At 72.3% G+C, this 52,647-nt stretch carries 47 protein-coding genes and 1 pseudogene; 20 read left to right on the top strand and 28 right to left on the bottom strand.

What is annotated here, in order from left to right; genetic code table 11:
• Positions 1-80: 80 nt before the first annotated feature.
• On the top strand, positions 81-800 hold the full coding sequence (locus IH61_RS0128175) for a GNAT family N-acetyltransferase (RefSeq protein ID WP_031074852.1): 720 nt from the start codon (positions 81-83) through the stop codon (positions 798-800).
• 36 nt (positions 801-836) lie between these two features.
• Positions 837-2,102: a hypothetical protein gene (locus IH61_RS0128170; RefSeq protein ID WP_031074850.1), complete on the top strand. Its 1,266-nt coding sequence runs from the start codon at positions 837-839 to the stop codon at positions 2,100-2,102.
• Between the two features lie 52 nt (positions 2,103-2,154).
• Here the strand turns inward: IH61_RS0128170 and IH61_RS41520 are convergent, their stop codons facing one another.
• Positions 2,155-3,147: a helix-turn-helix transcriptional regulator gene (locus IH61_RS41520; RefSeq protein WP_051838166.1), complete on the bottom strand. Its 993-nt coding sequence runs from the start codon at positions 3,145-3,147 to the stop codon at positions 2,155-2,157.
• Positions 3,148-3,268: 121 nt separating this feature from the next.
• On the opposite strand from IH61_RS41520, the gene IH61_RS0128160 reads away from it, so the two are divergent.
• From IH61_RS0128160 to IH61_RS0128125, 8 genes are all read left to right on the top strand, one after another.
• Positions 3,269-3,640: a hypothetical protein gene (locus IH61_RS0128160; RefSeq protein ID WP_031074847.1), complete on the top strand. Its 372-nt coding sequence runs from the start codon at positions 3,269-3,271 to the stop codon at positions 3,638-3,640.
• A complete protein-coding gene (locus IH61_RS0128155; RefSeq protein ID WP_037973455.1) occupies positions 3,637-4,686 on the top strand; it encodes a pyridoxal phosphate-dependent aminotransferase in 1,050 nt (349 codons plus the stop codon). Before IH61_RS0128160 ends, IH61_RS0128155 begins: the two co-directional genes overlap by 4 nt.
• Positions 4,687-4,721: 35 nt before the next feature.
• Entirely contained in the window at positions 4,722-5,405 is a 684-nt protein-coding gene (locus IH61_RS0128150; RefSeq protein WP_078911450.1) for a GNAT family N-acetyltransferase, read from the top strand.
• A 62-nt stretch (positions 5,406-5,467) separates the two neighbouring features.
• Entirely contained in the window at positions 5,468-6,874 is a 1,407-nt protein-coding gene (locus IH61_RS0128145; RefSeq protein ID WP_051838165.1) for a KamA family radical SAM protein, read from the top strand.
• A gap of 65 nt (positions 6,875-6,939) precedes the next feature.
• Positions 6,940-8,016 carry a hypothetical protein gene (locus IH61_RS0128140; RefSeq protein ID WP_051838163.1) on the top strand — a complete coding sequence of 359 codons (1,077 nt, stop codon included), beginning with the start codon at positions 6,940-6,942 and terminating at the stop codon, positions 8,014-8,016.
• Positions 8,013-9,599 (top strand): lysine 5,6-aminomutase subunit alpha, encoded by a 1,587-nt coding sequence (locus IH61_RS0128135; protein WP_051838162.1) that lies wholly within the window; start codon positions 8,013-8,015, stop codon positions 9,597-9,599. Before IH61_RS0128140 ends, IH61_RS0128135 begins: the two co-directional genes overlap by 4 nt.
• On the top strand, positions 9,596-10,426 hold the full coding sequence (locus IH61_RS0128130; RefSeq protein WP_199823399.1) for an OAM dimerization domain-containing protein: 831 nt from the start codon (positions 9,596-9,598) through the stop codon (positions 10,424-10,426). Before IH61_RS0128135 ends, IH61_RS0128130 begins: the two co-directional genes overlap by 4 nt.
• The gene (locus IH61_RS0128125; RefSeq protein WP_107057245.1) at positions 10,423-11,976 is read left to right on the top strand and encodes an amino acid adenylation domain-containing protein; all 1,554 of its coding nucleotides are present in this window, start codon (positions 10,423-10,425) and stop codon (positions 11,974-11,976) included. The genes IH61_RS0128130 and IH61_RS0128125 overlap by 4 nt, the downstream gene beginning before the upstream one ends.
• Here IH61_RS0128125 and IH61_RS0128120 read toward each other — a convergent pair.
• Both IH61_RS0128120 and IH61_RS47880 read right to left on the bottom strand, forming a co-directional pair.
• Positions 11,962-12,663 carry an MBL fold metallo-hydrolase gene (locus IH61_RS0128120; protein ID WP_234327366.1) on the bottom strand — a complete coding sequence of 234 codons (702 nt, stop codon included), beginning with the start codon at positions 12,661-12,663 and terminating at the stop codon, positions 11,962-11,964. The two genes, IH61_RS0128125 and IH61_RS0128120, sit on opposite strands and share 15 nt — an antisense overlap.
• Before the next feature lie 59 nt (positions 12,664-12,722).
• Entirely contained in the window at positions 12,723-13,208 is a 486-nt protein-coding gene (locus IH61_RS47880) for a hypothetical protein (RefSeq protein WP_199823398.1), read from the bottom strand.
• A gap of 149 nt (positions 13,209-13,357) precedes the next feature.
• On the opposite strand from IH61_RS47880, the gene IH61_RS0128110 reads away from it, so the two are divergent.
• Positions 13,358-14,500 (top strand): MFS transporter, encoded by a 1,143-nt coding sequence (locus IH61_RS0128110; RefSeq protein ID WP_037973454.1) that lies wholly within the window; start codon positions 13,358-13,360, stop codon positions 14,498-14,500.
• Positions 14,501-14,519: 19 nt separating this feature from the next.
• On the opposite strand, the gene IH61_RS0128105 is transcribed toward IH61_RS0128110, so the two are convergent.
• Positions 14,520-15,101: a TetR/AcrR family transcriptional regulator gene (locus IH61_RS0128105; RefSeq protein ID WP_031074823.1), complete on the bottom strand. Its 582-nt coding sequence runs from the start codon at positions 15,099-15,101 to the stop codon at positions 14,520-14,522.
• An 83-nt stretch (positions 15,102-15,184) separates the two neighbouring features.
• On the opposite strand from IH61_RS0128105, the gene IH61_RS0128100 reads away from it, so the two are divergent.
• On the top strand, positions 15,185-16,066 hold the full coding sequence (locus IH61_RS0128100; RefSeq protein ID WP_031074821.1) for an SDR family oxidoreductase: 882 nt from the start codon (positions 15,185-15,187) through the stop codon (positions 16,064-16,066).
• Between the two features lie 14 nt (positions 16,067-16,080).
• Here the strand turns inward: IH61_RS0128100 and IH61_RS0128095 are convergent, their stop codons facing one another.
• Positions 16,081-16,617 (bottom strand): isochorismatase family cysteine hydrolase, encoded by a 537-nt coding sequence (locus IH61_RS0128095; protein WP_031074817.1) that lies wholly within the window; start codon positions 16,615-16,617, stop codon positions 16,081-16,083.
• 473 nt (positions 16,618-17,090) lie between these two features.
• Between IH61_RS0128095 and IH61_RS0128090 the strand changes: the two genes are divergently transcribed.
• Positions 17,091-17,681: a dihydrofolate reductase family protein gene (locus IH61_RS0128090; RefSeq protein ID WP_031074815.1), complete on the top strand. Its 591-nt coding sequence runs from the start codon at positions 17,091-17,093 to the stop codon at positions 17,679-17,681.
• Positions 17,682-17,749: 68 nt separating this feature from the next.
• Here the strand turns inward: IH61_RS0128090 and IH61_RS0128085 are convergent, their stop codons facing one another.
• On the bottom strand, positions 17,750-18,307 hold the full coding sequence (locus IH61_RS0128085) for a flavoprotein (protein WP_031074813.1): 558 nt from the start codon (positions 18,305-18,307) through the stop codon (positions 17,750-17,752).
• Positions 18,308-18,309: 2 nt separating this feature from the next.
• Here IH61_RS0128085 and IH61_RS43245 point away from each other — a divergent pair, with 2 nt between their 5' ends.
• Positions 18,310-18,891: an ATP-binding protein gene (locus IH61_RS43245; protein ID WP_051838158.1), complete on the top strand. Its 582-nt coding sequence runs from the start codon at positions 18,310-18,312 to the stop codon at positions 18,889-18,891.
• Positions 18,892-19,276: 385 nt separating this feature from the next.
• Here IH61_RS43245 and IH61_RS47220 read toward each other — a convergent pair whose 3' ends face one another.
• On the bottom strand, positions 19,277-19,459 hold the full coding sequence (locus IH61_RS47220) for a hypothetical protein (RefSeq protein ID WP_031074808.1): 183 nt from the start codon (positions 19,457-19,459) through the stop codon (positions 19,277-19,279).
• A gap of 167 nt (positions 19,460-19,626) precedes the next feature.
• Between IH61_RS47220 and IH61_RS0128070 the strand changes: the two genes are divergently transcribed.
• Positions 19,627-20,478, top strand: coding sequence for an HAD family hydrolase (locus tag IH61_RS0128070; RefSeq protein ID WP_031074806.1), 852 nt, complete (start codon positions 19,627-19,629; stop codon positions 20,476-20,478).
• On the opposite strand, the gene IH61_RS0128065 is transcribed toward IH61_RS0128070, so the two are convergent.
• The 18 genes from IH61_RS0128065 to IH61_RS0127975 form a co-directional block, all read right to left on the bottom strand.
• Entirely contained in the window at positions 20,459-21,364 is a 906-nt protein-coding gene (locus tag IH61_RS0128065) for a phosphate ABC transporter ATP-binding protein (protein WP_078911449.1), read from the bottom strand. The genes IH61_RS0128070 and IH61_RS0128065 overlap by 20 nt on opposite strands.
• A gap of 23 nt (positions 21,365-21,387) precedes the next feature.
• Entirely contained in the window at positions 21,388-22,296 is a 909-nt protein-coding gene (locus IH61_RS0128060) for a class E sortase (protein WP_031074802.1), read from the bottom strand.
• The gene (locus IH61_RS49705) at positions 22,293-24,050 is read right to left on the bottom strand and encodes a substrate-binding domain-containing protein (protein WP_031074799.1); all 1,758 of its coding nucleotides are present in this window, start codon (positions 24,048-24,050) and stop codon (positions 22,293-22,295) included. The genes IH61_RS0128060 and IH61_RS49705 overlap by 4 nt, the downstream gene beginning before the upstream one ends.
• Before the next feature lie 38 nt (positions 24,051-24,088).
• Entirely contained in the window at positions 24,089-25,426 is a 1,338-nt protein-coding gene (gene pstA, locus IH61_RS41510) for a phosphate ABC transporter permease PstA (RefSeq protein ID WP_063763287.1), read from the bottom strand.
• A 43-nt stretch (positions 25,427-25,469) separates the two neighbouring features.
• On the bottom strand, positions 25,470-26,504 hold the full coding sequence (gene pstC, locus IH61_RS0128045; RefSeq protein ID WP_031074795.1) for a phosphate ABC transporter permease subunit PstC: 1,035 nt from the start codon (positions 26,502-26,504) through the stop codon (positions 25,470-25,472).
• A gap of 369 nt (positions 26,505-26,873) precedes the next feature.
• Positions 26,874-29,450 carry a hypothetical protein gene (locus IH61_RS0128040; protein ID WP_158845362.1) on the bottom strand — a complete coding sequence of 859 codons (2,577 nt, stop codon included), beginning with the start codon at positions 29,448-29,450 and terminating at the stop codon, positions 26,874-26,876.
• A gap of 235 nt (positions 29,451-29,685) precedes the next feature.
• Positions 29,686-30,273, bottom strand: coding sequence for a hypothetical protein (locus tag IH61_RS0128035; RefSeq protein WP_031074790.1), 588 nt, complete (start codon positions 30,271-30,273; stop codon positions 29,686-29,688).
• A gap of 111 nt (positions 30,274-30,384) precedes the next feature.
• Entirely contained in the window at positions 30,385-31,416 is a 1,032-nt protein-coding gene (locus IH61_RS0128030; protein WP_031074788.1) for a PstS family phosphate ABC transporter substrate-binding protein, read from the bottom strand.
• Between the two features lie 333 nt (positions 31,417-31,749).
• Positions 31,750-32,145 carry a hypothetical protein gene (locus tag IH61_RS0128020; protein ID WP_031074785.1) on the bottom strand — a complete coding sequence of 132 codons (396 nt, stop codon included), beginning with the start codon at positions 32,143-32,145 and terminating at the stop codon, positions 31,750-31,752.
• Positions 32,135-32,512 (bottom strand): hypothetical protein, encoded by a 378-nt coding sequence (locus IH61_RS0128015; RefSeq protein WP_031074783.1) that lies wholly within the window; start codon positions 32,510-32,512, stop codon positions 32,135-32,137. Before IH61_RS0128015 ends, IH61_RS0128020 begins: the two co-directional genes overlap by 11 nt.
• Before the next feature lie 249 nt (positions 32,513-32,761).
• On the bottom strand, positions 32,762-34,576 hold the full coding sequence (locus tag IH61_RS0128010) for a GAF domain-containing protein (RefSeq protein WP_107057243.1): 1,815 nt from the start codon (positions 34,574-34,576) through the stop codon (positions 32,762-32,764).
• A gap of 25 nt (positions 34,577-34,601) precedes the next feature.
• Positions 34,602-38,087: a thiol reductant ABC exporter subunit CydD gene (cydD, locus tag IH61_RS0128005; protein WP_031074778.1), complete on the bottom strand. Its 3,486-nt coding sequence runs from the start codon at positions 38,085-38,087 to the stop codon at positions 34,602-34,604.
• 4 nt (positions 38,088-38,091) lie between these two features.
• Positions 38,092-39,117, bottom strand: a complete 1,026-nt coding sequence (cydB, locus tag IH61_RS0128000; protein ID WP_031074776.1) for a cytochrome d ubiquinol oxidase subunit II — start codon at positions 39,115-39,117, stop codon at positions 38,092-38,094.
• Between the two features lie 33 nt (positions 39,118-39,150).
• Positions 39,151-40,695 carry a cytochrome ubiquinol oxidase subunit I gene (locus IH61_RS0127995; protein WP_031074775.1) on the bottom strand — a complete coding sequence of 515 codons (1,545 nt, stop codon included), beginning with the start codon at positions 40,693-40,695 and terminating at the stop codon, positions 39,151-39,153.
• A gap of 339 nt (positions 40,696-41,034) precedes the next feature.
• Complete coding sequence (locus tag IH61_RS41505; RefSeq protein ID WP_037973453.1) at positions 41,035-41,997, bottom strand: hypothetical protein; 963 nt, start codon at positions 41,995-41,997, stop codon at positions 41,035-41,037.
• Between the two features lie 191 nt (positions 41,998-42,188).
• The gene (locus IH61_RS0127985) at positions 42,189-43,724 is read right to left on the bottom strand and encodes a sensor histidine kinase (RefSeq protein ID WP_031074773.1); all 1,536 of its coding nucleotides are present in this window, start codon (positions 43,722-43,724) and stop codon (positions 42,189-42,191) included.
• Positions 43,725-43,736: 12 nt separating this feature from the next.
• On the bottom strand, positions 43,737-44,489 hold the full coding sequence (locus tag IH61_RS0127980) for a response regulator transcription factor (protein ID WP_031074772.1): 753 nt from the start codon (positions 44,487-44,489) through the stop codon (positions 43,737-43,739).
• Positions 44,490-44,757: 268 nt separating this feature from the next.
• Positions 44,758-45,234, bottom strand: a complete 477-nt coding sequence (locus tag IH61_RS0127975; RefSeq protein WP_031074764.1) for a carboxymuconolactone decarboxylase family protein — start codon at positions 45,232-45,234, stop codon at positions 44,758-44,760.
• A 150-nt stretch (positions 45,235-45,384) separates the two neighbouring features.
• Between IH61_RS0127975 and IH61_RS0127970 the strand changes: the two genes are divergently transcribed.
• Positions 45,385-46,257, top strand: coding sequence for a phosphotransferase family protein (locus IH61_RS0127970; protein WP_031074749.1), 873 nt, complete (start codon positions 45,385-45,387; stop codon positions 46,255-46,257).
• Here IH61_RS0127970 and IH61_RS0127965 read toward each other — a convergent pair.
• Entirely contained in the window at positions 46,250-46,966 is a 717-nt protein-coding gene (locus IH61_RS0127965; protein WP_031074747.1) for an alpha/beta fold hydrolase, read from the bottom strand. The two genes, IH61_RS0127970 and IH61_RS0127965, sit on opposite strands and share 8 nt — an antisense overlap.
• A gap of 306 nt (positions 46,967-47,272) precedes the next feature.
• Here IH61_RS0127965 and IH61_RS0127960 point away from each other — a divergent pair, with 306 nt between their 5' ends.
• On the top strand, positions 47,273-47,689 hold the full coding sequence (locus tag IH61_RS0127960; RefSeq protein ID WP_234327365.1) for a MarR family winged helix-turn-helix transcriptional regulator: 417 nt from the start codon (positions 47,273-47,275) through the stop codon (positions 47,687-47,689).
• An 82-nt stretch (positions 47,690-47,771) separates the two neighbouring features.
• Here the strand turns inward: IH61_RS0127960 and IH61_RS0127955 are convergent, their stop codons facing one another.
• Entirely contained in the window at positions 47,772-48,440 is a 669-nt protein-coding gene (locus IH61_RS0127955) for a DUF4097 family beta strand repeat-containing protein (RefSeq protein ID WP_031074743.1), read from the bottom strand.
• 250 nt (positions 48,441-48,690) lie between these two features.
• Here IH61_RS0127955 and IH61_RS0127950 point away from each other — a divergent pair, with 250 nt between their 5' ends.
• Positions 48,691-49,425 (top strand): MarR family transcriptional regulator, encoded by a 735-nt coding sequence (locus IH61_RS0127950; RefSeq protein WP_031074741.1) that lies wholly within the window; start codon positions 48,691-48,693, stop codon positions 49,423-49,425.
• A gap of 56 nt (positions 49,426-49,481) precedes the next feature.
• Here IH61_RS0127950 and hisC read toward each other — a convergent pair whose 3' ends face one another.
• Positions 49,482-50,567: a histidinol-phosphate transaminase gene (gene hisC, locus IH61_RS0127945; protein ID WP_031074740.1), complete on the bottom strand. Its 1,086-nt coding sequence runs from the start codon at positions 50,565-50,567 to the stop codon at positions 49,482-49,484.
• 338 nt (positions 50,568-50,905) lie between these two features.
• Between hisC and IH61_RS0127940 the strand changes: the two genes are divergently transcribed.
• A complete protein-coding gene (locus IH61_RS0127940; RefSeq protein ID WP_051838156.1) occupies positions 50,906-52,063 on the top strand; it encodes a LacI family DNA-binding transcriptional regulator in 1,158 nt (385 codons plus the stop codon).
• 114 nt (positions 52,064-52,177) lie between these two features.
• A pseudogene (locus tag IH61_RS0127935) lies at positions 52,178-52,647 on the top strand (hypothetical protein); the annotation flags it as partial.

Below are 52,647 nucleotides of genomic sequence, written 5' to 3'. Positions count from 1 at the left end.
CTCCTCGCGACCGCGAGCTGACCCCCGACACCCCACCACACCCCCGCCCCCCACCCCCCCGACACCCCAGGAAGGCGACCATGCGCAACTGGCCGCTGTACGACCTGTCCGTCCGCACCTCCCGGATCGAGCTGCGCCACCCCACCCCCGAGGACCTCGACCGACTCGCCGACCAGGCCGCCGACGGCGTCCACGCCCCCGGCTTCATGCCGTTCTTCTCCCAGTGGACGGACGGCGACCGCGAGACCGTCACCCGCCGGGTGCTGCAGCGGCACTGGAAGGCCATGGCCGAGTGGACCCCGCAGGACTGGACGCTCTACCTGGTCGTGGTGCATGACGGCGAGGTCGTCGGCTCCCAGAGCATCGGCGCGATCGACTTCGGCACCACCCGCGAGGTGCTGCTCACCTCCTGGCTCGGGCTGCGCCACCAGGGCACGGGCCTCGGCGGCCACGCCCGCGCCGCCAGCCTGGAGCTGGCCTTCACCGGGCTCGGCGCCGACCACGCGCTGTCCGTGGTCCGGCAGGGCAACGACGCCTCCCAGGCCGTCTGCCGCAAGTTCGGCTTCGTCCACGACGGCGTCCAGACCAACGCGGTGCGCGGCGAGAAGGCCGTCAGCGACCGCTACCGCCTCAGCCGCGAGCGCTGGGCCGGGCACCGCGCCATCGACGCCGAGGTGCGGGGCGTCGAGGCGGCCCGCCACCTCTTCGACGCGACCGCCACCACGCCGACCGCCAACGCCCTGGCCTCGGCCCTCTCCGGCATCCGCTACGCCCCCGAGAGCGACCAGGCCGCGGCCTGAGCCGGCCCACCCACCCACTCCTAAGGACCCACCACCGTGGCAGACCGACCCGTCATCGCCGTCGTCTACGACCTGGGCGCGGTGAGCCCGCTCGCCATCGTCGACCACCTGGAACCGCTCGGCGACGTGCTCCTGGCCCTGCGCCGGTCCGAGCACACCGAGCTCAACCACGCGCTGATCGAGGAGCTCGCCACGGTCGTGGACCTCGACCCGGACCCGGACGTCGCCGCCGAGGCGCTGCGCCGCCACCGCCCCGACGCGCTGCTCACCTTCAGCGAGCTCTGCCTCGCCGACACCGCCGACCTCGCCGAGCGGCTCGGCCTGCCGTACCACTCGGTGGAGACGGTCGGCCTGCTGCGCGACAAGTACGCGATGCGCGCCCGGCTGCGCGAGCACGGCGTGGACGCCGTCCGCTCCGCCCGGCTGGAGGGGCCCGGCGACTGGCCGGCCGCGCTCGCCGAGGTCGGCCTGCCCGCCGTGCTCAAGCCCGCCACCGGGCAGGGCAGCCGGGACACCCACCTGATCACGGAGGAGTCCGAGGGCCACCGCCTCGCCGAGGAGCTGCTGACCGGGCCGGAGGCGGGCCCGATGGTGCTGGAGGAGTACCTGCTCGGCCGCGACTGCGGGCCCTTCGGGGACTACGTCTCGGTGGAGAGCGCCGTGGTCGGCGGCGTCGTCACCCACTGGCAGGTCACCGGCAAGTACCCGCTGCTGCCGCCCTTCCGCGAGCCCGGCCAGTACTGGCCCGCCCCGGTCGACGAGCAGGAGCGCGCCGCCGCCCTCGCCCTGACCACCCGGGTCGTCGAGGCGCTGGGCATCGAGACCGGCATCACCCACACCGAGCTCAAGCTCACCGCCGAGGGCCCCCGGCTGATCGAGGTCAACGGGCGTCTCGGCGGCTTCCAGTGCTGGCTGTCCGAGCTGGCCGGGGGCCTGGACCCGATGCAGCTGGCCGCCCGCATCGCCCTCGGCGAGGAGGTGGAGGTCGGCCACGCCCCCACCGACCGGGTGTACTTCGTCCGCTCCGTCCAGACCCCGCGCGAGGGGGGCCTGCTCAAGGCCGTCCACGGCGTACGGGACGTGCTGGAGGTGCCGGGCGTCGAGGGCGCGACGGTGATGAGCCGCCCCGGCGAGCCGATGCTGCCCACCGTGCAGACCGCCGAGCTGGTCTCCGTCACCGGGATCACCGAGGACCACGCCGCGATGCTGGCCGTGGTGGAGGAGGCGCTCGCCAGGCTGACCTTCACCGTGGACGGGCCGGAGGGCGAGCGTGTCCTGACCTCCGCCCAGTGCGAACACTGACGGCCCCCTGAGCCGGGCGGCGGCCGACCCCCGCGGCCGCCGCCCTTCCCTGCTACCGGTCGATCAGCGCGAACCGGGAGGCGAACACCCCCGCCTGGAAGCGGCTCTCCACGCCCCAGTCCCGCATCAGCTCGGCGATGTGCCGCCGGCAGGTGCGCACCGACATGTTCATCCGGTGCGCGATCGCCTCGTCCTTGTGCCCGGCCGCGAGCAGCCGCACGATGCCGCGCTTGACCTCCTCGCCGCTGTCCCCGTAGCCGAAGCCGGTGTGCGCGAACGGGCGGGCCTGGCTCCACTCCCGCTCCAGCGTCCGGTACAGGTACTCGACCACCACCGGCTCGCGGATCACCATCGCGCCCGGCTCGCCCTCCTGGCTGCGGTCGGGCAGGAAGGCGATCCGGCGGTCGAAGATGATCAGCCGGTCGATCACCTCGCCGACCGTACGGATCTCGGAGCCCGCCTCCGACATGCGGGTGAAGTGCATCTGCACCACCGGGCTGGCCAGCACCACGTGCGGGTACAGGGCGCGCATCCGCACGCCCCGGTCCAGAAGCTGCAGGTCGCGCGGGCGGCTGTCGACCAGCGTCTCCTCGCTCAGCGCGGTCGGCTGGCTGACGAAGACCTCCTCGGAGCAGGCCCGGGAGACCTCGCCCAGCATGCTGCGCACCTGCTCCACGTCGTGCAGCAGCTCGATCGCCACGCCCCGGCCGCGGTCGCGCCGCGCCTCGAAGTAGGTGGACTGCAGCGGCAGCAGCATCGCCCGGGTCCGCTCGGCCCGCATCCGCCGCTCGTGGATCTCCTGCTCCAGCGGCCCGACCAGCTCGGCCACCGCCGCCTCCGGGCTCGCCGGCACCCACCGGCCCGGGCCGGTGCCGTGCAGCAGCCGCAGCTCCAACAGAACCGCGAGGGCCGCCTCGAAGCGCTCGGGCGGCAGCGCGGCGGGCCGGTCGGCGGCCATCAACACCCCGTCCCGCAACGCCTGTTCGTACAGGACGGCCGCGTCGGGCGTCAGTTCGGTGCCGAGGCCGGCCTCCGGGTCGATCATGGTTCTCCCCCCGCCGGTCACTTGCTGCCAGGCAAGTTTATGACAGCGCATGGACATCGATCCGGGGCCCCGAGTCGGCAAGGCTGATCACATCCCCAGCCAGACGCCCCGGAGTGGAGCCATGGAAACCGTCGAAGTTCGCACGGACATCCCCCAGTTCCTGCCCGTGGCCGGCCACCACGTGCCGGCCCCGTTCTACCTGACCGCCGACATGTTCGGGGGCCTGCCGTTCCAGCTGGCCGGCGGCTCGATCGACCACCTGGTCGGCAAGCCCGTCGCCGACCCGCACAAGCACGAGGTCGCCGAGATCTACTTCCTGGTCTCGCCGAACAAGGGCGGCGCCCGCATCGACGTCACCGTGAACGGCGAGCTGCACGAGCTGAGCTCCCCGGCGATGCTGCACGTCCCGGCCGGCGCCGAGCACCAGTTCCTCACCAAGGAGGCCGAGCCGGGCAGCTACTGCTTCGGCATCCTGCTGGGCGACGCGGCATGACCACCGCCACCGCCCTCACCGGCCCGGCCCGGCTGCACCTGAGCGAGAACCCGTACGGGGCCAGCCCGCTCGCCCTCGCCGCCGCCCGCGAGGCCATCGACCTGACCGAGGTCTACCCCGACCCGGCCCGGCTGAGCCCCGTCGCCGCCCTCGCCGCCCACCTGGGCGTGGCCGAGGACCAGATCGCCGTCGCCAACGGCAGCGACGAACTCGTCCTGCTCACCGCCCTCGCCCTCGGCGACACCACCCGCCCCGGCGTCACCACCGCCGCCACCTTCCCCGGCTACCGGATCTGCCTGGAGACCGCCCGGCGCGGCTGCACCGAGATCCCCCTCACCGGCCCCGAAGGCGTGGACACCGACGCCGAACGCTTCGCCGAGGCCCTCGCCGGCGCCGGCATCGGCTACCTGTGCAACCCGCACAACCCCACCGGCGCCCTCCTCGACCGCCGCCGCTTCGACCTGCTGGTGGCCGCCGCCGAGCGCACCGGCACCCCGCTGGTCGTGGACGAGGCGTACGCCGAGTTCGCCCCCGCCGGCTCCCCGCAGGTGCTGGACCACCTGGGCCCCGTCCGAGCCTCCGGCGCCCCGCTGATCTCGCTGCGCACCTTCTCCAAGGCGTACGGGCTGGCCGCGCTGCGGATCGGCTACGCCGTCGGCCGCGCCGACCTGATCGCCAAGCTGCGCGAGGCCCAGGGCACCATGCCGTTCAGCGTCAACCGCGCCGCCCAGGCCGGGGCCGTCGCCGCCCTCGCCGACCGGGCCACCCTGGCCCGCGCCGTGGCGCTCACCGCCGAGCGGCGCGCCTGGTTCCGGGCCGAACTCGCCGCCCGGGGCCGCCGCTCGCTGCCCTCGGCCACCAACTTCGTCGCCGTCGCCGTGCCCGACTCGGCCTCCGCCGAGCGGCTGCTCGCCGAACGCCACGACATCCTCGTACGCGACGCCGGCCGCTTCGGCCTGCCCGGCTACCTGCGCGTCTCGCTCGGCCCGACCGAGCAGCTGGAGCGCTTCCTCGACGTGCTCGACGAGCTGGCTCCCCTCCGCTGAACCCCGCTTTCCCCTGATCCGTAGGAGCACCCCCCATGACCCATGTCGTGATCGTCAACCAGCAGGAGCAGTACGCCGTCTGGCCGCGCCGCGCCGAGACGCCGTCCGGCTGGCTGGCCACCGACTGGACCGGCGACGAGCGCGTCTGCCTGGAGCGCGTCGCCGAGGGCTGGACGGACCTGCGCCCCGCGTCGGTGCGCGCCGCCGTCGCCGAGGACGCCGCCCGCCCGGCCGTCCAGCTGCTCACCGCCGGTCCCGTCCAGCTGCGCGAGGTGCTCCCCTCCGAAGCCGAGCAGCTGCGCGAGGGCGGCACCGCGGGCCTCGAATGGCTCGGCGGCGCCCCCGGGGACGGCACCCGGGTGGCCGCGAAGATGCTCACCCGCGCCGCCGACGCGGGCCTGCTGCAGCCCGGCTGGGGCATGTACCTGCTGGTCCGCAGCGAGGACGCCGTCGCCGTCGGCGGCATGGGCTTCCACGGCTCGCCCGACGGCGGCCAGGTCGAGATCGGCTTCGACCTCGTCGAGGAGGCCCGCGGCCACGGCTACGCGACCGTCGCGCTCAGCGAACTCGCCTGCTGGGCCCTCGCCCAGGACGGCGTCGAGCGCGTCATCGCCACCACCGACCCGGAGAACACCGCCTCCCAGCGCGTCATGGAGCGGGCCTCCTTCACCCGCATGCCCGACGCCGACGGCCTGTTCGTCTACCAGCTCACCCACTGACCACCCCACCACCGCCCGACGGACGTCCGACCGCCGGTGGCCCGTAAGGAAACCGAGGCATCATGGCGTACGCCGCCCCCACCCTGGCCCCCACCGCCCTCGACCCGCTCCCGCAGCCGTACGAGTACCGGCGGCGCGAGGCCGTCGAGCCCGACTGGACCCGCTTCCCCGGCTGGCGCGAGGTCACCGCCGGCCAGTGGCGCGACGCGCAGTGGCAGCGCGCCCACTGCGTCAAGAGCGTGCGCCAACTGCGCGAGGTGGTCGGCCCCGGCCTGGACGAGGCGTTCTACGCCGACCTGGAGACCGACCAGCGGGAGCACGCGACCATGTCGCTGCTGCTCACCCCGCAGGTGCTCAACACCATCGGCCCGGACGGACCGCCGGAGACCGGCGCCTGGTACCGCGACCCGGTGCGCCGCTACATGCTGCCCGTCGCCTCCGACCGGCAGCCGACCGTGCCCAGCCACCCCCTCGCCTCCCGCGACTCCCTGCACGAGGCCGAGATGTGGGCCGTCGAGGGCCTCACCCACCGCTACCCCACCAAGGTGCTGGCCGAGCTGGTCACCACCTGCCCCCAGTACTGCGGGCACTGCACCCGCATGGACCTCGTCGGCAACAACACCCCGCAGATCGCCAAGTACCGCTTCGTGCTCCGCCCCGCCGACCGCCTCGACCGCATGATCGACTACCTGCGCGCCACCCCGACCGTGCGCGACGTGGTCGTCTCCGGCGGCGACGTCGCCAACGTGCCCTGGCCGCGCCTGCGTTCCTTCGTCGACCGGCTGCTGGACATCGAGTCCGTCCGGGACGTCCGCCTCGCCAGCAAGGGCCTCATCGGCCTGCCCCAGCACTGGATGGCCCCCGAACTCCTCGACGGCATGGCCGAGTTGGCCGCCAAGGCGCGCAGCCGCGGCGTCTCCCTGGCCATGCACACCCACGCCAACGCCGCCCAGCAGGTCACCCCGCTGGTCGCCGAGGCGTCCCGCGCCCTGCTCGACACGGGCCTTCGCGACGTCCGCAACCAGGGCGTGCTCCTCGACGGCGTCAACGCCAGCCCCGAGGCGCTGCTCGACCTCTGCTTCGGCCTGCTCGACAACGCCGGCATCATGCCCTACTACTTCTACCTCTGCGACATGATCCCCGGCGCCGAGCACTGGCGCCTGCCGCTCGCCGAGGCGCAGCGCCTCCAGCACGCGATCATGGGCTACCTGCCCGGCTTCGCCACCCCGCGCGTGGTCTGCGACGTCCCGTACGTCGGCAAGCGCTGGGTGCACCAGGTCGACTCCTACGACCGCGAGCGCGGCATCTCCTCCTGGCGCAAGAACTACCGCACCTCCGTCGAGCACGACGACCCGGAGGCGCTGGACCGCACCTACCACTACTACGACCCGGTCCACACCCTGCCCGAGGCCGGCCGCCGCTGGTGGAGCACCCCCGAGGCGCTCGCCCTCACCGGGGGTGCGGCATGAGCGAGCGAATCATCGAGGAGGTGCGTGTGGGCGAATGCCCCCGCCGAGCGAAGCGAGGTGGACGCATGAGTTCTCCCCTGGGTACCCACCGCGTGCTCGAACCCGCCGGGGTCCTCCCCCAGGCCGCCTGGCGGCTCGACCCCGACCCGGCCATCGCCGACGACGAGGTGCTCGTCTGCCTGGAGGTGCTCAACCTCGACGCCGCCTCCTACCGCCAGCTCAACGAGGCCCACCGCGGCGACGGGGACGCCATCCGCGACCAGGTCTGCGCGATCATCGACGAGCGCGGCAAGATGCACAACCCCGTCACCGGCTCCGGCGGCATGCTGATCGGCCGCGTCCAGGCCGTCGGCCCCGACTCCCCGCTCGGGCTGCGCCCCGGCGACCGCATCGCCACCCTCGTCTCCCTCAGCCTCACCCCGCTCGCCGTCTACGACGGGCTGCTCGGCTGGGACGGCCTCAGCGAGCGCGTCCCCACCTCGGGCCACGCCGTGCTGTTCGGCCGCTCCATCGCCGCCGTCCTGCCCGACGACCTGCCCGACGAGCTCGCCCTGTCCGTCCTGGACGTCTGCGGCGCCCCGGCGCTGACCGAACGCGTCGTGCGCTCCTCGCCGCTGCCCGCGCCCACCGTCCTGGTGCTCGGCGCGGCCGGCAAGTCCGGCTCGCTGTCCATGGCGGCTGCCCGCCGGGCCGGCGCCGGGCGCGTCATCGGCCTCGTCCCCACCGAGGCGGAGCTGCGCGCCCTGGAGGAGTCCGGCCTCGCCGACCTCGCCCTCCTCGGCGACGCCCGCGACCCGCTGGGCCTGGCCGCCCTGCTCGACGCCCACGGCGGGCCCGCCGACATCACCGTGGTCTGCACCGACGTGCCCGGCTGCGAACACCCGGCGATCCTCGCCACCCGCGACGGCGGCACCGTCGTCTACTTCTCCATGGCCACCTCCTTCCCGGCCGCCGCGCTCGGCGCCGAGGGCATGGCCCGCGACGTCACCATGCTGATCGGCAACGGGTACACCCCCGGGCACGCCGCGCTCGCCCTCGACCTGGTGCGGCAGGAGCCGGGCGTGCGCGCCCTGTTCGACCACCGGCTGGGGCACACCTCTCCCCATGCCCCCGCCCTCGCTCTCGCGGGGAGCGCCGCATGACCACCGCCGCCGTCCCGGTCGCCGGCAGCCGTACCGGCAAGCTCGGCCTCGACCCCGCCCAGGTGCGCCGCGCCCGGGAGCTGGCCGCCGAGGTCGGCCGCCCCGTCGTCGACCTCGCCCGCTCCCACACCACCGTCGCCGTCGAGCGCGCCACCCTGCGCCTGGCCGGCCTCAACGGCGCCGACGCCGAGGGCATCCCCTGGGCCAACCGGCTCGTCGACGCCGTCCGCGACCAGGTCGGCCTGGAGCACGGCGTCTGCCTGCCCGTCTGGGAGGCCCTGCGCGGCGGCGGCTACCGCGACCTCACCGACCTCGCCGCCCACGCGGCCACCCGTACCGTCCCCTTCCGCATCCCCTCGGGCGCGGCCTCCGTCCGGTCCGAGGCTTCCGCCCGTGCGGCCGTCGCCCGGGGCATCGCCCGCATCGACGAACGCCGCCGCGAACGCGAGGAGTTGGTCGCCCGCTGGGGCAACCCGAGCGGCCCCTGGATCTACCTGATCGTCGCCACCGGCGACATCCACGAGGACATCCGCCAGGCCCGGGCCGCCGCCCAGGGCGGCGCCGACGTCATCGCCGTCATCCGCTCCACCGGGCAGTCCCTCCTCGACTACGTCCCCGACGGCGCCACCCGCGAGGGCTACGCCGGCACGTACGCCACCCAGGAGAACTTCCGCCTGATGCGCGCCGCGCTGGACGAGACCTCCGCCGAACTCGGCCGCTACGTCCGGCTCACCAACTACGCCTCCGGGCTCTGCATGCCCGAGATCGCCGCCCTCGCCGGCCTCGAGCGGCTCGACATGATGCTCAACGACTCCATGTACGGCATCCTGTTCCGCGACATCAACCCGGTGCGCACCTTCGTCGACCAGCGCTTCTCCCGCCAGCTCCACGCCCGCGCCGGCATCGTCATCAACACCGGCGAGGACAACTACCTCACCACCGCCGACGCCGTCGACGCCGCCCACACCGTGACCGCCAGCCAGCTCCTCAACGAGTACTTCGCCAAGGAGGCCGGCCTCGCCGACGGCCAGCTCGGCCTCGGCCACGCCTTCGAGATCGACCCGGCGGTGCCCGACTCCTTCCGCCTCGAACTCGCCCACGCGCTCCTCGCCCGCGAACTCTTCCCCGACGCCCCGCTCAAGTGGATGCCGCCCACCCGGCACATGACCGGCGACGTCTTCCACGGCTACCTGCTCAACGGCTTCTTCAACCTCGCCGGGGCGCTCACCGAACAGAGCATCCTGCTCGTCGGCATGATGACCGAGGCGGTCGTCACCCCCTTCCTCTCCGACCGTGACCTCGCGCTGCGCAACATCCGCTACGTCCTCGACGCCGCCGGCGGCCTCGCGGAGGACTTCCACCCCGCCCCCGACGGCCTGATCGCCCGCCGCGCCGCCCACGTCCTCGGCGAGGCCGTCGACCTGCTCGGCGACATCCGCGGCCGCGGCCTGCTGGACGCCATCGCCGCGGGCACCTTCGGCGGCATGCGCCGTCCGCCCGCGGGCGGACGCGGCGCCGACGGCGTGGTGGCCCGGGCCGACGGCTACCGCAACCCCGCCATCGACCTCCTGGAGACCACGTGAGCCCGGACCTCACCCTTCCCGAAGCCCTTCCGGAAGCCCTTGCCGAAGCCCTTCCGGAAGCCTTTCCCGAGCCCCCCGCCCTCCCGCACACCGCCACCACCGTGCGCCCGTACGGCGACACCACCGACGACGGCATGGTGCAGCTCTCCTTCACCCTGCCCGTCCCGCACGGCCCCCGCGCCGACGGCGCCGCGCTGCAGCTCGCCCGCCGGATGGGCGTCGACCGCCCGATGCTGGTGCACTCCAAGCCCATCGGCTCGGCCTTCACCTTCTTCGTCGTCTACGGCCCGGTGCTGCACGAGGTCGACCTCGACACCGTCTCGGTCATCGAGCGCGAGTACCCGCTGCTCAGCGCCAAGGAGGTCAACACCGCCATCGGCGAGCGGCTCGGCCGCAAGCTCGTCGTACTCGGCGCCTGCATCGGTACCGACGCCCACACCGTGGGCATCGACGCCATCCTCAACATCAAGGGCTTCGCGGGCGAGAAGGGCCTCGAGTACTACCGCGAGCTGAAGGTCCTCAACCTGGGCGCCCAGGTCAGCGTCCCCGACCTCGTCCGCCGCGCCCGGGAGGAGGGCGCCGACGCCGTCCTCGTCTCCCAGGTCGTCACCCAGCGGGACGCCCACCTCACCAACGTCAAGGAGCTCGCCGCCGAACTGCGCGCCGAGTTCGGCGACACCGAACGCCCGCTGCTCGTCGTCGGCGGCCCCCGCTTCGACCCCGACGCGGCCACCGAACTCGGCGTCGACCGCGTCTTCGGCCGGGGCACCACCCCCGCCGACGTCGCCAGCTACCTGGTGCACGCCCTCGTGGGGGCGCCGGCATGAGCTTCCGCCCCGCCGCCTTCCTCTCCGACCCCCACCTCCTGATCTACCTCGCCGACCCCTTCCTCCTCCACCCGGAGCCCCCGATGCCCGCCGACCGCCTCGAAACCCGCTTCGCCGCCACCGCCCTCCGGTACCCCTCGCGCCCGGCCGTCTCCGACTCGCTCGGTGTACTGACGTACCGCCAACTCGACGCCCTGGCCGACTCCGTGTCCTCCGCGCTCTCCGGCCTCACCGCCCCCGGACAGCTCGTCGCGCTGCGCGCGGGCCGCACCCGGCACGCCCCAGGCGCCATCCTCGGCATCCTCCGCTCCGGCGCCGCCTACCTCCCCGTCGACCCCGGCTACCCCGAGGCCCGCCAGAAGCACCTGCTCGACGACTCCGGCGCCCAACTCGTCCTCACCGACGCCCCGTTGCTCCCCGGCGAGTCCCCGATCGCCACCGTCGGCCCCTTCACCCTCGCCACCCGGCCCGGCAGCGCCTCCAAGGTCGTCCCCGCCGACACCGCCTACGCCATCTACACCTCCGGCTCCACGGGCCTGCCCAAGGGCTGCCTGGTCAGCCACGCCCACGTACTGGCCCTGATGGACGCCGCCGCCCCGCTGTTCGACCTCGGCCCGGACGAGGTGTGGACGATCTTCCACTCCTGGAGCTTCGACTTCAGCGTCTGGGAGCTGTGGGGCCCGCTGCTGTACGGCGGCCAGGCGGTGGTCGTCGACCGCGAGACCGCCGCCGACCCGGAAGCCTTCGCCCAGCTCCTCGCTTCGCACAGCGTCACCTTCCTCAACCAGGTCCCCTCCGCCTTCGGCAACCTGGTCACCGAAGCCATCGCCTCCGGCCTGACCTTCCCCGCCCTCCGCCACATCGTCTTCGGCGGCGAGGCATTGGTCCCCGACGACGTCCGCCGCTTCTGGACCGCCGGACTCGGCCCCGGCACCACCTTGGTCAACATGTACGGCATCACCGAAACCACCGTGCACGTGACGCACTGCCCCCTCACCCCGGAGCTGCTGGACGCCGCCCGCCCCGGCCGCACCCCCATCGGCCGCCCCCTCCCCCACCTCGGCTTCTCCCTCCGCGACGCCGACGGCGCACCCGTCCCGCCCGGCCAGCCCGGCGAACTCTGGGTCTCCGGCGCCTCGGTCAGCCACGGGTACCTCGAGCGCCCCGAGCTGAACGCCGCCCGCTTCGTCGACGGCCACTACCGCAGCGGCGACTGGGCCGTCGAAGAGCCCGACGGCACCCTCAGCTACCTCGGCCGCCAGGACGGCCAGGTCAAACTCCGCGGCTTCCGCATCGAGTTGGGCGAGATCGAAGCCGCCCTACGCGCCGTCCCCGGCGTCACCAGCGCCGCCTGCACCGTCACCGCCGACGCCCAGTCCCTCACCGCCTACGTCGTCGCCGACCCGGCCACCACCCCGGCCCGGCTGATACGCACCCACCTCGCCGACCACCTGCCGGCCCACATGCTCCCCCAGGCCATCCACCACCTCCGCCACCTGCCCCTCACCCCCCACGGCAAGCTGGACCGCACGGCCCTATTCGCCGCCTGACCCGACGGCGTTGGGCCCCGGGCCGGGGCCCAACGCGACCACCATGCCCTCCTCCGCCGCGATCACCTCCCCCTCGAACCGGCTGCGGGCCTCCGCGACCGACCGGCCACGGTCACTCCCCGGCCAGAAGTGCGACACCACCAACCGCTTCACCCCGGCCCGAGCCGCCCACTCCCCCGCCTCCACCGCACTCATCAGCAGCGGGTCCCTGCCCTCCCCCTGCAACGTGGCCCCGGCCACGAACACATCAGCCCCCGCCGCCAGTTCACCGAGCACGGGCGCCGCCCCCGCATCCCCGCTGTACGCCACGGTGAACCCCTCCGCACTCAACCGCACCCCGGCATGCGGCACATGATGCGGCAACAGCTCCGCATCCAATCTCAACGGCCCGACCTGGTACCTCCCCGGAAGCTCGAACACCTCGAAGACCTCCCCCAGGTCCTCCGTCGGCTCCATCGCCTGCACCCGCCCCACCACCCCCGGCGTGCAGTACAACGGCACCCGCTCCCCCCGCTCCTCCGCGAAGTACAGCGCCCGCCCCAGCGCACTCAGATCCGCACAGTGGTCCGGATGCTCATGCGTGATCACCACCGCATCCACCCGCGGCCCACCACCACAATGCTCCAACAACCGTGGAAACGTGCCGTACCCGAGATCCACCACCACCCGGAACCCGTCGTACTCCACCAGCAACCCACTGGCCCCCCGCCCAGCCTCAGGCCAAGCCCCACACGTCCCCAACACCGTCAGCCCTCGCACCGCCCGATGCTCTCACGCACGGACCAACACGCCGACCCCTCACCGCGGAGGCCACCCACCGCCGAGCACCCGCCCGGCCTCCGCGACGATCGCCCCCTTGTCCAGCCCGCCCAGACCAGGTTGAACGTGACCTCCGGGGAGCCGTCCTCGACGAAGTACGACCAGAATCCGACGGTCGCCCGAGCCTTGGAGAGGTCTCCCGACCGCCCGGTGAACTCGTGCCGGATGTAGTCGGCGAGGTCGTTCCCGTAGTCGATGATGTCGCTCTGGCACACCGAGAGCACCGGATGCCCCGACTCCCCCTCCGTGCCTGGGAGATACCGGTGGCCGTACACCGGAACCAGCTGCGGCACCTTCGCCAGCTCAGCCGGCGTGATCCGCAGCCTGTCAGCGATCTCATCGGGCCGTGGCCCAACGGCAAGCACGGAATTTCCCTGTTCTCTGTACGGAGAGCTTGTTACGGTGACGCGCATGTTCCTTCTCTGTGCGTAGGACCCCTCCTGGACCGCACCCCCCGGGTGCGGCCTTCGGCGTCCCTGCACATTCGCAGCCCCGGAGCACCGGGCTGCCCTTTCAAGGAACATCCTCGTGTCCTCCTACTCCGCTGTCCTGCGGACCCGCCATGTTCGGCTCGGCGCTCCTGGGCCGTCTCTCGTACGGCATGGTCTCCCTGGCGATGGTCCTGACCGTCAAGGAGTCCACCGGCTCCTACGCCACCGCAGGCACCGTGATGGCCGCCTTCGGCCTCGCCAGTGTCCTTCTCTCGCCGGCCCGCGCCGCCCTCGTCGACCGCTACGGCCCGCGCCGCGCCCTGCCACCGATGGCCGCCGCCTGCGCGCTGTTCCTGGCGGTGCTGGCCGCAGTGTCCTCGCAGCCGGGCGCCCCTGGTCCGCTGCTGGTCGTCCTGGCCGTCGCGGCCGCCACCTGTACGCCGCCTCTCGGGCCCGTGATGCGCTCCCTGTGGAGCCGCCTGGCCCCTGAACCGTCCCTGCTCCAGCGCGCATACAGCCTCGACTCCGTTGCCGAGGAGCTGCTGTTCGTCACCGGCCCCCTGCTCGTGGCCGCCCTGGTGAAGCTCACCACCCCGGCGACCGCCCTCGCCGTCAGCGCCGCGCTGATGCTCTCCGGAACCCTGGCCCTCGTGTCCTCACCCGCGACCGGTCCCGCCCCACGGCAGGAGCAGCGCTCGACCCCGCCCCGCAGCTGGCTGCCGAGCGGCCGGGGACTGCTGCACGCGGGGGCCGTGGCCTTCGCCGTGGGTGTGGGCCTGGGCGCGGTGGACCTGCTCGCCATCGCCTTCGCCGACCGGCTGCACCAGGTCGAGTCCGTGGCCTGGGTCCTGGCCGCCCTCTCCGCCGGAAGCGCCATCGGCGGCCTCACCTACGGCTCCATCACCTGGCGCAAATCTGCGCAGCGGCGCCTGTCCCTGCTCGCCACAGGACTCGGCCTGGCCCTCGCCGCCGCCGGCCTGGCCCCGAACCTGTACGTGCTGACAGCGGCAGCAGCTCTCACCGGACTGTTCGTCGCCCCCACCATCACCACTGCCTACCTGCTCGCGAACCACTCCGCCGCACCCGGCACCGGCACCCAGGCCGGCGCATGGGTCAATACGGCCCTGAACGCCGGAAGCGCCACCGGCACCGCCGTGGCAGGCATGCTCGTGGCGCAGCTGTCCCTGCCCGTGTGCTTCGCGCTGATGGCCGTCCCGTCCCTGTTGACGGCGGTGACGCCCGTGACTCCGACTCGAGCCGGGACGTCCAGCTGAGGCAGCGCCCGTTCGACGGCTACCGCAGGTCCGCGACTGCCGCGCGGAGCTCGTCGAACGCTGCCCGGGTGAGGTCCGCCAGTTCGCCGGGGTCCTCGTCGCGGGCGGGGTCCGCCCACCGGGCGTATCCGGCCTTGAAGGCGAGCACGCCGAGCTCGGCGGCGACCTGGGCCGCAGGTTCCGCGACATCCCTTCGCCTCAGTGCCTCGACCATGGCCGCGGCCATGCCGACGCTCTTCATCGCCTGGCGGTTGCGCAGTTCCTCGTTCGCCTCGATGGCGGCGTGCAGCAGCGGGCCGATGGACCGGTTGAAGGTCGTCATCTCGCCGGAGGCGCGCTCCAGGCCGGCCGCGACGGCCGTCAACGGGGTCGCGTCCGCCGGGGCGGTGTCGATGCCCTCGACCAGCAGTCGACTCAGTGCGCTCTGTCCGGCGGTGAGGATCTCCCGCTTGTCCGTGAAGTGGCGAAAGAACGTGCTGCGCGTGAGCCCCGCGCGCTCGGCGATCTGGGCGACCGTCGTTTCGTCGTAGCCCTGCTCGGCGAACAGACCGAGCGCCGCCACGACCAGGCGCTGTCTCGCATCGGGCTTCCATCTCGGCATGCCGACATTCTAAGTGATGCGACACATGTCGCATCACGGGTACAGTGATGGGACAACAGTCGCATCACGTCTGGGAGCTCGTCATGCGCGTCTTCGTCACCGGCGGCACCGGCCTCGTCGGCTCCGCCGTCGTCACCGAACTACTCTCCGCAGGCCACGCGGTCACCGCCCTCGCCCGCTCCGACGCCTCCGCGGCACACGCCGAAGCCGCCGGCGCCACCGCCGTCCGCGGGGCGCTCACCGACCTCACCGTCCTGCGGGCCGCCGCCGAGCAGGCGGACGGCGTCATCCACCTCGCTTTCAGCAACGACTTCAGCTCACCCGAGGCCCTGGCCCAGGGCATCGCCGAGGAAGCCGCCGCCCTCGAGGCCCTGGGCGACGCCCTCATCGGTACGGACCGCCCGCTCGTCACCGTCTCGGGCACACCCCAGGTGGCGGGGCGCGCTTCCACCGAGGACGACCCCTCCCTGACCGACGGCCCCGTCGGCGGCCGCGGCCGCTCGGTCAACCGCGCACTCGAACTCGCCTCGCAAGGAGTGCGCAGCTCAGCGGTGAGGCTGCCGCGCACCGTCCACAACCAGGGCCGCGGCGGCTTCGCCGGGCTGCTGACCGACATCGCCCGCCGCACCGGCATCGCCGGATACCCGGGCGACGGCGCACAGCGCTGGCCGGCAGTCCACGCACGCGACGCCGCCGTCCTGTTCCGCCTCACCCTGGAGAAGGCCCCGGCCGGAACCGCCTGGCACGCCGTCGCCGACGAGGGCGACCGGGTCCGCGACATCGCCGCCGTGATCGGCCGCCGCCTGAGCCTGCCCGTCGCATCGGTCCCGCAGGAGAGCTACGGCCCCCTCGGCCGGATCTTCGCCACCGACCAGCCCGCCTCCAGCACCCACACCCGCGCCGCCCTCGGCTGGAAGCCGACCCATCCGAGCCTGCTCGCCGACCTGGAGAACCTCCAGCCCTAACCCCTGTGCAGGGATCACCCCGGCGAGGCGTCGGCCGTGGTGATGATCTGACCACGCCCGATGAACCGGCTCGCGACCAGGAGGCCCGCCTCATGGGCTTCCTGGCCTGCTTGGCTGGCCGTGGCGTCCTCCAGCAGCCAGGGGGTGAGGTCGCGCTCGAAGGCGTCGACAGCGGTCTTCAGGACGCAACTCTCCGTGGCGATGCCGCAGATGTAGAGGTCCGTCCAGCCGTGCCGGCGGACCAGCTCCGTGCCCTCCTCGGTGAACAGGCTGTAGATCCTCTTGTCCAAAACTGCTGTGGCCCGCCGCGCCTGCTCGGCCAGCTCGGGAACGATGTCGATCTCAGGGGAGGACTGGCACTTCGTCCAGTGGATCAACCGCTCGAACGGGCTCCCCGGATAGTTGACGTACCGGGTGAAGACCACGTCCTTGCCGTGCCGTTGCCACTGATCGACCAGCGCGGCGACGACCGGGATCAGCGGCCTGGAGGAATCACGGATGAACCCGTTCTGCAGGTCGACCACAACGAGAACGTCATTCCGTACAGACATGCTCGCATCCTTCGCTCGAGCTCGGCGTAGCCGCACTCGACCTCGAACTCGGTCCAGCTTGAGCAACGCACCCGCCAACCGGCCCCGCGGAACAGCTCCGCTGCGCTTTCGGCGCTGGCTGCCCCCGGCAGAGATCCCCAGACATTGTTGCCAGGCTCCATGCCGGACGGTATCCGGCAGCAGAGTGACTGAGATAGGGAACCCGCCACCCCACCAGTCCCGTTGCGCAGGAAGTCGGCCCGGCCGACTTCCTGCGCGCTACTACACGTGAACGGTGGCATCACCCATGCCGCCCTCGCCCTCAACAGACCTTGGGAGTGGCTTGTTTGATATGCCGTCAGTCGTCCGAGCTATCGTCTCGATGTCGACTCGGATCGGGGGCCCGGCGACTCCAGGTGGCACTCGTCGGGTGAGACTGGGGACGGCCTCCGAGCTGTCCGCAGTCCTGACCATGACGAGGGGACGGAAGAATCATGAGCCGCCTGACTGTGGCGATGCAGATCTCCATCGACGGCTACGTCGACAGCAGCCTGTCGGACGCCAACTGGCAGTTGTGGAACTGGGGCCCCGACTGGCCGTGGAGCGCGGACCTCCGCGCGGCCTTCAACGGCCTGCTCACCGGCGCCTCGGGCATCCTGCTGAGCCGGCCCATGGCGGACGAGGGCTACCTGGGGCACTGGGGCCGGATGGCGGAGCAGCATCCTGGTGATCCCGACTGGGAGTTCAGCCGGGCCATCGGCGCGCTCCCCAAGTTTGTCCTGAGCCGGTCGGGCAGGCCCGAACTCGACTGGCCACGGACCACAGTGCTCAACGGCGAGCTGACCGACACCGTGGAACAGGCGAAGGAACAGGCTGGCGGGGACCTGGTCTGCTTCGGTGGCGCCGGCCTGGTCTCCTCCCTGCTGCGGGAGGGCCTGGCCGACGAACTCCGGCTGTTCACCAACCCCGGTTTCGCGGGCGAGGGCAACAGCATCTTCGGAGCCTGGCTCGCCACGCGGAACTACCGGGCCGCCCACTCGGCCGCCTACGCCTGCGGCATCGTGGAGACCAGCTGGGTCAGGTAGAAATCGTGCGCAGGAAGTCGGCCGGGCCGACTTCCTGCGTAGGGTCGCCGCCCGAGAGGACCCCGGTGTCACGTTGAAAGCCCACTCCGCATCGCCTGAATCACGGGCCGGAGCAGATCGAGGACGCTGATCCAGTTGTAAGTGGCTCGGGCTCCACCGGAATTGGCCTCGTGGGGAGCGAAGTCCCCGATCATCACACCCATCGAACGGAGCCGGGCCAGGCTCTCCGCATAGGCGGGGTGCGCGGCCAGGGCGGAGTTGACGTAGGGCTGCATGGCCATGGGGATACCGGGACCGTATGCCTCGCAGAGAACGGCGAGCGCAAGCGTGTCGGATATGCCGGCTGCCCGCTTGTTGACCGTGTTGAACGTGGCCGGAGCGACCGCGATGGCATCAGCCGGCGGCAGTGGCTTCGGAGCGCCTGGTGTGCGCCATCCCGAGCGGATCGGATAGCCGGTCAAAGCCTCGATGGCTTCCTGGTCCATGAGAGCGAGCGCATTGGGGGTGGCGATCACGCCTACTCGCCAACCCTCCTTGTGGGCTGCGGAGATCAGTTCGCTCACACCATCCGCGACACCCGCTGCACAGACGACGATGTAGAGGAACGGCGCGCGGTGCTCACTCAACCGTGAGCTCCCAGATCTTCCGAATCACATGCCTGCCCTACCTGCCGGAGTCGGTGGAGGCGGCTCAGCGGCTGGTGTGCGCGAAGCTGCGGGAGTGGATGCTGGACGACCTGGTGGACGATGCCGCCCTGATCGTCAGCGAGTTGGCGACCAACGCCATTACGACCGGCTGCCAAACGCGCATGGTCGTCGCGATCCGGCGGCCGTCCTGCCAGATCGTTCGCATCCTCGTCGGTGACGGCTCCCGTGTGATGCCTGTGACGATCCAGGCCGGGCGCGACGCCACCTCCGGCCGCGGGCTGGGTGGCTATGAGCCGTGCGATCTACCAAGCGATGACAGGCGGTGGTTCGAGGAGGCGTACTCCGACGTCGCTCTCGCGACACAGGTGAATGACGGCGATATCTGGCCATCCTCGGCGCCGTCGATCGTCATCAGGAAGCTGCGGGATCTCGACCTTCGCCCCCCGCCAGGCGCCGTACGACCGGGTCCATCGCCATCTCGGCCGTCCGCCGAGTCCCCTGGGCCTGGGTCGAGCAGGCCGAGCCCGGCGGAATCATCCTCACCCCATGGGACAGCCCGATGATCACCTGGGGCCTGCTCAGGCTCACCGTCGCCGAGGATCACGCCGAAGGGCGGTTCAGCCCCTGCGCCGCGCCCGTGCTCGTACGCAACCAGCGCCAGGCCCCGCCCATCCCCCGTGTCGACCACCCTCCCCGACGTCTGGGCGGCCTGGGACACCGACGCCGACCGCCTCTGGGTCGCCACCACCGACGCCCGCTCCTGGGCGGCCGTCGACCGCGAGCACGACCGCTTCACCGTCCACCACCACGGCCCCCGCCGTCTCTGGGACGAGATCGAGGCCGCCTACACCTGGTGGCAGGACCAGAGCAGCCCCGGCCCCGAGCCCCTCGGCCTCACCGTTACGGAAACCGGCCAGCAGCCCTGGCTCGACACCCCCGACCACCCGCTCACGGGTGCGGGCGGGAGCGCTGCGGGGGCAGGGCGGGGGCGGGGGCGCGGCGGGCGATTTCGGCGAGGGTGTGGAAGAGGACGTCGCCGAGGAGGACCGGGTCGCGGGACGGGGCAACGGCCGGTTCGGTATCGGGGGTGGTGGTCGGGGAGCACTCTTCGCGGAGCTGGCGAGTGGGCATCGCTCTTCCTGCCGACGTGGTGGCCACGGTGATCCTCTGCCCGGGGTGAGAGGCCCCGACACGCCGCGACACGCCGAAGGGCGTCTACTCGCGCAGATCGGCCGGAATCAGCACCTTCCCGGCCGAAGAAGGCCCGGAAAAGGCCCAGGGAGGGCCTTCCCCGGCCCATGGGCGAAGATGGACCGGTGACCGAACCTCGCCCCGCCCTCCGCCTCGTCGCCACCGATCTGGACGGCACCCTGCTCTGCTCAGGCGGCACCGTCACCGACCGCACCGCCGCCGCCCTCGCGGCGGCCGAGGCGGCCGGGGTGCAGGTGGTGTTCGTGACCGGCCGTCCTCCCCGGTGGATGGAGCAGCTGAGCGCGCACATCGGCGGTCACGGGGTGGCGATCTGTTCCAACGGCGGCGCGGTCGTGGACGTGCGGCGCGGGGAGCTGCTGGAGTCGTTCCCGCTCGCCGTCGACGCGGCGCTGGCCGTGGTGGAGATCCTGCGGGCCAAGCTGCCGGGTACGGCCTTCGCCTTCGAGTACCCGGAGGGCTTCGCCCGGGAGCCCGAGTACGTGGTGCCGATGTGGGGCGAGCAGACGGACCACCCCATCGGTCCGGCCGAGGAGCTCCTGGGCGACGGCGGCCCGGTGCGCGGCCTGTTCAAGCTGCTCGCCAAGCATCCCGACCTGGACCCGGACACCCTGCTGACCGAGGCCCGCGCCGCCGCCGGCCACCTCGCCGAGATCACCCGCTCCGCGCCGATCCCGCTGCTGGAGATCAGCGCGCCCGGCGTCACCAAGGCCAGCACGCTGGCGGCCTGGTGCGCCGGGCACGGGATCGACCGGAGCGAGGTGGTGGCCTTCGGCGACATGCCGAACGACCTGGAGATGCTGGCCTGGGCGGGCACCGCCTACGCCGTGGCCAACGCGCACCCCCAGGTCCTGGCGGCCGTCGACCTGCACACCGTGAGCAACGAGCAGGACGGCGTCGCCGCCGTCCTCGAGGAGTTGCTCAGCCGAAGCGCCCGTTGACGTAGTCGGAGGTCCGCTGGTCGCGCGGGCTGCCGAAGACCTGCTCGGTCGGCCCGGCCTCGACGATCCGCCCGGGGGTGTCGTGGGTCGCGAGGAAGAACGCGCAGCTCTGCGAAACGCGCTGCGCCTGCTGCATGTTGTGCGTGACGATGACGATGGTGAGCCGCCCGCGCAGCTCCTGGATCGTCTCCTCGACCCGCCGGGTGGAGGTCGGGTCGAGCGCCGAACAGGGCTCGTCCATCAGCAGGATGTCGGGCGAGACGGCCAACGACCGTGCGATGCACAGGCGTTGCTGCTGACCGCCGGAGAGCGAGCCGCCGGGGGTCTGCAGCCGGGTGGCGACCTCGTCCCAGAGTCCGGCCCGGCGCAGGCTGGTCTCCACCAGGTGCCGGCGCTCGTCCTTGGACACCTTGATCCCGGCGAGCTTGAGCCCGCTCGCCACGTTGTCCTCGATGGACATCGCCGGGAACGGGTTGGGCCGCTGGAACACCATCCCGATCCGGCGCCGCACCTCGGCGGGGCGGCGCCCGGCCCGGTACACGTCGTCGCCGTCGAGCAGCACCTCCCCGGCGAGGGCGGCGCCGCGCACCATCTCGTGCATCCGGTTGAGGGTGCGCAGGTAGGTGGACTTGCCGCACCCCGAGGGCCCGATCAGCGCGGTGACCTCCCCGGCGGGCATCGCCAGCGAGACCCGCTCCAGCACCTTGTGGGAGCCGAACCAGGCGGAGAGGTCCCGGGTCTCCAGCCCGGCCAGCGGGCCGGCGGGCGGCCCCACCGGCCCCGCGGGCGGTACGGGCGGAGCCGCCGGCGCAGGGGGAGCCGGGAGGGTGAGGGTGTCAGCCACGGCCGCGTCCTGCTGCGGCTGCTGCTGCGTGGTGTCGGTCATCGGTACGGTCCTCCGGGCGCGCGTCAGTAGAGGTTGGGCAGCAGGGCGGCGGCGTTCTCGTAGACCGCCCACAGCAGGGCGCCGACGACCGGCGCCGCGGTCAGGTAGACGGCCGAGCGCCGCCAGTACCGGGCCAGCAGCAGCCCGCCGACCACCGCGCCGAGCAGGGCGAGCGACCAGAGCTGCAGCGTGGCCAGCGCGCCCTTGTCGGCGGCCAGCGCCTTGTCGTACGGGACGGTCGCGGGCCGGCCGCCGGGGTTCTGCTCGGCGGCCCCGTCGAGGCGGGCGCCGATCAGCACCGTGGAGCCGGGGATCCAGTCGGAGTCGCCGGTGACGAGCACCAGCCGGTTGCGGGCCGGGTCGACGATCGGGTGGTCGCCGTCGCCGTACACGTTGACGGTGTAGGTGTACCTGCCCTGCGCGGTGACGGCCTCGATCCTGTCGCCGACCCGCAGCTTGGACAGCTGCGCGAACGGCGCCCCGAAGGTGGCGCCCCGGCCGAACACCACGGCCACCCCGGCCTGCCCGGGCAGTGCGGTGTCCCGCCGGTGGCCGGGCCCGCGCATCAGGTCCCGGCCGGTGGTGCCCTCGACGACGACGGTCTGGTGCAGCCCGATCGCCGGGATGTCGATCAGCGCCACCGGGTCCCCGTCCGGCGCCGAGCCGGTGGGCGCGACGGCCCGGCCCAGCTGGTCCCTGAACGTCTTGTACGCGGTGGACTGGTAGTGCCGCTCCTGGACGTGCGAGAGCGTGAACAGGAACCCGACGAAGCCCATGACCAGCGCGGCCGCCAGGCTCACCGCCCAGGCGCCCTGCAGGAACCGCCGCCGACCGGCGGAGACGGCCGGACGGGCCGTCTCCACCACGGGCGCCGGAGCGGGAGCGGGGGCCGCCGCCGGAGCGGTCGGCTTCTCCAGCACGGGGGCGGTCACGCGGCACCGCCGGAGCCGCGCCGCTTGCGCAGCAGTCGGCGCCCGAGCAGCGGCGGCACCAGGACGACGGCGAGCAGTTCCAGCGCCGTCAGCGTGGACAGCGTCCAGTCCTCGGGCCGCCCGGACACCTCGACCACGTTCGCCGCGACCTCCGTCGCACCGCCGCGGCCGCGGGCCACGACCTGGCCGGTCTGCGGGTCGATCTCCTCGGGACCGTCGGCGGGGGCGTTGGGGTCGGCGGCCGCGGCCGCCGCACCGGGCGCGTTCGGGTCGCCCGCGCCCCCGGCGCCACCACCGGTACCGCCCGTGCCACCGGCGCCGCCGCCCTTGCCACCGGTACCGCCGGCCGCGCCGCCGCCGTTGTCGGAGCCGCCCTTCTTCTGCGCCTTGCCGTCCGAGCCGACGACGCAGTCCAGCGGCTGGCCCGCCTGGTCGCAGGGGCTCGGCTGCGGTGCGTTCTTCAGGATGGTCAGCTCACCGGCCGAGTTGAAGGTCGGGTTGTTGCAGTTGGACAGCGTGGCCGGGTCGACCGGGCTGGCGTTGCCCGGGATCGACTTGGTCTGCAGCAGCCCGCCCTTGACGAGGTTGCGCGGGATCGGCGAGTACCCGAGGCCGTCCGCCTCCGCCTGGCCCTCGCACAGCACGTACGAGATGAACTTGGTGAGCGCCGCGCCCTTCTCGTTGGTGAAGCGGCCCGGCGGGGGCAGGGCGGCTCCGGCGCGCGGCACGATCAGGTAGCTGTAGCTGGAGATCGGGTAGGAGCGCGGGTCGTTGTTGGTGTAGACGCCGTCGAGGTTCTGCTGCAGGTAGTTCGGGTCGCTCGCCGGGGTCTGGTCGTCGACGCCGCGGATCCTGGCGGCGGTGAGCGCGATGGCCACGTTGGAGGCGGTCGGCAGCGAGTAGTAGCCGGCCGGGTTGAGCACCTTCACGACCGGCCAGTTGCTGAGCTTGGCGAAGGCGTACTCGTCGTAGCCGATGGTGCCGTCCCCGGTCGGCGCCTTGATGTAGCCGGCGACGATGTCCGAGCCGCTCAGCGCGGTCATCTTGTCGCCGCTGCGGGGGTAGAACTCGGTGTAGTCACCGCAGGGCACGCCGTTGACGGAGTTGCAGTACGCGTCCCACTGGTCCTTGTGGGTGTGCTCCATCCAGCGGGTGAACTGGGCGGTGGCCCCGGAGCCGTCCGAGCGGACCACCGGGGTGATCGGCTTGCTGGGGAGCTGCTTGCCGTAGTCGTTGGTGATCCGCTGGTCGTTCCAGTTCGTGATCTTGTTGGTGAAGATGTCCACGACGGTCTGCGTGGAGAGCCGCAGGTCGCGGACCTGCTTGCCGCCGACCGTCAGGTTGTACATGAACGTGGTGCCACCGGCGGTGATCGGGACGTAGGAGTACCCGAACTTCGGATCCTCCTTGCCGCCCGTGTAGTTGGCCTGGTTGGCCTGGCTCACGCCCTGGTCCTGGGCGGAGCGGAACGGCACGTCGGAGGCGGTGAAGTCGTCCGCCCCGTTCGCCCAGGACTGGCGGCCGGTCGCCGAACCGTTCCCGGTGAAGCTGATCTGGATGCCCTGCGGGCCGACGTCCTGGCGCCACTGGTCGATGGCCGGCTGTGCCCAGCTGGAGCCGTCCGCGGTCAGCGCGACGGACGCCGCGAAAGCCCGGGAGCCGGGCCCGAGCATCGGCGCCGCCGCGAGCAGGAACAGCGACATCAGCAGGGCGAGCCCGCGGGCCAGGGGGCGGCTTGCGGCCTCCCGTGACATGGGAACTCCTTGAGTACGGGGGGTGGTTGGCTGGTTCATCAGCTGCTCCCGGGCAACGGGACGGACGTGCCGGGGGCCGAGGTGAGGGCGGAGGCGGAGGCGGGGGCGGGGGCGGTCCTGACGGCCGCCGGGCGAGTGGTGGCCGCCGACCGGGAGCGCACCGAGGACTCGACCCGCCGGGCCTCCCGGTCGATGCGCCGCTTCTGGCGCCGGGTCAGTTCTCCCGGCTTGCGGCCACCGAGCACGCGGGCCGTGACGAAGAGGATCAACACCATGATCATCAACGTCATCGCGGCCGCGAAGGCGCGCGCCACCATCGGCTGGTGCGGCGACTTGACGTAGTTCCAGATGTAGAGCGGCAGCGACACCTGCTGGTCGTTGAACGGGTCGGCGTTCATCAGCGGGCTGAAGCCCGAGGTCAGCAGGACCGGCGAGGTCTCGCCGATGCCGCGCGCCATGCCGAGCACCACCGCCGTCACCAGACCGGGCCTGGCCGTGGGCAGCACCACGTTCCACACCGTGCGCCACTGGCTGGCCCCGAGCGCGTACGAGGCTTCGCGCAGCGTCCCCGGCACCAGCCGGATGACCACCTCGGCCGCCCTGGTGACGATCGGCATCATCATCACGGTGAGCGCGATCGAGGCCGCGAAGCCGCTCTTCTCCCCGCCGAAAGTGAGGATGAAGACACCGAGGACGAACAGACCGGCCACGATGGACGGCAGCGCGGTCATCGCCTCGACCAGGGTCCGGACGGGCCGGGCCATCCGACCGCCGACCTCGGACATGAAGACGGCCGCCGCGATGCCCAGCGGGACGGAGAACAGCGTGGCCAGGCCGATCTGCTCCAGCGTCCCGACGACCGCGTTGAGCGCACCGCCGGAGGTGATCGGGGAGAGCGAGGCGGTGTGCTCCATCGACTCGGTGAAGAAGTTGAGGTGCTGGGCCGCCTCCCAGCCACGCGCCGACACGTAGCCGACCTGGTCGGCGATCAGCCCGACCACCAGCAGGCCGGAGCTCCAGGCCACCACCGACACCAGCCGGTCGCGCACCACGAGCGAGCCCCACTGGAGGCGGCCCAGCATGAAGTAGCCCGCCAGGAACAGCAGGTACCAGCAGACCAGGAAGCCGAAGACGCCGCTGAACGGCAGAACGCGCTCGAAGAGCGTCCAGTCCAGCGCCAGCGAGCCGACCGCCGCGCCGACCACGGTGAAGACGTCCTCGCGGGTGACGCCGCCGAGCCGCACCTTGGTCTCGGGCCGCGACGGCGCCTCGGCGGCGTTCGCGGCGCTCGAGGCGTTCGAGGCGTTCGCGCCGGCCGCGCCGACCGGGCCGGGGGGCTCGGCCGCGGCGGCCGGGGGCAGGTCGAGCGTGGTCATCGGGTCGTCCCTTCCGGAGAGTTGGTCATGTCGGTGCTCCGCCTCAGTCCGCGGTGGAGGCCCCGGACCGGGACCGGTTGATCACGAATCCGGCCGCCACGTTGACCAGCAGGGTCAGCGCGAACAGCACCAGACCGGCCGCCATCAGCGCGGAGAGCGAGAGCTTGTCCGACTCGCCGAACCGCAGCGCGATGAGCGAGGAGATCGAGTTGGCACCGTTCTCGAGGACGTGCGTGATGACCTCGAAGTGCGGCGAGATGATCAGCGCGACGGCGATGGTCTCGCCCATCGCGCGGCCGAAGCCCAGCATCACCGCGCCGATCACGCCGCCCTTGCCGAAGGGCAGCACCACCGAGCGCACCATCCCCCAGCGGGTCGAGCCCAGCGCGTACGCGCCCTCCCGCTCGCCCTGCGGGGCCTGGGAGAACACCTCCCGGCTGAGCGAGGCGATGATCGGGATGATCATCAGCGAGACGACCACGCCGGCGATGAACGTGGACGAGGTGTAGGACGAGGCGACACCACCGGTGCGCACCCTCAGGAAGGGGATCACGCCGCCGAGGTGGTCGGAGAGCCAGCGGCTGAAGCCGACGATCCGGGGCTGGAGGAAGAACAGCCCCCACAGGCCGTAGATGATGCTGGGGATCGCCGCCATCAGGTCGACCAGCGAGATCAGCACGGCCCGCAGCCGCACGGGCGCGTACTCCGAGATGAAGACCGCCGTGCAGAGCGCCACCGGGACGGCGATCACCAGCGCGATGACGGCGATCAGCACACCGTCCGGCAGGACGGCGGCGATGCCGAAGTTGTGGGCCGCGATCTGCCACCGCTGCTCGGTCAGGAACGACCAGCCGCTCGCGCGGACCGCGTCGGCACCGCGCAGGAGCAGGAAGAACGCGATCAGGCCCATGATCGCGAACACGGACAGGCCGGCCAGGCGCAGCACCCCGCGGAACACCCGGTCCCCGGGCGTGGCGGAGACGATGATCGTGCGGGGGACGTCCTGGTCCGGCCCGTCGCCGGGGCGGCCTGGCGCCGACCCGCCGTACGGTGCCGCTGGCTGCGCGGCGGCTGTCATGGTCTGCTCTCCGGGCTCGGGGGCGGGTGCAGGGTGCGCTCGGTACGGGGGCGGGTGCGCTTCGGTGCCGTACGGGTGAAGCTCCGCGCGTAGCGGCGATGCGGGTGCGTACCCATTCGGCCAGCCTGAGGTGGCCGGACCGGGTCGCCAGTGTGTACGAGAACCCAACGCGGAAACTCCGTAGCGGAGTTGGGAACTCCAGCAGCAGGCATGACATGCCTCGGGCATGTTCAAACGCATCGCTGGGCCACTCAACCGCCTTGTCTCATAACGAACCTGACGATTCGACAGGACAACGACCCGGCGGGGCCGGAACGGCGGCCCCGCCGGGTCGTCAGGCGGTGGTGGGTCGGTGCGTACGGTCCTGCGCTACGGGCGTCGGATCACCCTCGACCAGACCTGGCGCACCCCGTTGACCGCCCTCTCCCCGGCGGGCGTACCCCCGAGGAAGAGCGCCGCCGGACCCCCGACCAGCAGCACCAGGCCCCCGATCAGCGCCACCGGCAGCAGCAGCCGGGCCGAGCCCGAACGGTCCGCCGCGGGAGTGCCGGCCGCGACCGGCGCCGCCGAGATCGCCTTGCCGGGCGAGGTCGGGCCGGCCGCCTTGCCGCCCGTGGCCGCGGCGCCCGCGCCACCGGCGGCAGCGGCAGCGGCAGCCGCGCCACCCGCACCACCGGCGACACCGGCGGCGGAAAGGTCACCGGTGGTCCCGCCGGAGACGGACCCTGTGGTGTCCCCGGCCTGCGTGGCCGGATTGCCCCCGGACGACCCGCCCGAGCCCGAACCGCCGTCACCGCCGGGAGCCGGCGGGTTCGGCGGGGCGGCCTGGTTGCCGGGCAGCTTGCTGTCCTGGGCCTCCAGGTGCCCGATGGCGTCGTTCGCCTGGGTGTGCTGAGCACCCGTCAGGGCGAGGAACCCGGGCGGGAGGTGACCCGGCTCGAAGCCGTAGACCTGGCCACCGGTGGTGATCGTCCGCATGTACCTCGTCATCGCCGTGACCTTGTCGGACGACAGGCCCTTGGTCGGCAGCATCGCGTAGTCGACGGTGGTCAGCGGGTACGCCTTCTGGTCGCGCGAGTAGGCCGTGTCCGGGGCGCCGTACGGCAGGGACTGCATCCCCGTCGCCGGGTCCACGGTCATGTCGGCCACCGCCGACTGGAAGCCCGGGACGTCGGGGGAGACGAAGCCGCCCGCCGCGTTCAGCAGCTGCGCCTCGGGCAGCGCGAACGCCTTCGCCTGGGCCGAGTCCATGACGGCGAACAGGGTCCGGTGCCCGATCGGCAGCGGCGGGCACGGGTCGTGACCGCCCTTCCCGTTGTCGTCGGTGCTCACGCAACTCGACCGGTTCTGCAGGAGCTTCCGCACCGCGTCCTTGATCCCGGTCGAGATCGGGTTCCACTCGAACTGCTTGTAGGTCTGGAAGGCCGGGTTGGGGTTGTCGGGGAATCCGGAGCCGTCCTGCCGGATGAACGAGTCGACCGGATACCCGGAGAACGCCGGGCGCAGGTAGTAGCTGTCCACGTGCATGCCCCAGGGGTCGTACTCCCCGTCCAGGAACCGCACCGCGTCCGGGTCGGAGGCGATCCACGAGGTCAACTGGTACGTCAGGTCCGAGATCCCGCCGTACACGGTCGGGGTGGTCTGGCTCGAATCACAGCCCGTCGGCCACGCGCCCTTGCCGTTGAAGGGCTGGGGGTTCAGCTTCTGGAACTCCGGGTCGTCGAAGATGCAGCTCGGGTTGCCCTTGACCGAGGGGACGTCGGTCCTCGCGTTGTAGGACTGGGTCAGCAGCTTCGCCACCAGCCGGGCGTTGAGCTTCATGTCCCTGATCTGCGGTCCCGACTGGTCGGCGTCCACGACGAACACCACGGAGATGCCCGACGAGACGATCGGCGCGTAGACGTACGGCTTGGGCGGTGGCGACTGCCCGTCCGGCCGGGCGGTGAGCACCAGGTCCTTCCTCCCCGCGAGGAACTCCGCCCGCGATGCCTGGTCACCGTTCGCGTAGCCGTAGGTGACCAGCATCGGGTCGCCGGCCTGGCACAGGCCCGTCTGCCACTGGTCCATCGCCCGCTTGGCGGGCTCCAGACCCGCCGCCGAGAACGCCGGCGTCGAGGCCGGGCAGTTCGTCGGGGTGGGCGAGAACGCCAGGGGCACCACGACCTTCAGGTTCCACGCGCACTGCTCGCTGGTCTGGAACTGCGTCGTCTGGTTGACGCCCCCCTGGAGGATGCTGTCGGAACCCACGGAGTAGTCGGTGGCGTCGAACCGGTGGTCCTCGCACTTGACGACACCCTTGTTCTTGGTGCCCAGCGCGTTGCCGCCGTAGTTGGGCTCCACCACGAGCGAGCACGGATGCTTGTCGTCACAGTTCAGGGAGGGGCTCTCCGCCGCGGTGAGGAGCTGGATGTCGGCGAAGCCCGAGCCGTCCGCTCCCGTCACGGCCAGCGCGTGGTTGTCCGGGAAGTCCGGGAACGTCGTACCGGGCTGCGGCCTCACCTGCTGGAAGCCCGCCGCGGCGTCCGCGTTGTACAGCGTGCTGCCGTAGCAGTCGGTGATCTTGGGGTCGGTGCCCCGGCACTGGTACACCCGCACCTGGTAGTAGGCGTTGACTCCGGTGTCCGGGCCGGCCGTCCAGGGCGCTCCGGCCTTGCTCGACGTCGGGGTGAACCCTGTCCAGCTGACGTGCACCATCTGGTTGACCAGGTTCTGGGTCTGCGCGACGGTGACGCTCCCGTTCGTGTCCCCGAACTTCTTCTCCTTGGGGAGCCAGACCAGGGGGCCCTGCTTCGTGACGGAGGACCCGGCCGCCAGCGCAGGTGTCACGGCGCCCAGGCCGATCGGCGCCACGCCGATCGCCACCACCACCGCCCACACCACGGCGAAGGCCGGCAGACGCTTGCGCCACCGGCCCGGAGATCTCCGGTCGGGCAGTCGGATTCTCATGGCGGGTACCTCCGTGCTACGAAGCGCCGCCGAGACACGCGGCGCAGGGGGATCGGGCAGCGAGCGGCCGACGGTTCCAGTACGCAGCCATTCGGCCAGCCGCAGGTGGCCGGATCCGGTCGCCCGCATGTACGACGCCCCAACGCGGTGACTCCGTCGCCGAGTTGTCTCACCGTCAGACGTGCGGGCCCGCGCCCGATCCGCGCGGGCCCGACGCTCACCTCCCGGCCGAGTGTCAGCCGGTGAAGGAGAAGGTGAAGGAGCCGACCTTCTGGCCCCCGGTGAAGAAGGTGGTGTTGAGCTGGGCGTCCAGGTACTTGGCCCCGTTCGCGTCCACCGTGAGGTTGTCGGCGGTCAGGTTCTGCGTGGTGCCGCTCTGGGAGGCGGCCACGGTGCCACCCGGCTTGAGCAGCGAGACCGGGTCGGTGCCGTCGGCCGGCACGCCGGTGATCCGCCAGCGGTCGGCGCTGAACGCCAGCTGCTTGAAGAGCACGCTCCTGCCGGTCTGGAGGTCGACGAAGAGCAGGCTGCCGTCGAGCGAGGCGTTGCCGTAGTACGACTTGAGGTTGATGCTGCCACCGGTCACCGGAAGGCTCGTCGCCAGGCCGGTGGTGCCGTCGTACGAGACGGAGGCGTTCGGCAGCGGAACGATGACCACGCCGCTCGCGGCAGCCGACTGGAGGAAGGCGTTGCTCTCGGTCACCACGGCGCTGCCGGTGGGGGCGGCGGGAGCGGTGTCGGCCACGGCCGCGCTGCTGAAGGCGGTCGCGGCGAGAACGACCGCGACGCCGCCGGCGAGGAACCGGGCGGTGATACGGGACATGCGAGCTCCTTGGGAGAGGAAGGTTTCGCTTCGGTGGTGGAACACCGGTCCGTGGGACCGGTCGACGGCCACGGGCGCGAAGCCCGTGGCCGTCGGATGGTGCGGGGTGGGTCAGCTCACGGAGGAGACGCCACAGGCGACGGAGGTCAGGAAGCCGTAGCTGGTGATGTCCGCGGCGGCGACGGAGTCGTTGCAGATCCAGCCGTCGGAGCCGAAGATCGCCTGGAGGGCCTGGCCGTGGGTGTCGGTCGCGGTCCACTCGGTGTTGCGGAAGACGTCGTACAGGCCACGGCCGAAGACCGTGTCGACCAGGCTCGTGTTGATCTGGCCACTCACGACGGGGGTGTAGGAGGTGCCGCCGACCACGACGTTGCGCAGGGTCAGGACACCGACCGCGTCCGAGCCGGAGGAGTGGCCGTTGGTCTGGCCGATGTAGTGACCGATCGAGTACGGGAAGACCGCGTTCGCGTCGTTCAGTGCGGCGTCGGTGCCCTCGTTCTCCTGCGGGCCGGTGGTGACGCAGGTGCCCGGGGTCGGGGTGCTGATCGCGGCGAGGAAGACCTGGCGCGTGCCGGAGTTGGCCTGCGGCAGGTACGGCTTGATGGTGGCGTTCGGCAGGCTGGAGCTGATCTGCTGCCAGTTGGTGTACGTGCAGTTGTAGATCTTGGTCAGCTGGTCCTGGGTCAGCGACGCCGGGGCGTTGCCACCGCTCTTGGCGGACCAGGTGATCGCGTCCTTGGCGAGCAGGACGAAGGCCAGGCCGTGCGGGTCGGAGGCACCGGCCGGGCGCGAGGACCGGGCGAAGTCCACGGTGGCGCTGGTGGTGTTGTTGAGGGTGCTGATGCCGGCGCCGGAGCCGTTCGGGCGGGCGATCGAGGAGGCGCCCGTCTTCGGGGTGATCGGCGAGGTGCCGGTCGCGTCCCAGCTGTACAGGTGCGGGGCGGTGGAGCCCGTCGGCAGGGAGGCGTTGTAGTCCGTGGAGAGCTGGTTCAGCAGCGCCTGGGTCGTGTCCGAGCCGACACCCACGATGTCGACGGAGGCGGGGGTGACCGACGGGTCGGCGACGGCGGTGCCGCTGACGACGGTGGCGAGGGAGGTCGCCAGGGCGGCGACGGTGAGCAGCTTGGCAGCGGTCTTACGCATGTTCCTCTTCCTCCGAAGGGAGAGATGTACATCGCGTTACCGGAGCCCGGGTTGGGGGCTCCGAGCCGGGGGCCGTGTCTGCTGCGGCCCCTCCGGCGATGCCGATCCTGTCCGGCCCGGGGGTTGCGCCGGAAGGGTGGTGGAGTGTGACCGAAGAATGTCGACTCATCGGTTCGACGAGGTTTAGTGACTGGTCAGCGTGGACGTGACCTACCTGTGGACGACCTTCCGAAACCGGTCGACGTTCTTCTCCAGGTGGCTGCTCGGGGTGTTGCCGGAAACCTGCGCTTCACCGGAACTGCACGTTCGGCGCCGGACGGCCGAGGACAGGGCCTAGAGGGGCCGGTTCCCGCCGCGCCGCAACTCCTGTCCCACGAACTGCAGTCCGGCCAGGAACCCCTCCACCCCCGCCTGGCACTGGTCCCTGCGCAGGTACCCCCGGGCGCTGCGGGCGACGGGAACGGCGTCCCCGGTGACCCGCCGCGTACTGCGCACGGGCATATAGGCGGCCCACACCCACTGGCGCCCCTCGGACTGGCCGAGCGAGCAGCGCAGCGCGGCCCGTTCGATGATCAGTTCCCTTACCGCCTCGGCGAGTTCGTCCTCGCTGCGGTACGTGCGCACGCCCACGCCGAGCGGCCGGCCGTTGGCGGCGCGCAGCGCCCAGCTCACGCAACGGTCGGCTGCGGGGACGATCAGCAGTCGCGGCCCCCGCCGCTCAGCGGCCATCGGGGCGTCTCAAGGACACGGCTCTTCGCGGGACTTGCGGTACTTGCGGGCCTTGCGGAACTTGCGGGACCTGATGAATCTGCTGAGTCTGCTGGGACTCCCGGGAAATCGGTTCCCGGGGCGGCTGTTTGGCCAGGAGCACCACGAACCGCCGGAACGCGTTCTGACAGGTGGCGTACCTCTCGTAGGCACGGCTCGACCGCACTTCGGGTAAGGAACGCGTTCCGGGAATGACCCAGATCCAGCCGATCCCTTCCCGCACATGGGTGATCCGCGCGGTGAGATCGGCGGCAGCGACGCGTAGGCCGTCGAAGCCGCGCTCGGCTTCGCCGGGTGTCTCGAACTGGGCGGCCGTGATGGCGACCACCCTTCCGTTCGGTGCTTTCAACTGCCAGCGGTAACGCCCGTCCGGGCCTCGTTCGGTCCGGAACCCCCCTCGACTTGCCCCTGCTGCGGCATTCCCGCGGCCGGAAGCGTCCACAGCCCCTCCGTCCGGTTTCCCCTCCGAGACGGAGCAAAGCTATGTGTGCACACTGAGCTGCCGGAACCCCAGGGCCTTCACAACTTGCGCTGTTGGTCGCGAAGTTCTCTCTTGTTCAGCTTTCACCAAAAACCGTCAGAGCCGGGCCGTCCACCTCACCCGGGTGCCCTTTCGGTGCGGCCCGGGCTCGTGCCAGGCGGCGCCGCCGAGGGCCTCCGCCCGCCGGGTGAGGTTGAGCAGGCCGCTGCGCCGCCCGCCCTCGGGGATGCCCACCCCGTCGTCGGTCACGGTGAGGACGACACCGGGCCGACCGCCCCGCTCCAGGTCCTCCGGGTCGCCGCCCATCGGCCGCCCGTCGTCGTCCAGGTGGACGGTCGCGTCGATCTCGACCCCCACCCGCGAGGCCCGCGCGTGACGCGCCGTATTGGAGAGCATCTCCCGTAGTGCGGCCAGCAGTTGACGTCCGGTCTTCTCCCCCACCAGGCTCTCCACCGGCCCGACGAAGCTCACCGCGGGCTTGAACCCGAGCGCCGCCGCGGCCTGGCCGGCCTCCCGCAGCACCCGCGTGCGCAGCGTGTCGGGGGCGTCGCCGTGGTCGTCGTGCTGCAGGGCGTAGATGGTGGTGCGCACCTCCTGGATGGTGGCGTCGAGCTCGTCCACGGCCTTGCCGATGCCGACCTTCACCCCGGGCACCATGGCCTGCCGGGCGGCGCTCTCCAGCATCATCCCGGTGGCGAACAGCCGCTGGATGACGAGGTCGTGCAGGTCGCGGGCGATCCGGTCGCGGTCCTTGAAGACGGCGAGGCGCTGCCGGTCGCGCTGGCCCTCGGCGAGCCGCAGGGCGAGGGCGGCCTGCGAGGCGAAGGTCTCGGCGAGCTGCTTCTCGCTGTCGGTGAACGGCACGGCGCCACGCGGGCGCCAGACGCAGAGGCCCCCGAGCACCCGCCCGGCGGCGACCATCGGGACGGCCATGGACGGGCCGAAGGCGCGGGCGCGCCGGATCACCACGGTCGGGTCGCTGGACATGTCGTCGAGGTGGACGCTCTCCCCGGCGAAGAGCTGCTTGGCGAAGCTGTCCTTGGGCAGCAGTTCGCCGCGCACGTACTCCGCGTCCTCCCCCGAGGCGTGGGCGACGCGCATCCGCCCGTCGCCGTCGCCGCCGGCCTCGGGGCCGGTGGGCAGGAGGATCATGCCGAGCGCGGCGTCCGCCAGCTCCCGTACCTGTTCGGCGGCGACGGTGAGCGCGCCCTCGGCCTGCTCGGTGGAGAGCAGCGCGCCGGTGACGGCGTTGGCTCCGGCGATCCAGCGTTCCCGGCGGCGGCCCTCCTCGTACAGGCGGGAGTTCTCGATGGCGACGCCGGCCGCGGCGGCGAGCGCGTGGACGACCTGCTCGTCCTCGGGGGTGAAGGCGCCGCCGCCCTTCTTCTCGGTCAGGTAAAGGTTTCCGAACACCTCGGCGCGCACCCGGATGGGCACGCCGAGGAAGGTCTTCATGCAGGGGTGGTGCGCCGGGTAGCCGGAGGAGCGGGGGTCGGCGCCGAGGTCGGCCAGGCGCAGCGGTTCGGGGCGGTCGATGAGTGCGCCGAGGATGCCGCGTCCGGTGGGCAGGTCGCCGATCCGGGCGGCGGTCTCGTCGTCGATGCCGACGTGGACGAAGTCGGCCAGGCCCGTGCCGCCGGGGGCGATGACGCCGAGGGCGGCGTAGCGGGCGTCGACGAGTTCGGCGGCCCCGGTGGCGATGCGGTGGAGGGTGGCGTGCAGGTCGAGCCCGGCGCCGATGGAGACCACCGCCTCCAGCAGCCGCTGCATCCGGTCGGTGACGGCAGCGGCGGACTGGAGGCGTTCGGAGACCTCGGTGACCAGCGTGTCCAGCCCGAGCGAGGCGATCTCGGGCACCCGGTGGGGCGCCGGCTCGGGGGTGGCGGCGGGGAGGTCTGGCGTGGGGTCCATGGAGAAAGCCTAGTTTGTACGGTTTTCAGCTAAAGGCAGGCGCGACCAGGCCGTCGGCCTCCCGCTCCCGCCGCCACATCGCGTGCAGCCGCCCGTCCGGGTCCGCGAGCAGCTCCGACCAGCCGCCCCGCTCGGCGACCCGCCCGCCGTCCAGCACCAGCACCTCGTCCACGGTGGCGTCGTCCAGTCCGGCCAGCCGGTGGGTGATCAGCACGGTGGTGCGGCCCTCGGTGGCGGCCAGCAGGTCGGCGGTGAGGGCGTCGGCGGTGGGCAGGTCGAGGTGCTCGGCGGGCTCGTCGAGGACGAGGACGGGGAAGTCGGCGAGCAGCGCCCGGGCCAGGGCGAGCCGCTGGCGCTGCCCGCCGGAGAGCCGGGCGCCGTGCTCGCCGACCATGGTGTCCAGGCCGTCCGGCAGGGTGTCCGTCCAGTCCAGCAGCCGGGCGGCGGCGAGGGCGGCGCGCAGTTCCTCCTCGCGGGCGTCGGGGCGGGCGAGGCGCAGGTTCTCCCGAAGCGAGCTGTCGAAGACGTGGGCGTCCTGTGCGCAGAGGCCGATCACCCGGCGCACGTCCTCCCCGGAGAGCGCGCGGCTGTCCACAGCCTGTGGACAGCCGTCGGCGAAGGTCACCGTCCCCTCGCCGGGCTCCAGGAAGCGCAGCAGCGCCTGGGCAAGGGTGGTCTTGCCCGAGCCGGACGGGCCGACCACGGCGATCCGCCGGCCGGACGCGAGGTCGAGGTCCAGCCCGGCGAGCGCGTCCCGCTCCTGCCCGGGGTGGCGCACGGTCAGGCCGCGCACGGCGACGGGCAGCGGCTGCTCGGGCAGGGCGACGGGCGCGACGGGCTCCACGACGGGCGCCGGGGCGAGGAGCACCTCGTCCAGCCGGGCCTGCGCCGCCCGGGCGCGCTGGCGGGCCTGGACGGCGAGCGGCATCCCGGTGACGGCCTCGAAGGCGGCCAGCGGGGTCAGCACCACCACGGCGAGGCAGACCGGCGCGAGCGCCCCGTCCCGTACGCCCTGGACGCCGACGGCGGCCGCGGCGGCGACGGTGAGCCCGGTGAGCAGCGCGATCAGCCCGGTGCCCAGCGCCGTGGTGGCGGCCGAGCGGGCCGCGAGCCGGGTCAGCGCGGCGTCGGCGCTGCGGACGGCGGCGAGCCGCCGGGGCAGGGCGCCCGCCACGGTGAGCTCGGCGGTGCCGCTGAACACGTCGACCACGCCGGCGGCCAGCCGCCCCCGGGCGGGGGCCTGACGCCGCTCGGCGCCGGCCGACCAGCGGGCGGCCAGCGCGGGCACCAGCACGCCCGCGAGCAGCAGCCCGAGGCCGAGCACCACCCCGGCGGCGGGCAGGAAGGCCCCCATCGCCACGGCCGAGGCCAGCGCCACCACGGCGGCGACGGCGGCGGGCAGCCGCCAGCGCAGGTAGCGGTCCTGGATCGCGTCGACGTCGGCGACGAGCCGGGAGAGCAGGTCCCCGCGCCGGAAGGCGGGCAGCCCTGCCGGGGCGAGCGCGGTCAGACGCCGGTAAACGGCGGCGCGCAGGGTGCCGAGGGTTCGGAGCACGGCGTCGTGGGAGACGAGCCGCTCGGCGTAGCGGAGGACGCTGCGGCCGATGCCGAAGGCCCGCACCGAGGTGACGGCCATCATCAGGTAGAGCACGGGCGGCATCTGGGAGGCCCGGGAGATCAGGTAGCCGGAGGTGGCCATCAGGGCGACGGCGCAGCCGAGGGCGAGCGCGCCGAGCAGGACGGACAGCGCCAGCCGGGGCGCGGCGGGCGCCGCCTCCTCTGATTCGTCCGTGACGGCCGGCGCGGCGGTGGGCCGCCCGCTGTGCGCGAGCGGAGCCGGCGGAGCGGCCGGGACGGGCGGTGGACCCTCCAGCCGCACCCGCTCCTCCGCCACCGCCAGCAGCGCCGGCCGGTGCGCGACCACCAGCACCGTGCGCGCGGGGTCCTCGGCGAGCGCCCGTACGGCCTCGACCACGGCCGCCTCCGAGGCGCCGTCCAGGTTGGCGGTGGGCTCGTCGAGCAGCACCAGCGGCCGGTCGTCGGCGAGCAGCACCCGGGCGAGGGCCAGGCGCTGGCGCTGCCCGGCGGAGAGCCCGGCGCCGTCCTCCCCCAGCTCCGCGTCCAGGTCGGTGACGAAGTCGAGCGCGTGCGCGGCGCGCAGGGCCGTCCACAGCTCCGCGTCGTCGGCCTCCGGCCGCTGCAGCCGCAGGTTGTCGGCGATGGTCCCGGCGAACAGGTGCGGGTGCTGCGGCACCCAGGCGATCTGCCGCCGCCAGCTCTCCGGTTCCAGCTCGGCGAGGTCGTAGGTGCGCCCGTCCGCCGCGGTGACCCGTACGGCACCGGTGTCCGGCCTGGTGAGCCCGAGCAGGACGGCCAGCAGCGTGGACTTCCCGGCGCCGCTCGGCCCGGTGAGCGCCGTCGTCCCGCCCGGGCGCAGCGTCAGCGACACCCCGTCCAGCGCGGGCTCGGCGCGCCCCGGGTGCCGTACGGCGACCCCCCGCACCGCGATGACGGCCCCGCCCAGCGCGGGCGCCGGCACCGTCCCGGCCGCCGGCAGCGGGGTCTCCAGCACCTGGAAGATCTCGTCGGCGGCGGTCAGCCCCTCGACGCTGGAGTGGTAGAGCGCGCCGACCTGCCGGATCGGGAAGTAGACCTCGGGGGCGAGGATCAGCACCACGAGCCCGGTCTCCAGGTCCAGCGTGCCGTCGACGAGCCGGAAGCCGATGGTGACGGCGACCAGGGCGACGGACAGGGTGGAGAGCAGCTCCAGCGCGAAGGAGGAGATGAAGGCGATCCGCAGGGTGCGCAGGGTCGCGCGACGGTAGTCGGCGGTGATCCTGGCGATGGTGGAAGCCTGGGCGCGGGCCCGGTTGAACACCTTGAGGGTGGGCAGCCCGGCGACCACGTCGAGGAAGTGGTGCGAGAGCCGGGCCAGCGTCTCCCACTGCCGGTCCATCCGGGCCTGGGTGGCCATGCCGATGAGCGCCATGAACAGCGGGATCAGCGGGAGCGTCCCGGCGATGACGGCGGCCGAGGTGAAGTCGGCGCCGACGATGCGCAGCAGCACCACCACGGGGACGACGACGGCCAGCGCCAACTGCGGGAGGTAGCGGGCGAAGTAGTCGTCGAGGGCGTCGACGCCCCGGGTGGCGAGGGTGGTGAGTTCGCCGGTGCGCCGGCCCGCCAGGTAGGACGGGCCGAGCGCGGTGGCGTGGTCGAGCAGCCGGCGCCGCAGGGTGGACTTCACCCGGGCGACGGACCGGTGCGCGGTGAGTTCGGTGAGCCAGCCGACCAGCCCCCGCCCGAGGGCGGTGAGGGCGAGCAGCACCAGCGGCCCGGTCAACTCGCCGACGCCGTCGCCACGTTGGAAGGCGCGGACGACGATCTCGGCGATCAGGCTCGCCTGGGCGACGACCAGGGCCGCGCCCGCCGCGCCGAGCAGCACGCTGCCGGCGAGGAAGGCGCGGGTGGTGCGGGCGTACCCGAGGAGTCGGGGGTCGACGGGCTTCACGGCCTCAGCCCTCGGTGACGGCGGCCGGCTGGTGACTGCCGGGGATGTGCTGGACGCCGATCCGCTTGCGGAACACCCAGTACGTCCAGCCCTGGTAGAGCAGGACCAGCGGGGTGAACACGGCCGCGACGATCGTCATCAGCTTGAGCGTGTACGGCGCCGAGGCCGCGTTGGAGACGGTCAGGCTCCAGGCGTCGTTCAGGCTGGAGGGCATCACGTTCGGGAAGAGCGACAGGAACAGCATCGCGACGGCGGCCACGACGGTCACCCCGGACAGGACGAACGCCCAGCCCTCGCGCCGCAGTTGGTTGGCCGCCAGGGCGCCGAGCAGGGCCACGACCGCCACGATCGAGGCGGCCAGGCTGCGGCCGTTGCCGCTGTCCACCTGCGTCCAGGTCAGGAAGGCCAGCGCGAGCGCGGCCGTGGCCAGGCCCACGCCCAGCGCGGCGGTGCGGGCCCGGTCGCGGATCTCGCCGACCGTCTTGAGCGCGGCGAACAATGCGCCGTGGAAGGTGAACAGGGTGAGCGTCACCAGGCCGCCGAGCAGGGCGTACGGGTTGAGCAGGTCCCAGAACGAGCCGACGAAGTTCTTCCGCGCGTCGATGTCCACGCCGCGCACGATGTTGGCGAAGGCCACGCCCCACAGGAAGGCCGGGAGCAGCGAGGTCCAGAAGATGGCCTCCTCCCAGTTGCGCTGCCAGCGGGCGCCGTCGCGCTTGGCCCGGTACTCGAAGGCCACGCCGCGCACGATCAGGCAGACCAGGATGACCAGCAGCGGGATGTAGAAGCCGCTGAACAGCGTCGCGTACCAGTCGGGGAAGGCGGCGAAGGTGGCGCCGCCGGCCGTCAGCAGCCAGACCTCGTTGCCGTCCCAGACCGGGCCGATGGTGTTGATCAGCACCCGGCGTTCGGCGGTGTCGCGGGCGAGCGGCTTGGAGAGGATGCCGATCCCGAAGTCGAAGCCCTCCAGGAAGAAGTAGCCGATCCACAGGACCGCGATCAGCACGAACCAGACGTCGTGGAGTTGCATGACCCTTGGTCTCCTTTCCGTGAACCAGTGGCGTCAGTACGCGAAGGCGAGGGGCTTGTCGGCGTCCTCGTCCGAGGAGGGCCCGCGCAGGGTCGGGTCCTTGGCCGGGGGCTTCTCGGTGACCACCGGCCCGGCCTTGGCGTACTTGACCAGCAGCCGCACCTCGATGACGGCGAGGATCGCGTACAGCGTGGTGAAGGTGACCAGGGCGCCGATCTGGGTGCCGACGCTCACGTTGGGGGAGACGGCGCCGGCCGTGGTCATCAGACCGAAGACGGCCCAGGGCTGACGGCCCATCTCGGTGAAGATCCAGCCGGAGCTGTTGGCGATCAGCGGGAAGCCCATGGTGAGGATGCCGATCCGCCAGCTCCACTTGGTGAGCACCGGGCCCAGCTCCCGCGAGGGGGTGAGCATCAGCCGGGGCACCTCGGTGTCGCCGGTGCGGAACTCCGGCTTCAGGAAGAGCTTGCGCCGGGTGGTCCACAGGCCCACCAGACCGGCCAGGAAGGAGGTCATCCCGAAGCCGATCATGAACCGGAAGCCCCAGTACGTCACGAAGACGCTCGGGATGTAGTCCTTCGGGGAGCCGCCGTGCTGCGCGGCCTCGGCGGCGGCGGTGTCGTTGATCCCGGGGACGGAGGAGGAGAAGTCGTTGTGGGCGAGGAAGGACAGTATCCCGGGGATCTCCAGCTCCACCGAGTTGTGGCCCTTGCTGACGTCGCCGACCGCGAAGATCGAGAACGGCGCGGGCGACCGGGTGTCCCAGAGCGCCTCGGCGGCGGCCATCTTCATCGGCTGCTGCTCGAACATGACCTTGCCGAGGGTGTCGCCGCTGAGCGCCGTACCGGCGCCGAAGACGACGGCGAGCACCAGGCCCAGGCGCAGCGAGGTGCGCATCACGGCGGTCTTCTGCGGGTCGGCGCCCTCGGGCCTGCGCTTGGCCTTCCACAGGTGGAAGGAGGAGATGCCCACCATGAACGCGGCGCCGGTGAGGAAGGCGGCGGTCAGGGTGTGGAAGACGACGACGAGGGTGGTGTTCTGGAACAGCACCTTGGCGATGTCGGTGAGCTGCGCCTTGCCGCTGACCGGGTCGATCGCGTAGCCGACGGGGTGCTGCATCCAGGAGTTGGCGGCGAGGATGAAGTAGGCCGAGAGCACGGTGCCCAGGGCGACCATCCAGATGCAGGCGCAGTGGATCCTCTTCGGCAGCTTGTCCCAGCCGAAGATCCACAGGCCGATGAAGGTGGACTCGAAGAAGAAGGCGATCAGCGCCTCCATCGCGAGCGGGGCCCCGAAGACGTCACCGACGAACCGTGAGTAGTCGGACCAGTTCATGCCGAACTGGAACTCCTGCACGATGCCGGTGACCACGCCCATCGCGATGTTGATGAGGAAGAGCTTTCCCCAGAACTTGGTGGCGTGGAAGTACTTCTCCTTGCCCGTCCGCACCCAGGCGGTCTCCAGTCCGGCCACGACGGCGGCCAGGCTGATCGTGAGCGGGACGAAGAGGAAGTGGTAGACGGTCGTGATGCCGAATTGCCAACGTGCGACCGTTTCGTGAGCGATTGCCAGTTCCACGTCGCCCTCTCTCCAACCGGCCCCAGTGGGGCGTTTCAGGACAAACCTCATCTATAGCCATGGACCGTCGCCGAACCACGCAAGCTTGTCCGCTTGTGAACGTGAACACGTTCACAAGGGCCAGTATCCATCATCCTTACGGAGGAACCGCAGGCAGGGTGGGGTTGACGCGGAGTTTCGGTACGTGACGGTGCGCACAGTGTGCGCGGCGGCCGGCGGCCCGGACAACGCGCGGGGCGGGCGACGGCGTCCGGCGACTTGTCCGGACCGGCGCTTGACAGCACGAAGCCCCGCTCGCGACCACGAGCGGGGCTTCGTGCTACCGGCCGGAACGGCCGATCAGACGGTGGTGCGGCCCTGCTGGCGGCGCGAGACGTAGAGCGCGGCGGCACCCAGGCTCAGCGCCAGGCCCGAGCCCAGCGCCAGGTACGAGGCGGGGCCGGCACCCGTCTCGGCCAGCTCCGCCTTCGAGTCCGTCGTGGCGACGGCGGCCGAGGCGCTGACGACCGACGGCTTCGAGGCCGTCGACGCGGCGGCCGAGCCGGCCGAAGCGGTCGAGGCGTCCGGCGCGGTACCGTCGACGGCCGGGGTCACGGCCGCCGGCTTCTCGGCGGGCTGCTCGACGGGCTTGCTGTCGGCGGGCTTGCTGTCGGTCGGCTTCTCGACCGGCTTGGTGTCGGCCGGCTTCCCGTTCTGCTCGGCTTCCTGCTGAGCGTAGTAGGCCGCCTTCGCGTCCGCGTACGCCTTGTTGGCGTCCTGGCTCGCCTTGGCCGCCGCCTTCTGGGCCTCCTCCAGCTTGGCGATCCTGCCGGTCCAGCCGGCCATGACGTCGTCCAGGGCCTTCTCGGCGGCGGTGACCGCGGCCTTGGCCTTGGTCTCGGCGGCGTGGGCCTCGTTGGCCGCCTTGTCCGCCGCCTGCATCCGCTCCCTGGCCCTGTCCAGCTCCTCCGGCTTGGCGGTGGCGAAGGCCAGCGAGGCCGCCTCGGCCTCCTTGTCCGCGGCCGCCGACGCCGCGGCCGCCTTCTCGGCCGTGTCCTTGACCCGCAGCACCCACATGCGCTCGAACTGGTTCGGGTCGTTCTTGACGGTCTCGTAGTTGGCCTTGGCCCCGGCCAGGGCCCCGTTCGCGTCGCCGAGGGCCTTGAACGCGTCGTTCTGGGCCTTCTCCAGTGCGGCGAGCGCGTCGGCGGTGATCCGGGTCGGCGCCGAGTCCGCGAAGGCGGGTGCCGCGGAGAACAGGGCGGCGGGCGATATGACGGCAGCGACGAGCGCGGCCGAGACCACGGTGCGGCGGAGGTTCAATCTGACCACTTTCGGGGCGAATGGGATGCCCAATGGGAAACCAGGTTCGGGATTCCGAGTGCGGAACGCCGAGTTCGTCGCCCGGGGCCTCTCTCGGCCTCCGGGCAGGAACGGATCCTAAACGGAGCGGGCCTTTCCGCTCCATTCGGTTTCCCCGGGACCGTAAGTGAATTGATGAGTCGACAAAGGGCTCAGGAAAGACGGTCGCCGTTGATGGGCAGTTCAACCCGGAATGTCGCGCCCGCTCCCGGGGTCGTGTCGAGGCTGAGCGTTCCGCCGTGGGCGCGGGTGAGGGCCGTGGCGATGGCGAGGCCCAGGCCCGCGCCGCCGCCGTTGTCGCGGCTGCGGGAGGCGTCGACGCGGTAGAAGCGGTCGAAGACGCGGCGCGCCTGGTCCTCGGTGAGGCCCGGGCCCGCGTCCGCGACCTCCAGCAGGCAGACGCCGCCCACCCCGGAGCCCACGCCGATGCGCACCGGGGTGCCGGGCGGGGTGTGCTTGACGGCGTTGCCGACCAGGTTGGTCACCACCTGCCGCAGCCGCGCCTCGTCCCCGAGGACGGGCGCCGCGGCGGGCACCCCGGTACCGGCCGGGCCGGTGAGCGCGACGGGACGGCTCGGGTCGAGCGCGGTGAGGTCGTGCAGGGCGTCGGCGGCGAGGGTGCGCAGGTCCATCGGGGCGAGGTCGAGCGGGCGCTCCTCGTCGAGCCGGGCGAGCACCAGCAGGTCCTCGACCAGGGCGCCCATGCGGACGGACTCGCTCTCGATCCTGGTCATCGTCCGGCGGACGTCCTCCTCGGTGGGCAGCGCGCCCATCCGGTACAGCTCGGTGAAGCCCCGGATGCCCGCCAGCGGGGTGCGCAGCTCGTGCGAGGCGTCGGCGACGAACCCCCGCATCCGCGCCTCGGACTCGGCCCGGGCGGCGAAGGCGGCCTCGATCTGGTCGAGCATCCCGTTCAGCGCCACCGACATCCGCCCGACCTCGGTGCCGCGGGAGAGCTCCGGCATCCGGTGCGACAGCTCCCCGGAGGCGATCCGCGCCGCGCCCGCCTCGATCCGGCGCAGCGGCCGCAGCCCGGCCCGCAGGGCGAAGAAGCCGAGCGCGGTGATCAGGAGCAGCACCGCGCCGCCGATGGCGAGGAAGGAGGTGCGCAGGCTGCCGATGGTGGCGTCCACGTCCTCCCGGGAGACGGCGACCATCACGTACGCCGGGACGGTGGCGGGCGCGGTGAAGGCGCCGGTCGCGGGGGCCTGCTGCTGGGCCTGGGGCTGGGGCTGCTGGCGGGGGGCCTGAAGCGGCAGCACCAGCACCCGCCAGCTGTGGTGGCCGCGCTGGTCGGGCAGGTCGAAGGGCGCGTCGGGGGCGGTCCGGGTGGGGTCGAGCCCGGCCAGTTGGGGCGCCGGCTCGGTGTCCGAGACGGGCTGGCGCATCGTTCCCTGCACCTTGCCGTCCGGGGACAGGTACTGCACCAGGTACTGGCTGGGCAGGCTGATCCGCTTCCCGGAGACGGCCGGCCGCCCGGGCAGCGTCGTGGCCGGCACGGTCGGCGCGCGGTGGGAGAGCAGCGGCCCGTACCGCTGGAGCTGTTCGTCGAGCTGCTCGACCAGCTGAGCCCGGACGGTGCCGAGCACCACGGTGTCGCTGACCACCAGCCCGGTGGTGACCAGCACGAGTGCGAGCACCAGCAGCCGCACGCGCAGCGAGAGCCGGGAGGTGAGACGGGCGAGCACGCGCGGGCCCGGTCAGCCCTGGGCGGGGCGGCGCAGCGCGTAGCCGATGCCGCGCACGGTGTGGATCAGCTTGGGGCCGTGCGCGGGGCCGGAGTCGAGCTTGCGGCGCAGGTAGGAGATGTACGACTCGACGATGGAGAGGTCGCCACCGAAGTCGTAGGCCCAGACGTGGTCGAGGATCTGCGCCTTGGACACCACCCGGCCGACGTTGGCCATCAGGTAGTGCAGCAGCTTGAACTCGGTCGGGGAGAGCGCCACGGGCGTGCCGGCGCGGGTGACCTCGTGCGCGACGGGGTCGAGGGCGAGGTCGGCGACGACGAGCCGGCCGTCCTCGGCGGGGCCGCCGGCCCGGCGCAGGATGGCCCTGATCCGGGCGATCAGCTCCTCCAGGCTGAACGGCTTGGTGACGTAGTCGTCGGCGCCGGCCGCGAGGCCCTGCACCTTGTCGCCCACGCCGTCCTTCGCGGTGAGGAAGAGCACCGGGAGGTGGTCGCCGGGGTGCCCGTGGGAGGGCGCGGCGATCTGGCCGCGGCTGGTGCGCTCGCGCAGCTGCTCGACGACGGTGAAGCCGTCGAGGTCGGGCAGCATGACGTCGAGGACGACGAGGTCGGGCCGCTCGGCGGCGATCAGGTCGAGCGCCTCGGTGCCGCTGGCGGCGGAGGCCACGCGGAAGCCGGAGAAGCGCAGCGAGGCGGCGAGCAGCTCGCGGATGTTCGGCTCGTCGTCGACGACGAGGAGGAACGCCTCGCCCTGGCCCGCGGTCATGGCGGAGCCGCCAGGTGTGGTGACAGTGCCTTGCACGGGGCTTTCGCCTCCCGATCGGACGGTGACGTTCAGCATGAGGCTAGCCCCCGGAGGCTATGCGACATGGATGAATGTTGGATTAACACCTTATCGGTCGGTTTTGAGGCGACAAGCCCCCAGGTGAGGGGCTCGATGGTGTGCGTACAGGAGCCTCCGTACGCACGGCGGCGGCCGGGGACCCCCGTACCCCGGCCGCCTCGCTTCAACGCCCCGCGCTGCCCCGCACCGCTCAGGCGAACATCCCCGGCCGGTACGCGCCGGCGGGCTGGCGGAGCATGACGTTGCCGCGGTTGAAGGCGTTGATCAGCGCGATCAGAGCGACCAGCGCCCCCAGCTGCTCCTCGTCGTAGTGCTTCGCGGCGTTCGCCCAGACCTCGTCGGTGACACCGGGGGCGCCGTCCGCGAGCCGGGTGCCCTGCTCGGCGAGCTCCAGCGCGGCCCGCTCGGCGTCGGTGAACACCGTCGCCTCGCGCCAGACCTGGACGAGGTTGAGCCTGGTCGCCTCCTCGCCCCCGTGCACGGCGTCCTTGAAGTGCATGTCGACGCAGAAGCCGCAGCCGTTGATCTGGCTGGCGCGCATCATCACCAGCTCCCGGGTCGCGGCCGGCAGCAGCTCCGACTCCGCGATCTGGCGGCTCGCCGCGATGAAGTGCTTGGCGACCTTGCCCATGATCGGGCTGCCGAACTGGTCGAGACGGGCTTCCATGGTGTGCTCCCCTGTCGCGGTGGTGCGCTGTCACCCTCTCTGACCGAACACCCCCGCCGACTGTGACATCCGCCGGGTGTGACCTGCGCCACCGTCGCCCCACCGCCGCGCGACTACGCTGCGGAACAGGGCGCGAGGGGAGGACTTTCCATGGCCGGCACCACCCCCCTGCTCGCGGCCTGCGCCCTGGCCGGACTCCCCGCCGAGGGGGCCTCGCTGATCCGCGAGGGCGAGAACGCGCTGTGGCGACTGCCCGGCGGCATCGTCGCCCGCATCGGGCGTACCGGCCAGACGGCGGCAGCGTCGCGCGAACTCTCCGTCACCCGTTGGCTGTTCGAGTGCGGCGTTCCGGCCGTGCGGCCACTGGAGAGCGTTGCGCAGCCGCTGGACATCGACGGGCGGCCGGTCACCTTCTGGCACGAACTGCCGCCGCACGCGCACGGGACGGCCGTCGATCTGGCACCATTTCTGCGGCGACTGCACCAACTACCCGTCCCGTCGTTCGAGTTGGGTAACCTCGATCCATTCGTGCGACTTCCCGCGCGCATTGACGGTGCGTCAACTGTTCGTTCCTCGGACCGGGCCTGGCTGCACGAACGCCTCGCCGCCCTGCGCGCCGCCTGGGCCGACCTCCCGCCCGGACTGCCCGCCGGGGTCGTCCACGGCGACGCCTGGGGAGGCAACGTCGCGGTGACCGCGTCCACCACCTACCTGCTCGACTTCGAGCGCACCTCGCTCGGCCCGCCCGAATGGGACCTCACCGCCGTCGCCGTCGAGCAGGGGGTCTTCGACACCGCCACCGCCCAGGAGTACACCGCCTTCTGCGAGGCGTACGGCGCCGACGTCACCACCTGGTCCGGCTACCCCGTCCTACGGGACCTGCGCGAACTGCGCCTCACCTGCTACGCACTGCAACTCGCCGCCGCCGACCCGACCCGCCACCGCACCGAGGCCCACCACCGCCTCGCCTGCCTGCGCGGCGAGTCGGGCCCGAGGCCCTGGCACTGGACGGCGGTCAGCTGACCTGCGGTTTCCGTACGGGCGAAAGCGCTTCCCGGTACCCCTCCAGCCGCTCCGCCAGCTCCTTCGGGTGTCCGAGCATCGGGCAGTGGTCGCCCGGCATCTCGTCGGGCTCGAAGCCGAGCCGCTCGACGACGACCCGTCGCATGAACGGGGTCGGGAAGAACCGGTCCCCGGAGGAGAGCAGCGCCCGGGTCGGCACCTTCGGCCAGGCCGCCGACGGCCACGGCTTCGCGAACGGGGCCGCCGACTGCACGCGCTGGTGCTCGGCGAGGAACTCGGCCGCGAGTTCGGCCGGGGTGTCGTTGAGGACGAGAGTGAGGACGTCCTCCTCCTCCCCCTCCCCGACGCCCCGTGCCCGGTCGGCCTCCTGCCGAGCCGGGCCGTAGCCGGTGTTGGCCCACCACTCGCCCGCCGACTCGCCGGGGGCCGGCACCTGGGCCTGGAGCATCACCAGGAGGTCCACGGGGAGGCGGTCGCAGACCAGCGGGGCGGTGAACCCGCCGAAGGAGTGGCCGACGACGACGAGTCGGGTACGGTCGCCGATCGCCTCGACGACCGCGTCCGCGTACTCGGCGAACCCGGCGGACTCGTCCTCGCAGGGGAGGTCGGGCGCGACCACCTCGTGGCCCCGGGCGCGGAGTTCGGCGGCGAGCGGGCCCCAGTACCAGGAGTCGACAGCTGCGGCGTGGATCAGTACGTACGTGGCCATGGAACGAACGCTCCCGGAGGGTCGGATTCTCCCTGACGCTGCCAGTCTATGGACGGGCCTGCGCCCGCGGTTCCGTCCCGACGAAAAGCCCCTTCGGAGGCACCTCGATCCGACCGCCGGGGCGCACTGGGGATATCAGCTGTGTCGTGGTCTGATCGAGCTCAGCGAGGGAGACTTCACCCTCATCGGAGCAGCGATGAACGGCGGGGCGGTGACGACCGCGACCGCACCACAGGAAGGACTGTTCAGCCTATGAGCGAACGGGAATTGGCCTCATCCTCCGACGATGCCGAGGAGAGCCCCGGATTGCTTCTCTGGCAGATCACCAACCGTTGGCAGGCCGCCCAGCGCGCGGCCCTCAAGCCGTACGGACTCACCCACGTACAGTTCGTCCTGCTGGCCGCCCTCACCTGGCTCGGCACCGAAGTCCCCATCACCCAGAAGCAGTTGGCCGACCACGCGGCCACCGACCCGATGATGACCTCCCAGGTTCTGAGGGCGCTGGAGGCCGCCGGCTACGTCGAACGCCTCCCCCACCCCACCGACAAGCGCGCCCGCGCGCTGCAGGTGACGACCGCGGGACGCGAGGTCGCCAACCGCACCGTCCGCGTGGTGGAGGAGACCGACCACAGGTTCTTCGAACCCCTCGGCGATCTCGCGAGCCCGTTCACCCACTCGCTCCAACGCCTCAGGAACCGCGGCCAGTTGACGCGCGGCGCGTAGCCTCCCTTCTCGCCGCCGGTGCAGAACCCGAAGGCCCTCGCCCGGAGAACGGGCGAGGGCCTCGTCGGCACCCGGCGATGCCTCACAGGCTGCGCGCGGTGATGTCGCCGTACGACGTGGTGGCGCGGATGTTCAGCTCGGCCTCCGGACCGGCCGCGTTGGTCAGGCTGTTGTGCACCCGCCCGTACGAGGTGCCGGCGTCCAGCGTCGCCGAGGTGCCCCGGGCCGCAACGATCGAGATCCCGCCGTGCTCGGTGCGCAGGACCACGGTGCCCCGCACGGCCTCCGAGATCTGCAGGTCGCCCTTCTGGGTGCCGATCTCCGCGTCGCCGGTCAGCCGACCGATCGAGACGTCCCCCAGCTGCAGCTCGAGCCGCACGCTCGCGGCCTCGTCGAGCTTCACGACCGCCTGCGCGCCCTCGAAGCGGACGTCCCCGAGGCGCCCGACGCCGCGCAGCTCACCGGCCGCGACCTTCCCGTCGACCCGCGACCCCGCCGGCAGCTGGACGGTGACCTCGACGACCCCGGTCGGGCCCAGGATCTTCTTCTGCTCCGGAACGTCGACCCGCAGGACGCCGCCCTCGAGGACGACCCGGGTCTCCTCCGCCGCCTTCACGTCACGCCCCTTCGAGGCGTCCGCCGGCCGGACCTCGACCGTGGTCTCCGCCCGGTCGGCGGCGATGAAGCTGATGCGGCCGGCCGGGACGTCGACGACGGCGGTGACCGGGGCGGTGGTGTCGAACTTCTGCATGGTGTGCTCCCTCTCGATCCCCGGCGGGCCCCCTGCCCGTCCGGTGTTTCCAACGATGGAAAAGCTACGTTGCGTTCGAGAATCAGGCAACAGATCAATGGCCAGGAAGCCCAATAAGCACAGGTCAGACCCGCGAAATCGTTGCACCGGCCGTAAATCTAATGCAACGTCAACCCACTCCGTCGTTGCAATGGGAGAGAACTGAACGCTACCCTTCCCCCACCCGAACCACCCACGAGCGGAGCCCGCGATGCCCGGAGGCAGACTCACCCAGCAGGAACGCCGGCAGATCGCGCTGGGACTGGCCGACGGCCTCGCCTACGCCGAGATCGCCCGGCGCCTGGAGCGCCCGACCTCGACCGTCACCCGCGAGGTGATGCGCAACGGCGGCCCCACCTCCTACCGCGCCGACCTCGCCCACCGCGCCGCCGAACGACGCGCCCACCGCGGCAAGTCCCCCGCCGCCGCCCGCAGGACCGCCGAGGCCCCCCGCCGGACCGTCCACGGCCGCGACCCGGAGGCCGTGCTCGCCTACGAGGAGACGCTCACCACCGTCCTCGTGCACTCCGGCATGCCGAGGATGACGGCCCGGGTGCTCGCCCTGCTCCTCACCGGCGACGAGGGCGGCCTCACCGCCGCCGACCTCGTCCAGCGCCTCCAGGTCAGCCCGGCGACGGTCTCCAAGGCGATCGCCTACCTGGAGGCCCAGACCCTCGTGCGCCGGGAGCGCGGCGAGGGCCGCCGCGAGCGCTACGTCGTCGACGACGACGTCTGGTACCAGTCGATGATCGACAGCGCCAAGGGCACCGCCCACCTCGCCGAGACGGCCCGCCAGGGCGTCGGCGTGCTCGGCCCCGGCACCGCGGCCGCCGTCCGCATGGAGAACGTGGCCCGCTTCCTCGACTACGTCTCCGAGAGCATCACCCGCGCCGCCGACCAGGCCCGCGCGATCCTCCACACCAGGCCCGAGCAGCCCGCCGAATGACGAAGGAGCCGGCCCCGGGGAACACTCCCGGGGCCGGCTCCTTCGAACAGGCGACCTCAGCCGCTGATCTCCTTGCGGAACGCCTCCGCCACCGCCAGGAAGATCGAGTTGCCCTCGGCCTCGCCGATCGACACCCGCACGCCCTCCGGGAACGGCCGCACGATCACCCCGGCCTCGGCGCAGCGCGCCGCGAACTCCGCCGAGTGCCCGCCGAGCCCGAGCCAGACGAAGTTGGCCTGCGAGTCCGGGACCTCCCAGCCCTGGGCGCGCAGCCCGGCGACGACGCGGGCGCGCTCCTCGACCAGCGCCTCCACCCGCACCTGCAACGCGTCCTCGGCCCGCAGCGAGGCGACGGCGGCGTCCTGGGCGAGCTGGCTGACACCGAACGGAACGGCGGTCTTGCGCAGCGCGTTCGCCACCGGCTCGTGCGCGATGGCGAAGCCGACCCGCAGGCCCGCGAGGCCGTACGCCTTGGAGAAGGTGCGCAGCACGCAGACGTTGGGGCGCGTGCGGTACAGGTCGATGCCGTTCGGCACCTCGGGGTCGCGGATGAACTCGATGTACGCCTCGTCGACGACGACCAGGACGTCGCTCGGCACGGCGTCGATGAACCGCTCCAGCTCGGCGCGGTGGACCACGTTGCCGGTGGGGTTGTTCGGGTTGCAGACGAAGACCAGCCGCGTGTTCGGGGTGATCGCCGCGAGCATCGCGTCGAGGTCGTGGTCGCCGCTCTCGGTGATCGGGACCGGGACGGGCGTGGCCCCGGCGACCTGGGTGATGATCGGGTACGCCTCGAACGAGCGCCAGGCGAAGACGACTTCGTCGCCGGGACCGGCCGTCGCGAGGATGAGCGACTGGGCGACGCCGACGGAGCCGGTGCCGAGGGCGATGTTCTCGACGGGCACGTCGAAGCGCTCGGCGAGGACGGCGGTCAGCTCGCTGACGCCCATGTCCGGGTAGCGGTTGAACGAACCGGCCGCCGCGACCGCCGCCTCGAGGACGCCGGGCAGCGGGTTGTTCGGGTTCTCGTTCGAGGACAGCTTGTAGGCGTCGGCACCGCCGGGCTTGCCGGGCTTGTAGGTGGGGATGCCGTCCAGGCTCGGACGCAGGCGCGGGCCCTGCGCCGGTGTACCACTGCTCACGGTCGTACTCCTTCGTGTTCTCTGCCGGTCCGCCCGCCCTCGCACGGTCGGGATCGCCGCCGTGTCCCCGGGATCTCGGGACGCGCCCGGACCACCCCGGTCGGGTGCCCTGCACGATACCGACCGCCCTCACCCGTAGGAGTGAGATGCCCGGACGGGTTACAGGTGCAGATCAGCCATTCTGCCCGCTTCCTTCGGCACATGTCAGAGGTAAGAGCCCCGGTTTCAGGCGGGGATCGAAGGAGCGCACCCCGGCTCACTCTTGGAGAAACGTATCTCCACACGCTCCCGATGCGCCGGTCACAGACCCTTGTCAGGAGCCATACGATCGGTCCGCCATGACAGCAGCAGCCAACCAGAGCGGTCGGCGTCCCACCACCTCACGGCGTCTGGAGCGGGCCGGCATCCGGGATGTGGCAGCAGCCGCCGGAGTGTCGATCACCACCGTCTCCGACGCGCTGAACGGAAAGGGCCGCCTGCCCGACGAGACCCGCAGCCGGGTGCGCGAGGTCGCCGAGCGCCTCGGCTACCGCCCTTCGGCGGCCGCCCGTACCCTACGCACCGGGCGGTCCGGTCTGATCGGGCTGACCGTCACCACCTACGGCGAAGAGCCGTTCACCTTCACCGAGTTCGCGTACTTCGCCGAGATGGCCAGAGCCGCCACCAGCGCGGCCCTCGGCCGCGGCTACGCGCTCGTGGTGCTGCCCGCCTCCTCCCGCCACGACGTCTGGGGCAACATCGCCCTGGACGGCACGGTCGTGATCGACCCGCCCGACCAGGACCCCCTGGTCAGCGAGCTGTACCGCTCCGGCGTGCCGGTGGTCAGCGACGGCAAGCCGGGCAACTGCCCGGTCACCGCCTGGGTCGACAACGACCACGAGGCCGCCGTGCTCGGCATCCTCGACCACCTCTCCGAGGCCGGCGCCCGCCGCATCGGCCTGCTCACCGGAACCAGTACCGACACCTACACCCGCCTCTCCACCGAGGCGTACCTGGGCTGGTGCGCCAAGGTGGGCCAGGAACCGGTGTACGAGGCGTACCCGGCCCACGACCCGGCCGCCGGCGCCGTCGCCGCCGACCGGCTGCTCGCCCGCCCGGACCGCCCCGACGCCGTCTACGGACTGTTCGACCCCAACGGCACCGACCTGCTCGCCGCCGCCCGCCGCTACGGGCTGCGGGTGCCGGACGACCTGCTGCTGGTCTGCTGCAGCGAGAGCGACGTGTACGCCACCACCGAGCCGCCCATCACCACGCTCTCGCTCAAGCCGCGCCGGATCGGCACCACCGTGGTCAACCTGCTCATCGACGCCATCGAGGGCGTGGACTCGGGCACCGGCGTGGACATCGCCCGCCTCTTCCCGCCCCGGTTCCGCACCGCCGGGACCGGCCCGCCGCCGGGCACCCTGATGCCGACCGAGCTGATCGTCCGCGCGTCCTCCCAGCGCCGGAGCCCGCGCACCACCGTCAGTCCTCCCCGGCCCCCGGGCGAGGTCTAGACCATAACGAGTCGGGACAAAACGGACCTTGCGGGACGGCCCGGCTGACGCTCCGGAGGATTGGATACCCACCAGGTGACGACGCCGGGAGAGTGGTCTTCCTATGATGGGCGAATGACACCCGAGGACCGCTTCCCCGGGCCTGAACACCCCGAGTCAGGCCCCCGCCACCAGCCGGACCTCGACGTGCTGCCGTACGGCACCTACTACGAGCCGGAACCCGCACCGGGCCACCCCGGCTCCACCTACGACGTGTACGACGCCGAGACCTACAGCGGCTACGGCGGCGCGCGGTACCTCGAACAGCACTGGGCCGGCGACGGCCACGGACACACCGTCCACGCCCAGTCCCACGCCGTGGACTTCTCCCAGGAGAACCACGCGGGCCACACGGGCCACGACGGCCACCAGAACCACCAGAACCACCAGAACCACCACGACGCGCGGGGCTACGACGACCCCCAGAACTACGACGGCCACCAGCAGGGCTACGAGGCCGGCTACGAGCAGACCCTGCCCGACCAGCCCTCCCCCGCCCACCAGCTCCCCGCCGACCTCCCCGGCCGCGACGACCCGCCCACCAT

The organism is Streptomyces sp. NRRL WC-3742, from assembly GCF_000720635.1.
Lineage (GTDB): Bacteria > Actinomycetota > Actinomycetes > Streptomycetales > Streptomycetaceae > Kitasatospora.
The sequence above is the reverse complement of the archived record's forward strand: the minus strand, read 5'-3'. Positions and strand labels throughout refer to the sequence as shown.

Excerpts from the sequence above, each read along its gene's own strand:
- IH61_RS0128175 (WP_031074852.1), top strand. The coding sequence starts at position 81 with ATGCGCAACTGGCCGCTGTACGACCTGTCCGTCCGCACCTCCCGGATC.
- IH61_RS41520 (WP_051838166.1), bottom strand. The coding sequence starts at position 3,147 with ATGATCGACCCGGAGGCCGGCCTCGGCACCGAACTGACGCCCGACGCG.
- IH61_RS0128160 (WP_031074847.1), top strand. The coding sequence starts at position 3,269 with ATGGAAACCGTCGAAGTTCGCACGGACATCCCCCAGTTCCTGCCCGTG.
- IH61_RS0128155 (WP_037973455.1), top strand. The coding sequence starts at position 3,637 with ATGACCACCGCCACCGCCCTCACCGGCCCGGCCCGGCTGCACCTGAGC.
- IH61_RS0128150 (WP_078911450.1), top strand. The coding sequence starts at position 4,722 with ATGACCCATGTCGTGATCGTCAACCAGCAGGAGCAGTACGCCGTCTGG.
- IH61_RS0128145 (WP_051838165.1), top strand. The coding sequence starts at position 5,468 with ATGGCGTACGCCGCCCCCACCCTGGCCCCCACCGCCCTCGACCCGCTC.
- IH61_RS0128140 (WP_051838163.1), top strand. The coding sequence starts at position 6,940 with ATGAGTTCTCCCCTGGGTACCCACCGCGTGCTCGAACCCGCCGGGGTC.
- IH61_RS0128135 (WP_051838162.1), top strand. The coding sequence starts at position 8,013 with ATGACCACCGCCGCCGTCCCGGTCGCCGGCAGCCGTACCGGCAAGCTC.
- IH61_RS0128125 (WP_107057245.1), top strand. The coding sequence starts at position 10,423 with ATGAGCTTCCGCCCCGCCGCCTTCCTCTCCGACCCCCACCTCCTGATC.
- IH61_RS47880 (WP_199823398.1), bottom strand. The coding sequence starts at position 13,208 with ATGCGCGTCACCGTAACAAGCTCTCCGTACAGAGAACAGGGAAATTCC.
- IH61_RS0128110 (WP_037973454.1), top strand. The coding sequence starts at position 13,358 with ATGTTCGGCTCGGCGCTCCTGGGCCGTCTCTCGTACGGCATGGTCTCC.
- IH61_RS0128105 (WP_031074823.1), bottom strand. The coding sequence starts at position 15,101 with ATGCCGAGATGGAAGCCCGATGCGAGACAGCGCCTGGTCGTGGCGGCG.
- IH61_RS0128100 (WP_031074821.1), top strand. The coding sequence starts at position 15,185 with ATGCGCGTCTTCGTCACCGGCGGCACCGGCCTCGTCGGCTCCGCCGTC.
- IH61_RS0128095 (WP_031074817.1), bottom strand. The coding sequence starts at position 16,617 with ATGTCTGTACGGAATGACGTTCTCGTTGTGGTCGACCTGCAGAACGGG.
- IH61_RS0128090 (WP_031074815.1), top strand. The coding sequence starts at position 17,091 with ATGAGCCGCCTGACTGTGGCGATGCAGATCTCCATCGACGGCTACGTC.
- IH61_RS47220 (WP_031074808.1), bottom strand. The coding sequence starts at position 19,459 with ATGCCCACTCGCCAGCTCCGCGAAGAGTGCTCCCCGACCACCACCCCC.
- IH61_RS0128070 (WP_031074806.1), top strand. The coding sequence starts at position 19,627 with ATGGGCGAAGATGGACCGGTGACCGAACCTCGCCCCGCCCTCCGCCTC.
- IH61_RS0128065 (WP_078911449.1), bottom strand. The coding sequence starts at position 21,364 with ATGACCGACACCACGCAGCAGCAGCCGCAGCAGGACGCGGCCGTGGCT.
- IH61_RS49705 (WP_031074799.1), bottom strand. The coding sequence starts at position 24,050 with ATGTCACGGGAGGCCGCAAGCCGCCCCCTGGCCCGCGGGCTCGCCCTG.
- pstA (WP_063763287.1), bottom strand. The coding sequence starts at position 25,426 with ATGACCACGCTCGACCTGCCCCCGGCCGCCGCGGCCGAGCCCCCCGGC.
- pstC (WP_031074795.1), bottom strand. The coding sequence starts at position 26,504 with ATGACAGCCGCCGCGCAGCCAGCGGCACCGTACGGCGGGTCGGCGCCA.
- IH61_RS0128040 (WP_158845362.1), bottom strand. The coding sequence starts at position 29,450 with ATGAGAATCCGACTGCCCGACCGGAGATCTCCGGGCCGGTGGCGCAAG.
- IH61_RS0128035 (WP_031074790.1), bottom strand. The coding sequence starts at position 30,273 with ATGTCCCGTATCACCGCCCGGTTCCTCGCCGGCGGCGTCGCGGTCGTT.
- IH61_RS0128030 (WP_031074788.1), bottom strand. The coding sequence starts at position 31,416 with ATGCGTAAGACCGCTGCCAAGCTGCTCACCGTCGCCGCCCTGGCGACC.
- IH61_RS0128020 (WP_031074785.1), bottom strand. The coding sequence starts at position 32,145 with ATGGCCGCTGAGCGGCGGGGGCCGCGACTGCTGATCGTCCCCGCAGCC.
- IH61_RS0128010 (WP_107057243.1), bottom strand. The coding sequence starts at position 34,576 with ATGGACCCCACGCCAGACCTCCCCGCCGCCACCCCCGAGCCGGCGCCC.
- cydB (WP_031074776.1), bottom strand. The coding sequence starts at position 39,117 with ATGCAACTCCACGACGTCTGGTTCGTGCTGATCGCGGTCCTGTGGATC.
- IH61_RS0127980 (WP_031074772.1), bottom strand. The coding sequence starts at position 44,489 with ATGACCGCGGGCCAGGGCGAGGCGTTCCTCCTCGTCGTCGACGACGAG.
- IH61_RS0127975 (WP_031074764.1), bottom strand. The coding sequence starts at position 45,234 with ATGGAAGCCCGTCTCGACCAGTTCGGCAGCCCGATCATGGGCAAGGTC.
- IH61_RS0127970 (WP_031074749.1), top strand. The coding sequence starts at position 45,385 with ATGGCCGGCACCACCCCCCTGCTCGCGGCCTGCGCCCTGGCCGGACTC.
- IH61_RS0127965 (WP_031074747.1), bottom strand. The coding sequence starts at position 46,966 with ATGGCCACGTACGTACTGATCCACGCCGCAGCTGTCGACTCCTGGTAC.
- IH61_RS0127955 (WP_031074743.1), bottom strand. The coding sequence starts at position 48,440 with ATGCAGAAGTTCGACACCACCGCCCCGGTCACCGCCGTCGTCGACGTC.
- IH61_RS0127950 (WP_031074741.1), top strand. The coding sequence starts at position 48,691 with ATGCCCGGAGGCAGACTCACCCAGCAGGAACGCCGGCAGATCGCGCTG.
- IH61_RS0127940 (WP_051838156.1), top strand. The coding sequence starts at position 50,906 with ATGACAGCAGCAGCCAACCAGAGCGGTCGGCGTCCCACCACCTCACGG.